General features: G+C 65.7%; 40 protein-coding genes (1 of these 40 running past the window's edge). 11 read left to right on the top strand and 29 right to left on the bottom strand.

Features of this window, described 5'->3' with window-relative positions; translation table 11 throughout:
• Positions 1-133 precede the first annotated feature (133 nt).
• The gene (gene guaB / locus CO669_RS18055; protein ID WP_097661197.1) at positions 134-1627 is read right to left on the bottom strand and encodes an IMP dehydrogenase; all 1494 of its coding nucleotides are present in this window, start codon (positions 1625-1627) and stop codon (positions 134-136) included.
• 425 nt (positions 1628-2052) lie between these two features.
• On the opposite strand from guaB, the gene CO669_RS18050 reads away from it, so the two are divergent.
• A complete protein-coding gene (locus CO669_RS18050; RefSeq protein WP_097661196.1) occupies positions 2053-3543 on the top strand; it encodes a DHA2 family efflux MFS transporter permease subunit in 1491 nt (496 codons plus the stop codon).
• Between the two features lie 21 nt (positions 3544-3564).
• Here the strand turns inward: CO669_RS18050 and CO669_RS18045 are convergent, their stop codons facing one another.
• The 4 genes from CO669_RS18045 to CO669_RS18030 all read right to left on the bottom strand — a co-directional run bounded on the left by CO669_RS18045 (position 3565) and on the right by CO669_RS18030 (position 9040).
• Positions 3565-4254, bottom strand: coding sequence for a response regulator transcription factor (locus tag CO669_RS18045; protein ID WP_097661194.1), 690 nt, complete (start codon positions 4252-4254; stop codon positions 3565-3567).
• A gap of 45 nt (positions 4255-4299) precedes the next feature.
• Positions 4300-6792 (bottom strand): sensor histidine kinase, encoded by a 2493-nt coding sequence (locus CO669_RS18040; protein ID WP_158228774.1) that lies wholly within the window; start codon positions 6790-6792, stop codon positions 4300-4302.
• A gap of 480 nt (positions 6793-7272) precedes the next feature.
• Positions 7273-7965, bottom strand: coding sequence for an RlmE family RNA methyltransferase (locus CO669_RS18035; protein ID WP_097661190.1), 693 nt, complete (start codon positions 7963-7965; stop codon positions 7273-7275).
• A 1-nt stretch (position 7966) separates the two neighbouring features.
• Positions 7967-9040 carry a Ppx/GppA phosphatase family protein gene (locus CO669_RS18030; protein ID WP_097661220.1) on the bottom strand — a complete coding sequence of 358 codons (1074 nt, stop codon included), beginning with the start codon at positions 9038-9040 and terminating at the stop codon, positions 7967-7969.
• 209 nt (positions 9041-9249) lie between these two features.
• Between CO669_RS18030 and CO669_RS18025 the strand changes: the two genes are divergently transcribed.
• Positions 9250-11622: a xanthine dehydrogenase family protein molybdopterin-binding subunit gene (locus CO669_RS18025; protein ID WP_097661219.1), complete on the top strand. Its 2373-nt coding sequence runs from the start codon at positions 9250-9252 to the stop codon at positions 11620-11622.
• Between the two features lie 180 nt (positions 11623-11802).
• Here CO669_RS18025 and CO669_RS18020 read toward each other — a convergent pair whose 3' ends face one another.
• Positions 11803-12603 (bottom strand): hypothetical protein, encoded by an 801-nt coding sequence (locus tag CO669_RS18020; protein ID WP_097661188.1) that lies wholly within the window; start codon positions 12601-12603, stop codon positions 11803-11805.
• 107 nt (positions 12604-12710) lie between these two features.
• Here CO669_RS18020 and CO669_RS18015 point away from each other — a divergent pair, with 107 nt between their 5' ends.
• Genes CO669_RS18015 through CO669_RS18005 form a run of 3 tightly spaced genes read left to right on the top strand, consistent with a single transcriptional unit; the run spans position 12711 to position 16099 of the window.
• Positions 12711-13202 carry a YaiI/YqxD family protein gene (locus tag CO669_RS18015; protein WP_097661186.1) on the top strand — a complete coding sequence of 164 codons (492 nt, stop codon included), beginning with the start codon at positions 12711-12713 and terminating at the stop codon, positions 13200-13202.
• 2 nt (positions 13203-13204) lie between these two features.
• Complete coding sequence (locus CO669_RS18010; protein WP_097661184.1) at positions 13205-15016, top strand: ABC-F family ATP-binding cassette domain-containing protein; 1812 nt, start codon at positions 13205-13207, stop codon at positions 15014-15016.
• A gap of 3 nt (positions 15017-15019) precedes the next feature.
• Positions 15020-16099, top strand: coding sequence for a D-TA family PLP-dependent enzyme (locus tag CO669_RS18005; protein ID WP_097661182.1), 1080 nt, complete (start codon positions 15020-15022; stop codon positions 16097-16099).
• 108 nt (positions 16100-16207) lie between these two features.
• Here CO669_RS18005 and CO669_RS18000 read toward each other — a convergent pair whose 3' ends face one another.
• From CO669_RS18000 to CO669_RS17965, 8 genes are all read right to left on the bottom strand, one after another.
• Complete coding sequence (locus CO669_RS18000; protein WP_097661217.1) at positions 16208-17428, bottom strand: BaiN/RdsA family NAD(P)/FAD-dependent oxidoreductase; 1221 nt, start codon at positions 17426-17428, stop codon at positions 16208-16210.
• Positions 17425-18342 carry an SDR family NAD(P)-dependent oxidoreductase gene (locus CO669_RS17995; RefSeq protein WP_097661180.1) on the bottom strand — a complete coding sequence of 306 codons (918 nt, stop codon included), beginning with the start codon at positions 18340-18342 and terminating at the stop codon, positions 17425-17427. The genes CO669_RS18000 and CO669_RS17995 overlap by 4 nt, the downstream gene beginning before the upstream one ends.
• Positions 18343-18568: 226 nt before the next feature.
• Entirely contained in the window at positions 18569-19048 is a 480-nt protein-coding gene (locus tag CO669_RS17990; RefSeq protein WP_097661178.1) for a MaoC family dehydratase, read from the bottom strand.
• Complete coding sequence (locus CO669_RS17985; protein ID WP_097661176.1) at positions 19049-20782, bottom strand: AMP-binding protein; 1734 nt, start codon at positions 20780-20782, stop codon at positions 19049-19051. It lies immediately after the preceding gene.
• A 128-nt stretch (positions 20783-20910) separates the two neighbouring features.
• Entirely contained in the window at positions 20911-21828 is a 918-nt protein-coding gene (mmsB, locus tag CO669_RS17980) for a 3-hydroxyisobutyrate dehydrogenase (RefSeq protein ID WP_283806796.1), read from the bottom strand.
• Positions 21824-22891, bottom strand: a complete 1068-nt coding sequence (locus tag CO669_RS17975; protein WP_097661173.1) for an enoyl-CoA hydratase/isomerase family protein — start codon at positions 22889-22891, stop codon at positions 21824-21826. The genes mmsB and CO669_RS17975 overlap by 5 nt, the downstream gene beginning before the upstream one ends.
• Entirely contained in the window at positions 22888-24033 is a 1146-nt protein-coding gene (locus CO669_RS17970; RefSeq protein ID WP_097661171.1) for an isobutyryl-CoA dehydrogenase, read from the bottom strand. The genes CO669_RS17975 and CO669_RS17970 overlap by 4 nt, the downstream gene beginning before the upstream one ends.
• Before the next feature lie 23 nt (positions 24034-24056).
• Positions 24057-25553: a CoA-acylating methylmalonate-semialdehyde dehydrogenase gene (locus tag CO669_RS17965; protein ID WP_097661169.1), complete on the bottom strand. Its 1497-nt coding sequence runs from the start codon at positions 25551-25553 to the stop codon at positions 24057-24059.
• A gap of 102 nt (positions 25554-25655) precedes the next feature.
• On the opposite strand from CO669_RS17965, the gene CO669_RS17960 reads away from it, so the two are divergent.
• Positions 25656-26564, top strand: a complete 909-nt coding sequence (locus CO669_RS17960) for a LysR family transcriptional regulator (RefSeq protein ID WP_097661167.1) — start codon at positions 25656-25658, stop codon at positions 26562-26564.
• Between the two features lie 3 nt (positions 26565-26567).
• Here CO669_RS17960 and CO669_RS17955 read toward each other — a convergent pair whose 3' ends face one another.
• Positions 26568-27185 carry a TetR/AcrR family transcriptional regulator gene (locus tag CO669_RS17955; protein WP_097661166.1) on the bottom strand — a complete coding sequence of 206 codons (618 nt, stop codon included), beginning with the start codon at positions 27183-27185 and terminating at the stop codon, positions 26568-26570.
• Between the two features lie 64 nt (positions 27186-27249).
• A complete protein-coding gene (locus CO669_RS17950) occupies positions 27250-27783 on the bottom strand; it encodes a PaaI family thioesterase (RefSeq protein ID WP_097661164.1) in 534 nt (177 codons plus the stop codon).
• A gap of 155 nt (positions 27784-27938) precedes the next feature.
• Here CO669_RS17950 and CO669_RS17945 point away from each other — a divergent pair, with 155 nt between their 5' ends.
• The 3 genes from CO669_RS17945 (at position 27939) to CO669_RS17935 (ending at position 31568) form a co-directional block, all read left to right on the top strand.
• A complete protein-coding gene (locus CO669_RS17945; protein ID WP_097661162.1) occupies positions 27939-28709 on the top strand; it encodes an enoyl-CoA hydratase in 771 nt (256 codons plus the stop codon).
• A 267-nt stretch (positions 28710-28976) separates the two neighbouring features.
• The gene (locus CO669_RS17940; protein ID WP_097661161.1) at positions 28977-30173 is read left to right on the top strand and encodes an acetyl-CoA C-acyltransferase; all 1197 of its coding nucleotides are present in this window, start codon (positions 28977-28979) and stop codon (positions 30171-30173) included.
• A 111-nt stretch (positions 30174-30284) separates the two neighbouring features.
• A complete protein-coding gene (locus CO669_RS17935; RefSeq protein ID WP_097661160.1) occupies positions 30285-31568 on the top strand; it encodes an MFS transporter in 1284 nt (427 codons plus the stop codon).
• Here CO669_RS17935 and CO669_RS17930 read toward each other — a convergent pair.
• The 3 genes from CO669_RS17930 to CO669_RS17920 form a co-directional block, all read right to left on the bottom strand.
• Complete coding sequence (locus CO669_RS17930; protein WP_245444344.1) at positions 31565-32905, bottom strand: carbohydrate porin; 1341 nt, start codon at positions 32903-32905, stop codon at positions 31565-31567. The genes CO669_RS17935 and CO669_RS17930 overlap by 4 nt on opposite strands.
• Positions 32906-32968: 63 nt before the next feature.
• A complete protein-coding gene (locus CO669_RS17925) occupies positions 32969-33985 on the bottom strand; it encodes a transporter (protein ID WP_097661156.1) in 1017 nt (338 codons plus the stop codon).
• A gap of 109 nt (positions 33986-34094) precedes the next feature.
• Positions 34095-34874, bottom strand: coding sequence for an acetoacetate decarboxylase (locus CO669_RS17920; protein WP_097661155.1), 780 nt, complete (start codon positions 34872-34874; stop codon positions 34095-34097).
• A 202-nt stretch (positions 34875-35076) separates the two neighbouring features.
• Here CO669_RS17920 and CO669_RS17915 point away from each other — a divergent pair, with 202 nt between their 5' ends.
• Entirely contained in the window at positions 35077-36252 is a 1176-nt protein-coding gene (locus CO669_RS17915; protein ID WP_097661215.1) for a patatin-like phospholipase family protein, read from the top strand.
• 952 nt (positions 36253-37204) lie between these two features.
• On the opposite strand, the gene CO669_RS17910 is transcribed toward CO669_RS17915, so the two are convergent.
• The 9 genes from CO669_RS17910 to CO669_RS17870 all read right to left on the bottom strand — a co-directional run bounded on the left by CO669_RS17910 (position 37205) and on the right by CO669_RS17870 (position 44029).
• Complete coding sequence (locus CO669_RS17910; RefSeq protein ID WP_097661154.1) at positions 37205-37711, bottom strand: hypothetical protein; 507 nt, start codon at positions 37709-37711, stop codon at positions 37205-37207.
• Between the two features lie 278 nt (positions 37712-37989).
• Positions 37990-38736, bottom strand: coding sequence for a CoA-transferase (locus CO669_RS17905; RefSeq protein WP_097661153.1), 747 nt, complete (start codon positions 38734-38736; stop codon positions 37990-37992).
• Complete coding sequence (locus CO669_RS17900; RefSeq protein WP_097661152.1) at positions 38733-39539, bottom strand: CoA transferase subunit A; 807 nt, start codon at positions 39537-39539, stop codon at positions 38733-38735. The genes CO669_RS17905 and CO669_RS17900 overlap by 4 nt, the downstream gene beginning before the upstream one ends.
• A 36-nt stretch (positions 39540-39575) precedes the next feature.
• The gene (locus tag CO669_RS36005) at positions 39576-39824 is read right to left on the bottom strand and encodes a hypothetical protein (protein ID WP_198964082.1); all 249 of its coding nucleotides are present in this window, start codon (positions 39822-39824) and stop codon (positions 39576-39578) included.
• Between the two features lie 48 nt (positions 39825-39872).
• Positions 39873-40448 carry a peroxidase-related enzyme gene (locus CO669_RS17890; RefSeq protein ID WP_097661151.1) on the bottom strand — a complete coding sequence of 192 codons (576 nt, stop codon included), beginning with the start codon at positions 40446-40448 and terminating at the stop codon, positions 39873-39875.
• A 13-nt stretch (positions 40449-40461) separates the two neighbouring features.
• The gene (gene acuR, locus CO669_RS17885) at positions 40462-41118 is read right to left on the bottom strand and encodes an acrylate utilization transcriptional regulator AcuR (protein WP_097661150.1); all 657 of its coding nucleotides are present in this window, start codon (positions 41116-41118) and stop codon (positions 40462-40464) included.
• A gap of 268 nt (positions 41119-41386) precedes the next feature.
• Positions 41387-42040 carry a TadE/TadG family type IV pilus assembly protein gene (locus tag CO669_RS17880; protein ID WP_097661149.1) on the bottom strand — a complete coding sequence of 218 codons (654 nt, stop codon included), beginning with the start codon at positions 42038-42040 and terminating at the stop codon, positions 41387-41389.
• Entirely contained in the window at positions 42040-42597 is a 558-nt protein-coding gene (locus CO669_RS17875) for a TadE/TadG family type IV pilus assembly protein (RefSeq protein ID WP_097661148.1), read from the bottom strand. The genes CO669_RS17880 and CO669_RS17875 overlap by 1 nt, the downstream gene beginning before the upstream one ends.
• Positions 42598-42607: 10 nt before the next feature.
• Positions 42608-44029: a TadE/TadG family type IV pilus assembly protein gene (locus tag CO669_RS17870; RefSeq protein WP_097661213.1), complete on the bottom strand. Its 1422-nt coding sequence runs from the start codon at positions 44027-44029 to the stop codon at positions 42608-42610.
• A gap of 507 nt (positions 44030-44536) precedes the next feature.
• Here CO669_RS17870 and CO669_RS17865 point away from each other — a divergent pair.
• Positions 44537-46012: an FAD-binding oxidoreductase gene (locus CO669_RS17865; protein WP_097661147.1), complete on the top strand. Its 1476-nt coding sequence runs from the start codon at positions 44537-44539 to the stop codon at positions 46010-46012.
• A gap of 27 nt (positions 46013-46039) precedes the next feature.
• Here CO669_RS17865 and CO669_RS36000 read toward each other — a convergent pair whose 3' ends face one another.
• Positions 46040-46165: the 3' portion of a hypothetical protein gene (locus CO669_RS36000; RefSeq protein WP_198964081.1), read on the bottom strand. The gene runs 456 nt beyond the window's last position; 126 of the gene's 582 nt are visible here — the last part of the coding sequence; its start codon lies off the right edge, out of view — the gene reads right to left on this strand; the stop codon is at positions 46040-46042.

The following is a 46165-nucleotide window of genomic DNA, read 5'->3' as shown; positions in this document are numbered from 1 at the left end:
CCCGCGAAAGAGGCTCTCCCGACCAGATCAGCTTCTGTTATGCATAGACTTCCCCGGACAGCCCTGCGCCTTCGCGGGGAATGACACGTCCGTGAGGCGAGCGCGACCCAACCGACGCGCAGCGAAAGCGAGACTAACCCCCGCCCGGATAGTTCGGGCTCTCGCGCGTGATGGTGACGTCGTGAACGTGGCTTTCACGCAAGCCCGCGCCGGTGATGCGGACGAACTGGGCCTTGTCGTGCAGCTCCGTCATGTCCTTGGCGCCGACATAGCCCATGGCAGCGCGCAAGCCGCCGGCGAGCTGGTGCATGACATTGCCGACCGGACCCTTGTAGGGCACCTGGCCCTCGATGCCTTCAGGCACCAGCTTGAGCGTATCCTTGATGTCCTGCTGGAAGTAGCGGTCCGCCGAGCCGCGCGCCATCGCGCCGACCGAGCCCATGCCGCGATAGGCCTTGTAGGAACGGCCCTGCCACAGGAACACGTCGCCCGGCGTCTCGTCGGTGCCGGCGAGCAGCGAGCCGACCATGGCGATGTCGGCACCGGCGGCGAGCGCCTTGGCGAGATCGCCGGAGAACTTGATGCCGCCGTCGGCGATGACCGGAATGTCGGCCTTCTTCGCCGCCTCCACCGCGTCCATGATCGCAGTGAGCTGGGGCACGCCGACGCCGGCGACGATGCGCGTGGTGCAGATCGAGCCCGGACCGATACCGACCTTGATGCAATCCGCGCCCGCATCGATCAGGGCCTGCGTGCCCTCGGTGGTGGCGACGTTGCCGGCGACGACCTGCACCGAGTTCGAGAGGCGCTTGATGCGGTTCACCGCATGCAGCACGTGGCGCGAATGGCCATGGGCGGTGTCGACGACGACGAGATCCACGCCGGCGTCGATCAGCCGCTCGGTGCGCTCGAAACCGTTGTCGCCGACGGTGGTGGCGGCGGCGACGCGCAGGCGGCCCTGCGCGTCCTTGCAGGCGAGCGGATGGGCGACCGCCTTCTCCATGTCCTTGACGGTGATGAGGCCGACGCAGCGGTATTGCTCGTCGACGACCAGCAGCTTCTCGATGCGATGCTGGTGCAGCATCCGCCGCGCTTCGTCCTGGCTGACATTCTCGCGCACCGTGACGAGGCCTTCATGCGTCATCAGCTCGGAGACTTTTTGCCGGCGGTCGGTGGCAAAGCGCACGTCGCGGTTGGTGAGGATGCCGACCAGCTTGCCGGGCGTGTTCTTGCCGGCGCCGGTGACGACGGGAATGCCGGAGATGCCGTGGTCGCTCATCAGCTTGAGCGCGTCGTCGAGCGAGGCCTCGGGGCTGATGGTGAGCGGGTTCACCACCATCCCCGACTCGAAGCGCTTGACCTGGCGCACCTGCGCGGCCTGCCCTTCGGGATCGAAATTGCGGTGGATGACGCCGAGCCCGCCGGCCTGCGCCATGGCAATCGCCATGCGGGCTTCGGTGACGGTGTCCATGGCCGAGGCCATGATCGGGATGTTGAGCGGGATGGCGCGGGTGACGCGGGAGCGGATGTCGACTTCGCCCGGCATGACGTCCGACAGGCCCGGCTTCAGCAGCACGTCGTCGAACGTAAAGGCTTCGCGGATGCCCTGAAGTTGCACCGTGGCCATTTGCCAACTCCTTCCTGCGGCCTTGCCGCAAATGCTAATGGATGAGCGCCGCCCTCGGCGTACCTTGCGGCATCGCCTGGAGAATCGGAGCCCATCGGTGGGGTTGACGCGGGTCGATAGCACGGCCGCGTGACGAATCAAAGCAATTCGGACCGCTGGCCAGCCATGCACAGGCTTTTTTACCCCCAATTCAGCGGAGATGGGCTCGGTCCGCCCTCTCCTCCACCGTCATTCCGGGGCGCGAGGAAGTCGCGAACCCGGAACGACGAGGGAGCGAGAAGCCGCCAGCCCGGAATGACGGAGGGAGGGTCACACCGTTGTTACGCGGGACTTAGGTGCTATGCGTCGATCCGCGATGGTCCGGGACCAGCGGCGGTGATAAGCCGCAACTCCACCCCTCTTCCGATTTTCATTACCAATCCGTCATGGTCGACAAGCAACGCGTCATCCCGCTGATCGTCGCCACTGCTCTCTTCATGGAGAACATGGACTCGACTGTTATCGCCACCTCGTTGCCGGCGATCGCGGCCGACATCGGCACCAGTCCGCTGACGCTGAAGCTCGCGATCACCTCCTATCTGCTGTCGCTCGCGGTATTCATCCCGGCGAGCGGCTGGACCGCCGACCGGTTCGGCGCGCGGATGGTGTTCGCGATCGCGGTCGGCGTGTTCATGGTGGGATCGGTTGGCTGCGCTCTCTCGAGTTCGGTCACCGATTTCGTGTTCGCGCGCATCCTGCAAGGCATGGGCGGAGCGATGATGACGCCGGTCGGGCGTCTCGTGCTGCTGCGGTCGGTGGACAAGAGCGCGCTGGTCAACGCCATGGCATGGGTGACGGTCCCTGCCCTGATCGGTCCGGTGATCGGGCCGCCGCTCGGCGGCTTCATCACGACCTACGCGTCGTGGCACTGGATCTTCCTGATCAACCTCCCGATCGGGCTGCTCGGCATCTTCATGGCGCTGAAGTTCATCGACCCGATCAAGAGCGAGGAACGCGAGCCGTTCGATCTCTACGGCATGGTGCTCGCCGGCATCGGGCTCGCAGGCATTGCCTTCGGCCTCTCGGTGGCCGGTCTCAACCTGCTGCCGTGGAGCACGGTCGCGGCGCTGATCGCCGGCGGCGTGATCTCGATGACGCTCTACGTCATTCACGCCCGGCGCACCGGCTCGCCGGTGCTCGATTTTTCGCTTCTGAAGCTGCCGACGCTACGCGCGGCCGTGTACGGCGGCTTCCTGTTCCGGCTCGGCATCGGTGCACTGCCGTTCCTGCTGCCGCTCCTGATGCAGATCGGCTTCGGGCTGTCGCCGTTCCATTCCGGCCTCGTCACCTTTGCCTCCTCGCTCGGGGCCATGGGCATGAAGACGCTGGCGGCACGCCTGATCCGCACCTTCGGCTTCCGCAACCTGATGACGGTGAACGCGATCGTCAGCGCGTTCTTCCTCGCGGTGTGCGCACTGTTCACGGTGACGACGCCCCTGCTCATCATCATGGTCATCCTGGTGGTCGGCGGCTTCTTCCGCTCGCTGGAGTTCACCGCGATCAACACGGTCGCCTATGCCGACGTCGAGACCGCGCAGATGAGCCGCGCCACTACCCTCGTCAGCGTCAACCAGCAGCTTGCGGTCTCCGCAGGCGTCGCCGTCGGCGCGGCCTGCGTGGAGACGACGATGTGGTTCCACCATGTCAGCGAGATCGACGCGACCGTGTTCGCACCGGCCTTCCTCGTGGTCGCGTTGACCTCGGCGATGTCGAGCTGGTTCTTCTGGCAGATGCCTGCGGATGCCGGCCACGAGATCTCCGGCCGCCAGGCGGTGGAGATTGCGAGCCGCAAGGGCGCCGGCAAGGGCGCGGCCAAGGCCGGCGTCAAGGCAGCATCCGAGGATACGCAGGACGTGCGGGATCAACGGCTGGGGTGAACCTGCGGCGGCCCAGGCGTCTCAGGACCGGGTCGCCGGCTGCAGGGGGACCAGGGCGTAGCCGACGCCGCGCACCGTCGCGATCGGCGCTGCGACACTGCCAAGCTGCATCTTCCGGCGCAGCCGCACGATCAGATTGTCGACCGTATGCTCGCTGATCTCCCTGGGATCGCGGTTCGAGATGACGTCGAGCAGGAAGTCGCGACTGAGCGGCTGCGTCATGTGCGAGGCCAGCGCCACGAGGATGTTGAACTCCCCCGCGGTCAACTGGACCATGCTTCCATCAGGGCGGAATAGCTCGCGCCGGACCGGATCGAGGATCCAGCCGTCAAAGGTGATGACCGACTCCGTCGTTCGCCGCAGCACGCTGCGGATTCGGGCCAGCAGCGTGCGCAGATTGATCGGCTTGGAGACGTAATCGTCTCCGCCGGCATCGAGGCCGGACAGCATGTCGTCTTCGGAGTCGCGGCTGGTGACGAAGATCAGGCCGCATTGCTCGCCGAGCCGCAGCTCGCGCGCCAGCGCGATGCCGTCGGCGTCAGGAAGGTTGATGTCGAGCAGGACGATGTCCGGCCGGAGCGTGGGCAAGGCCGTGCGCAGCTCGGCGCCGGTCGCAACGCCATGCACGGCCATGCCCTGCTCCTTCAGGAACGAGGTCAGCATCAGCCGGATCTCCGGCGCATCCTCAACAACGAGCACACTGGTCGACATCGGCTTTCCGAACTCACTTCTGACGGCTACGTCCGCCGCGGCGCCTCATCCGACGGCGCCCTGCTCCTTCAACACGAGACCGATCTGCCGGCGGAGCGCGTTGACGGCTTCATCCCGGTCGCGGAGCCCCGCCAGCACAGTCCTCGCGGCGATCATCGCGTCATCGGCGCTCGCGGCAAGTTCGGACATCCGCAGATTGGCCGCGCTGCCCTTGATGCGGTGGGCGATGCCCGCCAGCTCCTTCGGCGTCAAATCGCTGCGCGCCAGGGCGCGGTCCAATTCCAGCAGGCTGTCGGCAAACAGCCCCTGGAATTCGTCGATGCGATCGCGCCCGAACACCTCTTCGAGCGAGAACGCGCTGTCGGGTGTCTCCGCGGCGAGGAACGCCTCGATTTTCCAGATGACCTCCTCCGCAGACAACGTCGCCGCCAGCACGAGATCGGCGCCTTCCTCCAGCATCCGGGCGCCTTGCTCCGGCGCAGACGCGGCGATGATGAAGACGCGCTTGCCCTGATCCGGAGCGCGCGAACGCAAGCCCAGCACGAATCCGGGCGGCGGGGCGACCGCGACGATCGCCGCGAATTCGCGCGCCGCCAGCATCGCGCCGGCGGCGTCGAACGAGCCGGCTGGAAAGACGCGAAAGCCGAGGCGCCGGAGCGGATCGTGGGTTGCCTTGCGCTCATCGCCCACCACGAGGACATCACCGCCCGCATTGAGCGGCGCGCCGGGCCCGGCAACGGACCAGCGCCGGCTCGCCAGTGCCGTCTCGATCGCACGATGCAGGGCCGCAACGTCGATCGGCTTGGCCAGATGCCCGTCCATCCCCGCCGCACGGCAAGCCTCGACGTCCTCCGCCATGACGTTGGCGGTCAAGGCCACGATCGGGACCTCGCTTTGCGGCGAGGCGAGCGCGCGAATGCGCCGCGTGGCCTCCAGCCCGTCGACGTCGGGCATCTGCACGTCCATCAGCACGGCGTCGAAGCGCGCACTGCGGACGAGCTCGATCGCCTGCTCGCCCGACTTGACCAGGGCGGTCCTGTGACCCGCCCGCTCGAGCATGCCGCGCGCGACGGCCGCGTTGATCTGAAGGTCCTCGACCAGCAGCAGGTTCAAGGGCCTCGCGGGCTCAGGCGCCTCGTCCGCCGCATCACGCATGGCCGGCCCCTCGGCCGCCGGCAGCGGCAAGGAGAAGCGGAAGCGGCTGCCGAGCCCTGGCGTGCTCTCGGCTTCGATCTGCCCCTTCATGCCCTCGACGAGCCGCTTGCAGATCGCAAGGCCGAGGCCCGTGCCGCCGAAGCGCCGGCGGATCGAGGCGTCCCCCTGCGCGAAGGATTGAAAGAGCCGAGCCTGTTGCTCGGGCGGAATGCCGATACCGGTGTCCTCGACGCAAAAGACGACGACCGCCTCGTCCTGCGGGCACGATGCGGTAACCTCGACCGAGACGCCGCCCCGGCTCGTGAATTTCAGGGCGTTGCCGATCAGGTTGAAGAGAATCTGCCGCAGCCGCGACTGATCACCGAGTACCCAGCGCGGCACCGTCGGCGCAATCGCGAGCTGCAGCGTCAGCCCCTTCTCGTGCGCGCGCGGCGTCATCAGATTGACGATCTCGCGCAGCCCCTGCCTGACATCGAACGGCGCACGTTCGTAAATATCGGCCTGTCGTTCGAGCTTCGAAATATCGAGGATGTCGTCGAGGATCTTGAGCAGTCCCTGCGCCGAGGAACGAATGGTCGAGACCCGCCGGCGCTGGGACGGCGGCAATGGATCATCCAGCGCCAGTTTCGCCATGCCGAGGATTCCGTTCATGGGCGTGCGGATCTCGTGGCTCATCACGGCCAGAAAGTCGGCCTTGACGCTTGCTGCCGCCTCGGCCGCGTCCTTGGCTTCGCGCAAATCGAGGTTGATCTGCTGCTCGCGCGCAATGCGCAGATATTCCTCGCGCCTGAGACGGTTGAACTGGGTGCGCGCCATCGCACCGACGACGTAGCCGACCAGCGTGACCAGCGCGATGATGGTCAGGTCGAGCGGGCTCTCCGGATCCGGTCTGAGCACCGCCCAGAACAACAGGCTGACGGTTGGGGCATAGGCGCTGAGCAGCGTGACCCAGCGGAAGCGCCCGGGGACACAGAGGTTGAGCGCAATGGCGATCAGCGGCAGCAGCAATCCACCGTGACGGGTCAGGCTCGGCTGGTCGAACACGAGCGCATTGAGCGAGAAGAACGCAATTTGGTGCGCATAGGTGATCGCGACGATGCGGGCGTATCGCGTCGTCCGCAGCAACGCCAAGACGGCGGCAAGCGCCGCGAGCGCGATCAGGATCCGGATCTCGGTGAAGAACGCCAGCCGCGGGCCGGTCAGCATCAGGACATCCAGCGGCGCGAACGACAGGCTCGCGGCGGTCTCGGCGAGGATGCAGAGCAGCGCCATCGCGCGCGCCGACTGCCAGACGCTCGCGGAGAATGCCTCCTCCATCTTGCCGTCGCGAAATTCGCCGCTCGGCCCTATGACCCCGCGAAGGTCGAATTCTACCGCCGGCATTCCGGCCCCATCTCCTCGCCCGCCAACCACGCGCATCCTTTGCAGGAGCGCCTCGCTCTCGTCCAGCGTCAATTCCGGCGCGCCCCTCACACCGCGCCCGCGATCAACCGCCGTTGATGATAAGGTCGGATTCGCTGGCCCAGCAGGCCCGCGCGATGCCCTGCTCGGTCCCGTCAACGCGCGTTGATGGCATTTCGTCCTGCTACGCCTCACACACCCTCAGACGACACAGGACACCCGATGACGGGTCGCGCCGTTTGCGAGCCGTCGGATGCCAGCAATGATTGTCGCAAACAGGTCAGCTCGCGCAAAACCCACCGCGCGTCCCGCCCCCCGAAACGAAACGGGTTGGCTGCTGGCCGTCGCCGCCGCATTTCTGGTCGTTCACGCCGCCGCCTTGATCGTTCAGGCGCGCGCGTCCGCGGAACGGACCGTTCCGGCAGAGTGGCCGATCTCGCACTTGTGCGATTAGCCCCGCGGCTACGTCTCGCTACTTGCTCCGCCGCGAAATCCCGTCGCCAGCACGTAGCGCTCCGAAGAATCCTGCCGGCTCGCGGCGGGCTTGACGTGACGCACGGTGGCGAAATCGCGTTTGAGCTGGGCGAGCAGATCGGCGTCGGCGCCGCTCTGGAACGTCTTGGCCAGGAACGTGCCGCCGGGCTTGAGCACGTCGCAGGCGAACGCGGCGGCCGTTTCGACCAGGCCGACGATGCGAAGCTGGTCGGTCTTGCGGTGGCCGGTGGTGTTGGCGGCCATGTCGGACATCACGACGTCGGCGCCGCCGCCCAGCATCGCCGTGAGCTTCTCGGGCGCGTCATTGTCCATGAAGTCGAGCTGGGCGAAGTCGACGCCGGGAATCTCGGGCATCTCCAGCAAGTCGATCGCAACGACCTTGCCCTTGCCTTCGGTCGAGCCGACGCGCTTGGCGGCGATCTGGCTCCAGCCGCCGGGCGCAGCGCCAAGATCGACCACGGCCATGCCCGGCCTCAGCAGCCGGAACTTGTCGTCGATCTCCAGAAGCTTGAACGCGGCACGCGAGCGATAGCCCGAGGCCTTGGCCTTGGCGACATAGGGATCGTTGAGCTGGCGTTCGAGCCACAGCTTCGACGACAATTTGCGCTTGCCGCCGGTCTTGACCTGGACGTGCAAGCGGCCGGTGGTGTCTTTCGCCATCTCACCAGCTCCTGAGCGCGCCGTCCTCGCGCATCATCTCGACCAGCATGCCTTCGCGCAGGCCCCGGTCGGCGACGCGCAGGCGCGGCAGCGGGAAAGCGCGGCGGATCGCATCGAGGATGGCGCAGCCGGCCAGCACGAGATCGGCGCGCTCGACGCTGATGCAGCTGTTGTTCGCGCGCTCCTCGTAGCTCATGCCGAGCAGCTTTTTGATGGTCGCGGTGATGTCTGCATCGTTCATCCAGATGCTGTCGATGCGGCGACGGTCGTAGCGCGCGAGATTGAGGTGGATGCCGGCGAGCGTCGTCACAGTGCCGGAGGTGCCGAGCAGATGCATGTCGGCGAGATCGCCGCCATGCGCTTCGGCGAACGGCGCGACGTGGCTTGCGACCTCCTGCTCCATCGCGGCGTAGATCTCCGGCGTGACGTCGCGGCCGCCAAACTGCTCGGCGAGCGTGACAACGCCATACGGGATCGACATCCACGCCTTGATGCGCGGCTCCGGGTTTTGAGCGTCGCGCTCGATCCGCACCAGCTCGGTCGAGCCGCCGCCGATGTCGAACAGGATCGCCCCGCGCCCCCTGGGGTCGACCAGCGGCGAGCAGCCGAGCACGGCGAGCGCGGCTTCGGTCTCGCGGTCGATCACCTCCAGCTCGATGCCGGTCTCGGCCGCGACGCGGCTGCGGAAGCCCTCCGCATTCGAGGCCGCGCGGCAGGCTTCGGTTGCGATCAGCCGCAAGCGGCGGGCCTTGCGCAAATTGATCTTGTCGCGGCAGATGCTGAGCGCGGCGATGGCGCGCTCGATCGCGGCATCGCTGATCGAGCCGGTCGCGGAAACGCCCTCCCCGAGCCGGATGATGCGCGAGAAGGAATCGACGACACGAAAGCCGTCCTGGGTCGGACAGGCGATCAGCAGCCGGCAATTGTTGGTGCCGAGGTCCAGCGCCGCATAGACGCCGGTTCCGGCGACTTGCGCGCCGACGGCCGATTCGGTGGCCAACGCCACCGCCGCCATCGACCCCTCCAGCTCACCGTGCGGCCCATGGCCGTCGCGGAGCCGCGTGTGGTCATTCATACAAACTGTCTTTCCGCGGCCGGTCGGGCCGGTCTGGAATTGCTTTTTCGCCTGAAACATTAGCAGCGCGGCGGGTATGCGCAACAACGCATCACATGGGACCATGCCCATTCGTGCGTTGTCGTGAACGGGGTGGTGGGTTATTTCAGTGGGGTCCGGTGCCCCGCTGCCGCGAAAATGCGCAAATGCCGGCTTTTCAGGTCGATTCCATGCAAGAACACACCAAATCGTCCACGCTCGAAAACGCTATTGCACTGCAAAAATATGGCGTCGGGCAGCCCGTCCGCCGCAAGGAGGACGACACGCTGGTGCGCGGCAAGGGCCGCTATACCGACGATTTCAATCTGCCCGGCCAGGCCTATGCCGTGGTCGTCCGTTCCACCCATGCCCATGGCACCATCCGCGGCATCGGCATCGACGCCGCCAAGGCGATGCCGGGGGTGCTGGGCGTGTGGACCGGCAAGGATCTCGATGCCGCCGGCTACGGTCCCTTCACCTGTGGCCTGCCGCTGAAGAGCCGCGACGGCTCGCCCCTGCTCCAGACCAACCGCCAGCCGCTGGCGACCGACAAGGTCCGCTTCGTCGGCGATCCCGTCGCCTTCGTGGTGGCCGAGACGCTGGCGCAGGCCCGCGACGCCGCCGAGGCGGTCGAGCTCGACGTCGAGCCGCTGCCGGCGGTGACGGATCCCGAGGAAGCGTCCCGGCCGGGCGCGCCGCAGCTTTACGACCACATCCCTGACAACGTCGTGCTCGACTACCATTATGGCGACATGGACAAGGTCAACGCGGCCTTTGCCAGCGCAGCGCATGTCACCAAGATCGACATCGAGAACACCCGTGTCGCCGTGGTCTCGATGGAGCCGCGCGTCGGCCTTGCCTCCTTCGACAAGAAGACCGAGCGCTACACGCTTCAGGTTCCGACCCAGGGCGTCGCCGGCAACCGCGCCAACCTCGCCAAGAACCTGAAGGTTCCGAACGAGAAGGTGCGCATCCTCACCGCCAATGTCGGCGGCTCCTTCGGCATGAAGAACATCAACTATCCCGAGTACATGTGCATCCTGTACGCGGCGAAGGAATTGGGCAGGCCGGTGAAGTGGCTCGACGAGCGCTCGACCAGCTTCCTCTCCGACAGCCACGGCCGTGCGCAGAAGATCCATGCCGAGCTGGCACTCGACGCCGAGGGGCACTTCCTCGCCGCCAAGCTGTCCGGCTACGGCAATGTCGGCGCCTACATCACCGGCGTCGCGCCCGGGCCGCTCTCGCTCAACACCGGCAAGAACTTTTCCAGCGTCTACCGCACACCGCTGATGGGCGTCGACATCAAGGTGGTGCTGACCAACACCACGCTGATGGGCGCCTATCGCGGCGCCGGCCGGCCGGAGGCGAACTATTACATGGAGCGGCTGATCGACCGCGCCGCCGACGAGATGGGGATCAACAGGCTGACCTTGCGCAAGCGCAATTTCATCAAGCCGAACCAGATCCCGTTCGCGGCCTCCTCCGGCGTCACCTATGACAGCGGCGACTTCCAGGCCGTGTTCAACAAGGCGCTCGAAATCTCCGACCACGAGAATTTCGCCAAGCGCAAGAAGGAGAGCAAGAAGGCCGGCAAGCTGCGCGGCATCGCGGTCGGCTCTTATCTGGAGGTCACCGCGCCGCCGAGCCCCGAGCTCGGCAAGATCGTGTTCGATGCCGATGGCACCGTACAGCTCATCACCGGCACGCTCGATTACGGCCAGGGCCACGCCACGCCGTTCGCGCAGGTGCTGAGCGCGCAGCTCGGCGTCCCCTTCGAGAGCATCAAGCTCGTACAAGGCGACAGCGACATCGTCCACACCGGCAACGGCACCGGCGGCTCGCGCTCGATCACCGCGACCGGCCAGGCGATCGTGGGGGCCGCCAAGCTCGTCATCGAGAACGGCAAGCGCGCCGCGGCGCACATGCTCGAAGCGTCCGAAGCCGACATCGAATTCGAGGGCGGCAGCTTCACCATCGCCGGTACCGACCGCAGCATCGACATCATGGAGCTCGCCAAGCGCTTGCATGACGGCAAAGTGCCGGACGGCGTGCCTGATACGCTCGATGTCGATCACACCAGCGATCCGGTCGCCTCGGCGTTCCCGAACGGCTGCCACGTCGCGGAGGTCGAGATCGATCCTGAGACCGGCGTGGTGCAGATCGTGCGCTACAGCGCGGTCAACGATTTCGGCACGGTCATCAACCCGCTGCTGGTCGCCGGCCAGCTCCATGGCGGCGTCGTGCAGGGCATCGGACAGGCGCTGATGGAGCACATCCGCTACGACGAGAGCGGCCAACCGATCACGGGCTCGCTGATGGACTACGCCCTGCCGCGCGCCGAGGACGTGCCCAACATGACGATCGGCGATCATCCCGTGCCCGCCACGACCAATCCGCTCGGCAGCAAAGGCTGCGGCGAAGCCGGCTGCGCCGGCAGCCTGTCGACGGTGGTGAACGCCGTGCTCGATGCGCTCTCGGACTACGGCATCAAGCACATCGACATGCCGCTGACGCCGGAGCGCGTGTGGCGCGCGATCCAGGACGCGAAGGCAAAGGCGGCGTGAGGCCATCTTATTCTGAGATGGTCGCTCGACCCTTCCACACCCACAACTGTCGTCGCCCGGCTTGACCGGGCGATCCAGTACTCCGAGGCGGCCGTGATTGACCGACAGGCCGCGGCGTACTGGATTCCCAGCCTTCGCGGGGAATGACACCGTCTTTGAGGTGGCAGGCTCGGTCCTGCCCTATGCCGCCGCCTGCTCGCGTGGCTGATAGATCGCGGTGTGGTGGCAGTGCGCGATCGGCGTCGTGCCGTTGGCGACGACAAGCGCGTCGAGCTCGACGAAGCGGTGGCCCTTCTTCTCGTAGTTCGCGGTGACCTTTGCCCGCGCGGTGATTTCGTCGCCAGCGCGTAGCGCGGACAGCAGCTGCATGCGGCTGCCGACATGGATCCACGGGCCCAGGATCGTGTTGTCGACCAGCACGCGGTTCATCACGCGCTGGACCAGGCCGGGATGGCCGAGCCCCTCGCGCGCGAAGACCAGATCGGTCTCCCTGACGTCAGTGAGATAATCCGCCGCATCCTGCCCGGCCCAGCGGCGCGGCGTCGTACCGAGCCATTTGCCCATCTCGAAGGTCGCAGGACTGACCGGCTTTCGCTCGGCCACCACGGGCACCGCGACATAGTCGCCGAGCGATACCGCCGGTGCTGCCGGCGGCAGCGAGGCCGTCCCCGTGGCGCACAGTGTGGTGCGGCTGAACACCTCGAGCGTCAGCAGCCCGTTGTGCTCGGTCGCGTCGACGTCGGCAGTCTCGCCATCATAGACCGGCTTGATGAAACGCGCCTCGACCAGCCCGCGCTCCAGGAAATCGCGTCCCCAGCGCGCGATCGGCACGTGCATCATGTAGGCGAAGACGTCCACGCCCGGCACCAGACCGCCGGAGAAGCCGAAGCGGCGCGCCACCGTGTCGTCATGCATCTTGTTTTCGGATTGCTTGGCGGTGTTGTAGGCCTCGACGCGCCAGGTTTCGAGCCGGTTCGGCATGGGGTCATCGTCCCTATGTTCTTGTTGTTTCCGGGCCGATCGTAGGGCCCCGGGAACAGCGGTCAATCCCCTCGCCTTTGCGGCCCGAATGGGGTACCACGCGGCGAATGACTGACACCCCCACCCGCATCTATGTCGATGCCGACGCCTGCCCGGTGAAGGACGAGATCTACCGCGTCGCGCTCCGGCACGGCGTGCCCGTCAGCGTCGTCGCCGGCAATTTTATCCGCGTGCCCCACGATCCCCTGATCGAGCGCATCGCCGCGGGCCCGGGCATGGACGCGGCCGATGATTGGATCGCCGAACGCGTCAGGCCCGGCGACGTCGTGGTGACCTCGGACATCCCGCTGGCGAGCCGCTGCGTCAAGGCCGGCGCCGACGTGATCGCCCCGAACGGCAAGCCATTCACGGAAGAGTCGATCGGCATGACGCTGGCGGTGCGCAACCTGATGACGGATCTGCGCTCGGCCGGCGAGGTCACCGGCGGCCCGCGTTCGTTCGCGCCCCGCGACCGCTCCGCTTTCCTCTCGGCGCTCGACCAGACGCTGCGCCGGATCCAGCGCCGCCGCGCCGATCAGGCCGCAACGAGCCAAGGCTGATCATGGCGCCCCCGCTGATCCAACTCAAGGACATCAGGCTGACGTTTGGCGGCACGCCGCTGCTGTCGGGTGTCGAACTCAACGTCGCGCCGGGCGAGCGCGTCTGCCTGATCGGCCGCAACGGCTCCGGCAAGTCGACGCTGCTCAGAATCGCGGCCGGCCTTGTCGAGCCCGACGGCGGCACCCGCTTCGTGCAGCCCGGCGCCACCGTGCGCTATCTGCCGCAGGAACCCGACTTCGGCGACCACAAGACCACGCTCGCCTATGTCGAGTCCGGGCTGGCGCCCGGCGACGACCAGCACCAGGCGCGCTATCTGCTGGAGCAGCTCGGCCTCACCGGAGACGAGAACCCGCACAACCTCTCGGGCGGCGAGGCGCGCCGCGCGGCGCTGGCCTTTGTGCTGGCACCCTCGCCCGACATTCTGCTGCTCGACGAGCCGACCAACCATCTCGATCTCGCCACCATCGAATGGTTGGAACAGGAGCTCGACAGCCGCCGCAGCGCCCTGGTGATCATCAGCCATGATCGCCGCTTCCTGACCAATCTGTCGCGCTCCACCGCATGGCTCGACCGCGGCAAGATCAAGCAGATCGACCGCGGCTTTGCCTCGTTCGAAAGCTGGCGCGACGAGGTGCTGGCCGAGGAAGAGCGCGACCAGCACAAGCTCGACCGCAAGATCGTGGACGAGGAGCACTGGCTGCGCCACGGCGTCTCCGGCCGCCGCAAGCGCAACGTCAAGCGGCTCGCCAATCTGCATACGCTGCGCGACCAGCGCCGCAACTATCGCGGCACGGCCGGCACCGCCAGCCTCGCGGCGGCCGAGGCGGAGCAGTCGGGCAAGCTGGTGATCGAGGCCAAGGGCATCACCAAGGCCTATGGCGAGCGCAAGATCGTCGAGAATTTTTCGACCCGCATCCAGCGCGGCGACCGGCTCGGCATCATCGGCCCGAACGGCGCCGGCAAGACCACGCTGGTCAATCTGCTCACCGGTGGCGCAGAGCCGGACTCCGGCACGATCCGTCTCGGCGCCAATCTGGAGACGGCCACGCTCGACCAGCATCGCGAAAGCCTCGATCCCAAATCGACGCTGGCCGAGGCCCTCACCGGCGGCCGTGGCGATCAGATCATGGTCGGCGGCAAGCCGAAGCACGTCGTCGGCTACATGAAGGACTTCCTGTTCGCGCAGGAGCAGCGCGGCACCCCGGTCGAGGTGCTCTCCGGCGGCGAACGCGGCCGGCTGATGCTGGCGCGCGCGCTGGCAAAGCCGTCCAACCTGCTGGTGCTGGACGAGCCGACCAACGACCTCGATCTCGAAACGCTCGACGTGCTCGAGGAGATGCTGGGCGACTACGAAGGCACCGTCATCCTGATCAGCCACGACCGCGATTTCCTCGACCGCGTCGTCACCTCCGTGATCGCGCCCGAAGGTAACGGCAAGTGGATCGAGTATGCCGGCGGCTACAGCGACATGCTCGCGCAGCGTGGTGCCGACCTGAAGCGCGAGTCGGCGAAGGCGCAGGCTCCTGCGGAGAAGAAGGAGGAGCGCGCCGCGGCTCCCTCGTCCGTACCCAAGCGGAAGCTCAGCTTCAACGAGAAGCACGCGCTGGAGACGCTGCCGAAGAAGATGGAGACGCTGCAGGCCGATATCGCCAAGCTGCAGCGCGTGCTGGACGATCCCAATCTTTATGCGAAGGATCGCAAGAAATTCGACGATACCTCGGCCGCCATCGCCAAGGCGCATGACGAACTGTCCGCCGCCGAGGAGCGCTGGCTCGAACTTGAAATGCTCCGCGAAGAGATTGAACAGGCATAACCAATGACCACTCCCCTCGCCGCAAAAATCGCCCGCGAATACGGCACGCCCTGCGCCGTCATCGACATGGACCGGGTCGAGCGCAACATCGCGCGGATCCAGAAGGCCTGCGACGACGCCGGAATCGCCAACCGGCCGCACATCAAGACGCACAAGAATCCGACCATCGCCAAGATGCAGGTCGCCGCCGGCGCCAAGGGCATCACCTGCCAGAAGATCGGCGAGGCCGAGATCATGGCCAATGCCGGCATCGACGACATCCTGATCAGCTACAATCTCCTCGGCGAAGAGAAGATGGCGCGTCTCGGCGCGCTGAATGCCAAGACCAGCATGACAGTCGCCGCTGACAATTCGACCGTCGTCGCGGGGCTGCCCAAGGCCGCCGCGGCGTCCGGCCGCCCGCTCTCGGTCGTGGTCGAGTGCGATACGGGGCGCAAGCGCGCCGGTGTCGAGACCCCGGCCGAGGCGATCGCGCTCGCGCGCGAGATTGCCGCGTCCAAGGGACTCACCTTTGCCGGCTTCATGATGTATCCGACCGAGACCGGCTGGGGCGATGCGCAGAAGTTCTACGACGAAGCTCTGGCCGGCGTACGCGCGCACGGCCTGGACGCCAAGATCGTCTCGACCGGCGGCACGCCGAACCTCGTCAACATCGGCAAGCTCAAGGGCGGCACCGAGCACCGCTTCGGCACCTACATCTACAATGACCGCATGCAGGTCGCGGCGGGCTCAGCGACCTGGGACGACTGCGCGCTGCACATCTATTCGACTGTGGTGAGCCGCGCCGCGCCCGAGCGCGGCATCCTCGATGCCGGGTCCAAGACGCTGACCACGGACACGGGCGGCCTCGACGGCCACGGCCTGATCCTGGAGCACCCCGAAGCCAAGATCGCGAAATTCGCCGAGGAACACGGTTTCCTCGACCTCTCCCGCAGCAACACCCGCCCCAACGTCGGCGACGTCGTCCGCATCGTGCCGAACCACGTCTGCGTCGTCGTCAACATGATGGACGAGGTGGTGATGGTGCGCGGCGAGGAGATCATCGGCACGCTGCCCGTGGCGGCGCGGGGGAAGCTGCGGTAGGGGCAAACTGCCGTAGGGTGGGCAAAGCGAAGCGTGCCCACGACTTGCCATCCCGGTTGCAAAAGATCGTGGGCACGGCGCTTCGCGCCTTTGCCCACCCTACGATTTCTACGATGGGCCGAGCCAGCTCAACACGCCCCTGCCTGCGGCAGCCCCCGTAGCAAACGACGCCTGCAGCAGATAACCGCCGGTTGGCCCTTCCCAGTCCAGCATCTCGCCGGCGGCGAACACGCCCGGCAGCTTGCGGATCATGAAGTCCGCGTCGAGCTCGTCAAACGAAAGGCCCCCTGCCGTCGAGATCGCGCGGTCGATCGAGGCAACGCCGGAGAGCCGAACCGGAATGGTGTTGATCAGGTGTGCGAGCTCGGCCGGCGAGAACGAGGCCAGCGGCCGGCCGGATGCAATCGCAGCCTCCTGCATCAGACCAATCCCGACCGGCGACACTTGCGCGGCCTTGCGCAGGAAGTTCGCGAGCGATTGCTTGCCACGCGTCCCAGACAGCCGCACGGTCAGCGCGGCCGTGTCGAGATCAGGCCGCAACGCGATCGTCAACGTCGCCTGCCCGAGACCCAGCACCGCCTCGCGCAGCTCCGCCGACAGCGCGTAGATCGCGCCACCTTCGATGCCGCTGCGCGTGATCATCGCCTCGCCGCGCACCGTGTGAGCTCCGATCGTCAGCGCCACGCCCTTGAGCGGCTGGCCTTCGAAGCGATCGCGGAACACATTTGACCAGGCGACCGTGAATCCGGAATTGGCCGGCCGCAGTCTTGAGATGGCGATGCCCTTGGCAGCGAGGAGTTCGACCCAGCCACCATCCGAGCCGAGCCGCGGCCAGCTTGCTCCGCCAAGCGCCAGCACGGTCGCATCGGCAGCGGCGGCGGCAACGCCGTCCGGCGTTCGAAACAGCAAGCGCCCCTCGCCGTCCCAACCGGTCCAGCGATGGCGGAAGGCAAAGCGTACGCCCGTGGCATCGAGCCGCCGCAGCCAGGCGCGCAGCAAGGGTGAGGCCTTGAACGCCTTCGGAAACACGCGCCCGCTGCTGCCGACGAAGGACGGCTCGCCCAGCGCCTCGCTCCAGGACCGGAGCGCATCCGGCGAAAAGGCGTCGATTGCGGCTTGCAGCTTCGGTGCGGCCTCGCGATAGCGCGCCATGAACTGCGGCAGCGGCTCGCTGTGGGTGAGGTTGAGCCCGCCCCGGCCCGCCATCAGGAATTTGCGCCCCGCGGACGGCATCGCGTCATACACGGTGACGCGCGCGCCGCCCTGCGCCAGCAGCTCCGCCGCCATCAGCCCGGCGGGACCGGCACCGATGACGGCGACGTCGGTCAGAGCTTGATCCCCGCCCGCGCCGCGGCCTGCGCCACGTATTTCTGGGTCTGCTCGAACGCGCCGGTCAGCGCCTTCGCCTTCGACATGTCGCTGATCTCCGCGAAATGCGCAGCAACCGCGTCCGGTGTCCATTCGGACTCCGGCAAGTTGATGCCTTCGCTCTCCAGGATCTTGATGACCGCGAAGGAGCCGGCGCCGGCGCCCATGATGGTGCGGGTCGGCGCGTCCTCGCTGAGCATGTACTCGACCGCGGGCGTGATCGCGTTCGGCTTCATCAGCTGCAGCGCCTGCGGCGGCAGCAGCTCCTCGGTCATGCGGGTCGCCGCCGTCGGCGAGATGATGTTGACGCGGATGTTGGTCTTGCGGCCCTCTTCCGCGAGCACGTTCATCAGGCCGACCATGCCCGACTTGGCCGCGCCGTAATTGGCCTGGCCGAAATTGCCGTAGAGGCCGGAGGACGACGTCGTCAGCACGATGCGGCCGTAGTTGCGGTCGCGCATGCCGGCCCAGGCGGCCTTGCAGCAATAGAACGTGCCGACCAGATGCACGTCGAGCACCTTCTGGAAATCGGCCGCTTCCATCTTGCCGAACGACTTGTCGCGCAGGATGCCGGCATTGGCGCACATGAGATCGACGCTGCCCCACTCCTTGGTGGCGCGCTCGACCATGGCGGTGACCTGCTCGAAATTCGAGACGTCGGCGCCGTCGGCCATCGCGGTGCCGCCGGCTTTGCGGATCTCCTCGACCACGGCTTCGGCGGGCGACAGCGAGCCGCCGGTGCCGTCACGCGCGCCGCCGAAATCGTTGACGACGACCTTGGCGCCGCGGCTGGCGAGCCCCAGCGCATGCGCCTTGCCGAGACCATTGCCTGCGCCGGTGACGATGGCGACACGTCCGTCGAACCTGATTGCCATTGTGCAATTCCTGCTTCTTCTTCCTTCTCCCGTTGTGGGAGAAGGTGGCGCGAAGCGCCGGATGAGGGGTCTCTCGCAACAGATGCGCTCGCGGAGAGAGACCCTCACCCGGCTTCGCGTTTCGCGAAGCCAACCTCTCCCACGAGGGGACAGGGTGAGAGCGCTCCGCACGAGATTTCGACAGCTTTTGAGCAGCGATGGAGGGCTTGGTCAAGCCCGCTCAAGCCTACGCGAAATAGATCAGACCCAGCCATTCGGCGACCAGGGCCGGCTTGTCCTCGCCTTCGATCTCCACCGTCACGTTGGTACGGGACTGCAGCTCGTTCGGCTTACGCAGCTTGGCTTCCGCCAGCACGAAACGGCCGCGGATGCGCTTGCCCGAGCGCACCGGGGAGATGAAGCGCAGCTTGTCGAAGCCGTAATTGACGCCCATCGTGGTGCCGGCAATCGCCGGCATCACCTCGTACGACATCACCGACAACATCGACACGGTCAGGAAGCCGTGCGCGATGGTGGTGCCGAACGCCGTCTCCTTCCTGGCTCTTTCCGGATCGACGTGGATGAACTGATGGTCCTCGGTCACGTCGGCATAGGTATTGATGCGGGGCTGGTCGATCAGATGCCAGGACGACACGCCGATCTCCTTGCCGACCAGGGCCTGATAGGCCTCGAGCGTGATCGGCGGCGACTTCCAGATTTGGTTCACTTAGGTCTCACTCCGTGTTTTCGACAGCTCCGGAAAATCCTCCTCGCGGAATTCCCGGCCGCGCAGCGGATCGTCACGATCATCGTCGCGTTCGAGCCGTCGTAGCTGCACGCGGCGGATTTTGCCAGAGATCGTCTTCGGCAGCTCGGTGACGATTTCGAGGCGGCGGATGCGCTTGAACGGGGCGAGGCGCGCATGCAGGTGCCTGAAGATGGACAGCGCCGTTTCCGGCGTCCGCTCCGTGCCGGAAGTCAGCAGCACGAACGCCTTGGGGATCGCAAGGCGGATCGGGTCCGGGCTCGGCACGACCGCGGCTTCCGCGACCAACTCGTGCTCGAGCAGCACGCTCTCCAGCTCGAACGGGCTGATGCGGTAATCGGATGACTTGAAGACGTCGTCGGAACGGCCGACGAAGGTGAGATAGCCCTCATCATCCTCGAACACGACGTCGCCGCTGCGATAGAGCTCGCCCTCGGCACCGGACAGCTTGCCGTCGTCGCCCTGATAGCCCTGCATCAGGCCGGCGGGCCGCTCGGAGCCGAGCACCAGCGTCACCTCGCCCTCCTTTGCCTTGTTGCCGTCTGCATCGCTGATCTGCACGCGATAGCCGGGCAGCGGCCGGCCCATCGAGCCGATCTTGATCTTCTGGCCCGGCGAGTTGCCGGCCAGCGCGGTCGTCTCGGTCTGACCGTAGCCGTCGCGGATGGTGAGGCCCCAGGCCGCCCGCACCTGGTCGATCACTTCAGGGTTCAGCGGCTCGCCGGCGCCGCAGACTTCGCGCAAGGCCACCTTGAACGAAGCAAGGTCCTCCTGGATGAACAGCCGCCACACCGTCGGCGGCGCGCACAGCGTGGTGACCCCGCAGCGGCCGATGGTGGCGAGCAGGCCTTTTGCATCGAAGCGCGGCTGGTTGACCACGAAGACGGTGGCGCCCGCATTCCACGGCGCGAAGAAGCAGCTCCAGGCGTGCTTGGCCCAGCCGGGCGAAGAGATATTGAGATGGACGTCGCCGGGCTTCAGCCCGATCCAGTACATGGTCGAGAGATGGCCGACCGGATAGCTGCGCTGGCTGTGCCGGACGAGTTTTGGTTTCGCCGTGGTGCCCGAGGTGAAATAAAGCAGCATCGGGTCATCGGCGTTGGTCGGGCCGTCCGCGCTGAAACTCTCGGACGTCTTTGCCGCATCATCGTATGACAGCCATCCGTCGGAGGCGTTGCCGACCACGATGCGAATGACGTTCTCCGCGCCAAGGTTTGTAAATTCAAGACTTGCGAATTTCGCGACCTGGTCCTGTGCGGCAACGACCGCCTTCGCCTTGCCGCGGTCGAGGCGGTCGCGGAGTTCATCCGCGGTGAGCAGCGTGGTCGCCGGGATCACGACGACGCCGAGCTTCATCGCCGCCAGCATGGTCTCCCACAGCGGAACCACATTGCCGAGCAGCAGCAGGAGATGATCGCCGCGCTTCAGGCCCTGCGCGCGGAGGAAGTTTGCGACCTGGTTCGAGCGCTTCGAGAGCGCCGAGAAAGAGAGCTTTGTCTGCCGGTCCTGCGCGGCGTCGACGATCCAGAGCGCGGGGCGATCCCTGCTCTCTGCGTTCGCCGCCAGCTCGGCGTCGAACCAGTCGAGCGCCCAGTTGAAAGGAACCGGATCGGGCCAGCGGAAGTCTCTGACCGCTGTCTCGTAGTCGGCGCGGTGTTGCAGAAGGAACGCGCGTGCTTCCTGAAATGTCGTCATGATCCGGGCCCGTCGAATTGACTTTCGAGCGTAGCCCGGATGGAGCGAAGCGCAATCCGGGGGCCGCTACCACAATGGAAGCAGCTGTCCCGGATTTCGCTTCGCTCCATCCGGGCCACGAAGCCCCGCTATTTTCCAGCGAGGCTGCGAACGTGCTTGATAATTCCGGAAAAATCCACCCCGCCCTGGCCGGCTGCGTCGAAAGACTGATAGATCTCCTGCGCATGCTTGCCGAGCGGCGTGGCCGCGCCGGCGGCCTTGGCCGCGTCCTGCGCCAGCGTCAGATCCTTCACCATCAGCGCCGAGGCGAAGCCCGGCTTGTAGTCGTTGTTGGCGGGCGAGGTCGGCACCGGGCCCGGCACCGGGCAATACGTCGTCAGTGACCAGCACTGGCCCGAGGAGGTCGAGGCGACGTCGAACAGCGCCTGGTGCGAGAGGCCGAGCTTCTCGCCGAGCGCGAAGGCTTCGCTGACCGCGATCATGGAGATGCCGAGGATCATGTTGTTGCAGATCTTGGCCGCCTGCCCCGCGCCGGCGCCGCCGCAATGGACGATCTTCTTGCCCATGTTTTCCAGCACGGGCTTGGCCGCAGCAAATGCCTTGTCCTCGCCGCCGCACATGAAGGTGAGCGTGGCGCCCTTGGCGCCGCCGGTGCCGCCGGAGACCGGCGCATCGACCGAGAGCACGCCGTTCTTGGCGGCCAGCGCATGCGCTGCCCGCGCGCTCTCGACGTCGATGGTGGAGCTGTCGATGATCAGCGCGCCCTTGGTCATGGCGGGAACGACCTCGTTCCAGACGCCCAGCACATGCTTGCCTGCGGGGAGCATGGTGACGACGACGTCGGCGCCCTTCACCGCGCCCACGGCACTGTCGGCAATGCCGGCGCCATCGGCCTTGGCCTGATTGCGCGAGGCTTCGACGAGATCGAACGCCACCACCTTGTGGCCGGCCTTGACGAGGTTGGCCGCCATCGGGCCGCCCATATTGCCCAGACCAATGAATGCGATCGTGGCCATTGTCGTTTCCTCCGCTGTCCCTTGGTTAATTGAACTTCAGCTCGTCCGCGCCGATCTCGGCGAGATAGGGCGCCAGCATCTCCGGCGTCACCTCCTCTATGCGCGGCGGCGACCAGGTCGGGTTACGGTCCTTGTCGATCACGGCGGCACGCACGCCCTCGCGAAAATCGTCGCTGCGGAAGACTTCCAGCGCGGCGCGATATTCTCGCACCAGGCATTCCTCGAGGCTCGACGAGGCGCGCGCGAGCCGCAGCAGCTTCAGCGTCACCACCATGCCGCGCGGCGATTTTTCGTTGAGCGTCTTCAGCGTCGCCAGCGCAAACTCCGAGCCGTCGCGCCCCAGCGCCGCGACGATGTCCTCCATGCGGTCGAAGCCGAACAGCGCATCGATGACAGGCTCCTTCGCAGCCACCGGTCCCGCAGACTCGCCGGTCGCAAAGCCGCCGACGAGCTTGCTGACATCGGCGGCGGTCGCACCCGGACGGACCTTCGTCAGCGCCTCGCGCAGCTCCGGGAGTTTCGCCGCCGGCACAACCCAATCGGCGAACTTCGCGTGGATCGCGTCCGGCCCGTTCATGGTCTGGCCAGTCAGCCCGAAATAGGTGCCGATCTCGCCCGGCGCATGCGACAGCAGATAGGTGCCGCCGACATCTGGGAAGAAGCCGAGCCCGACCTCGGGCATCGCCAGCCTGGTGCGATCGGTGACGACGCGATGGCTGGCATGGGCGGACAGACCGACGCCGCCGCCCATCACGATGCCGTCCATGAAGGCGACGTAGGGTTTTGGGAACTTCTTGATCCGTGCGTTGAGGATGTACTCCTCGCGCCACAGGATCTTGCCGAGATCGCCATTGACCTTCGAGCTTTCCCAGAGCGTGCGGATGTCGCCGCCGGCACAGAGGCCGCGCTCGCCTGAGCCTTCCAGCAGGATTACGGCAACAGCGGGATCGCCCGCGAAGCGGTCGAGCGCCTTCTCGATGTCGCGAAACATCTCCAGCGTGACGGCATTGATCGCCTTGGGACGGTTGAGCCTGATGATGCCCGCCGCGCCCTCGACGCGGGCGACGAGATCGCCCTCTTCCGCTCCGCTCATCGCGCGCCCTCGATCAGTTTGCGCGCCACGATGAGCCGCATGATTTCATTGGTGCCTTCGAGGATCTGGTGCACGCGCAGATCGCGCACGATCTTCTCGATGCCGTATTCGCTGAGGTAGCCGTAGCCGCCGTGCAGCTGCAGCGCATGGTTGGCGACCTCGAAGCCGACATCGGTGCCGAAGCGCTTGGCCATCGCGCATAGCATGGTGGCGTCGGGGTCCTTGCGATCCAGCGCTGCGGCGGCACGCCACAGGAAGGTGCGCGCGGCCTCGAGCTCGATCGCCATGTCGGCAAGACGGAACTGCAGCGCCTGGAATTCGTCGAGCCGCTTTCCGAACGCCTTGCGCTCCTTCATGTAGGCGCGGGCCTTGTCGAGCGCCGTCTGCGCGCCGCCGAGCGAGCACGCCGTGATGTTGAGGCGGCCGCCGTCGAGGCCGGCCATCGCGATCTTGAAGCCGACGCCCTCCTCGCTGAGCCGGTTCGCAACCGGCACGCGGGCGTTCTCGAATATCACGGCGCGGGTCGGCTGCGCATTCCAGCCCATCTTGCGCTCGTTGGCGCCGAAGGAGACACCCGGCGTCTTGCCGTCGATGACGAGGGTCGAGATGCCGCCGGGACCGTCGCCGCCGGTGCGCACCATCGCGACCAACAGATCCGTGCCGCCGGCGCCGGAGATGAACTGCTTCTGGCCGTTGAGGATGTAATGGTCGCCGTCGCGCACCGCCCGCGTGCGCAGCGCTGCCGCATCCGAGCCGGCCCCCGGCTCGGTCAGGCAGTAACTCGCGATCAGCTCCATCGAACAGAGCTTTGGCAGCCATTTGTGGCGCTGGGTGTCGCTGCCGAAGGCATCGATCATCCAGCTTGCCATGTTGTGAATGGAGATGAAGGCCGACGTGGTCGGGCAGCCCGTCGCCAGCGCCTCGAAGATCAGCGCCGCGTCGAAGCGTGTCATGGCGGAGCCGCCGACATCCTCGCGGATGTAGATGCCGCCCATGCCGAGGGTCGCCGCCTCGCGCATCACGTCGACGGGAAAATGCTTCTCCTCGTCCCAGCGCAGCGCGTGCGGCGCGATCTTCTCCGCCGCAAACGCCAACGCCATGTCGCGCACCGCGACCTGATCCTCGTTCAGAGCGAACTGCATCCCGGCCTCGCTCCTCAAGAGGATCACTTCATCAGCGGGATCGAGAACTCAGCGCCTTCCTTGACGCCGGACGGCCAGCGCGAGGTCACCGTCTTGGTCTTGGTGTAGAAGCGGACCGAATCCGGGCCATGCTGGTTGAGATCGCCGAAGCCCGACTTCTTCCAGCCGCCGAAGGTGTAATAGGCGATCGGCACCGGGATCGGCACGTTGATGCCGACCATGCCGACGTTGACCTTGGCCGCGAAGTCGCGCGCGGCGTCGCCGTCGCGGGTGAAGATGGCAACGCCGTTGCCGTAGTCATGCTCCGACGGCAGCGCCAGCGCTTCCTTGTAGTCGTGCGCGCGCACGACCGAGAGCACGGGCCCGAAGATCTCTTCCTTGTAGATCCGCATGTCCTTGGTGACGTTGTCGAACAGCGAACCGCCGAGATAGAAGCCCTTTTCATAGCCCTGCATCTTGAAGCCGCGGCCGTCGACGGCGAGCGTCGCGCCTTCCTTGATGCCGATGTCGATATAGCTCTTGACCTTCTCGACCGCCTCGCGCGTCACCAGCGGACCGTAATCGGCCGACGGATCGATCGAGGTGCCGATCTTGAGGCTCTCGACGCGCGGGATCAGCTTTTCCATCAGACGGTCGGCGGTGGACTTGCCGACGGGCACGGCAACCGAGACGGCCATGCAGCGTTCGCCGGCCGAGCCGTAGCCGGCGCCGATCAGCGCGTCGACCGCCTGGTCCATGTCGGCGTCCGGCATGATGATGGCGTGGTTCTTGGCGCCACCGAAGCACTGGCAGCGCTTGCCGGTCTGGGCGGCGCGCTCATAGATGTACTGCGCGATCGGGGTGGAGCCGACGAAGCCGACGGCCTTGATGTCGGGATCGTCGAGGATGGCGTCGACCGCTTCCTTGTCGCCGTTGACGACGTTGAGGATGCCGGCCGGCAGGCCCGCTTCCATCATGAGCTCGGCGAGCAGCATCGGCACGCCGGGATCGCGCTCCGACGGCTTGAGGATGAAGGCGTTGCCGCAGGCGATGGCGGGGGCAAACTTCCACATCGGGATCATCGCCGGGAAGTTGAACGGCGTGATGCCGGCGACGACGCCAAGCGGCTGACGCATGGAATAGATGTCGATGCCGGGGCCGGCACCCTCGGTGTACTCGCCCTTCATCAGATGCGGGATGCCGCAGGCGAACTCGGCGACCTCGAGGCCGCGCTGGATGTCGCCCTTGGCGTCCGGTACCGTCTTGCCGTGTTCGCGGGCGAGCAGTTCGGCGAGCTTGTCGTAGTCGCGCTGCACCAGCTCGAGGAATTTCATCATGACGCGGGCGCGGCGCTGCGGGTTGGTCGCGGCCCACTCGGGCTGCGCGGCGCGCGCGTTCTCGACGGCGGCGCGGACTTCGGCCTTGGACGCCAGCGCCACCTTGGCCTGCACGTCACCGGTCATCGGCTCGAAAACGTCGGCGGTGCGGCCAGAGGTGCCCTTTACTTCCTTGCCACCGATGAAATGTCCGACTGAACGCATGGAATGATCTCCTTGAGGCCGAGCTTGAACGCTTTGACAAATCCTATCGACCTGCATTTTATAGGATTCAAGTCTGAGATAATGCACCATAGATGTGCGAAAATGCTGGATCAAGGCGCTATCGACTGGGACGACTTTCGCTTCGTGCTGGCCATCGTGCGGGGCGGCTCGGTTTCGGCTGCGGCAAAACAGCTCGGCGTCGACCATGCCACCGTGATCCGCCGCGTCGATCGGCTGGAGAAGCACCTCTCGGCCAAGCTGTTTGACCGGCGCAAGACCGGTTATCTCCTCACCGAGGCCGGGCAGCGCGTCGCCGACAGCGCCGAAGCCATGGAATCGACCATCGTCGCCAACCAGGAACAGGTCGGCGGCTCGGTAGCGCGGCTGACCGGGACGGTGCGGATCGGCGCCCCCGACGGCTTCGGCACCGCCTTCCTGGCGCCGCGGCTCGCGCCGTTCGCGGACCGCTATCCCGACCTCGACCTGCAACTTGTGGCCACTGCCCGCCTGTTCAGTCTCTCCAAGCGCGAAGCCGATATCGCCATCAGCCTGACCATGCCCAAGGAAGGCCGCATCGTCGGCCGCAAGCTGCTCGACTACCGTCTCGGGCTCTATGCGTCGCCGGCCTATCTCGACCGCTTCCCTGCGATCACGTCACGGCAGGACCTGCCGCAGCACCGCTTCGTCGGCTACATCGAGGAGCTCCTGTTCACGCCGGAGCTCGACTACCTGCCGCAGGTGTCGCCGCGAATCTCCGCGCGCTTCCGCAGCGCCAATCTGATCGCCCAGCTCAACGCCACACTGTCAGGCTTCGGCATCGCGGTGCTGCCGCATTTCATGGCGAGCGATTATCCGCAGCTCAAAGCCGTGCTGCCGGACGAGATTTCGATCACGCGGACGTTCTGGATGCTGATGCACGCCGACAGCAAGGATCTCGCGCGCATACGTGCGGTGGCGGATTACATCGGCGAGATCGTGGAGCGCGAGCGGGCGTTGTTTGCGGGGCGGTAGCGCCTAGCTCTTCGCCTTCTTCGCTGCGGCAGCCTTCGGCTCGCGCTTCGTGCCTTCGAGCGCCGTGTCCCGGCCCGCCTTCAGCACCTCGTCGGACAGTTCGCTGGCGCCGGCGATGCGAGAGAGCAGCATGGTACCAGCCATCGTCGCCAGCGTCGCGATCGCCTGCTTGCGCGCGGCCTTGCGCGGCAGGTTCGGGATGTAGTCCGTCATCAGCTCGATCATCTCATCAAGCTTTCCGGCAAACGCCTTGCGGGCTTTCGGGCTCTCGCGAGCGATCTCGGCGCCCAGCGCGGGAATCGAGCAACCGTGGCCGGGATTGTCCCGGTGCAGCGCCGAGAGGTAGGCCTCTGCGATCAGGGCCAGCCGCTTTTCCGGAGACACCTCATTGGTGATCTTGCGCCAATGCTCCATCGAGCGGTCCATGGCGTAGCCGAAGGCCTCGATCACCAGCGCCTCGCGGGAATCGAAATGCGCGTAGAAGCCGCCATGGGTCAGGCCGGCCTCCTTCATCAGGTCGGCGACGCCAATGCCGTGGGCGCCCTTTTCACGCAGCCGCACGGAGGCCTTCCTCACGATGCGGTCGTGGGTTTCCTGCTTGTGTTCCCGGGAGTAGCGCATGCGGTTCTCATTGGATGTCGATGGTCATCTCATAACACGCCAATCACGAAATGGGTGCATTAATTCATGTTAAGTTGCTTCCGATCATGGAAAACGTTGCGGTTGCATGCACCGCAAGGGCCCCCTTGCCGTCGCGGACGAAGCCTTCGGTGTAGCTGGTCTGCCGCCCCAGCTTGATCACCTTACCTTCGGCCGAAATCAGCCCGGAACGGACCGAGAGCGGACGCAGGAACGTCATTTTCAGGTCGAGGGTCACCGAGCTCTGACCGGCCTCGAGCCGGGTCGAAATGGCACAGCCCATGGCGGTATCGAGCAGCGCCGCGGCGGTCGCGCCGTGAATCAGGCCGATGGTGTTTTCGAGGTCCTCGCGCGGCTCCAGTTCCATGACGATCCGCCCCGGCTCGACAGCGGCCATGGTGAAGCCGATCAGTTTCGCGAAAGGCGGCGGCGGCAGCCGGCCGTCGCGAATCCCGAGCATGGCATCCATGCCGGACAGGGCCATCGCCGCTTTTGCGACCGGCGCAGGCACCTGCCACTCCACCACGCGCTCACGCCGCTGCGCCGGCGAAAACAGGTCGGATTGATCGATGTTCGTCATGCGCACCTCTTTGTATGATGTACATCATGCTATGCTACGGACTTCGCCCTGGCAACTCCGCCCCTCCTGCCCGCTTGACAAGCCGGGGGTTTCAGCCCGGAAGTGATCCCGATCGGCGCGCTTTGCCGCGTCCACGAACCCTTCGAGATCTGACGATGGAAATGCTCAACCACCATTGCGGCGTGACGCGCGATACGCGTGGCGTCGTCCATGTCGCGATCTGCAACGCCGGCCCGCTCAACATTCTCGGCTCGCCGGTGACCGAGGCCGTGCGCGATGGCCTGCAGCAGCTTTCCTCCGACCGCACCATCCGCGTCGTGGTGCTGCGCGGCCAGAGCGAGAAGAGCATGATCGGCGGCGCCGACATCAAGGAGATGGCGAAGCTCGACCAGGCATCGGCCGAAGCCTTCATCAGCCGCCTGCGCGATCTCTGCGAGGCGGTGCGCCAATTCCCCGCGCCCGTGATCGCGCGCATGCCGGGCTGGTGCCTCGGTGGCGGGCTGGAAGTGGCGGCTGCCTGCGATTTCCGCATTGCCGCGCATGATGCCCATTTCGGCATGCCGGAGGTGCGCGTCGGCATTCCCTCGGTGATCCACGCCGCACTGCTGCCGCGGCTGATCGGCTGGGCCCGCGCGCGCTGGCTGGTGATGACGGCGGAGAACATCGACGCGCCCACGGCGCTCGCCTGGGGCCTTATCGACAAGGTCGCGGCCGAAGGCGGGCTCGATGCCGAGGTCGAGCACGTCGTGACGGCGCTGCTCGCATGCGGTCCCGAAGCGCTGCGCTCGCAGAAGGCGCTGCTGCGGCAATGGGAGGAGCTGCCGCTGACGGAATCGGTGAATCTGAGCGTGAAGGTATTTGGCGAGTCGTTCCTGACCGACGAGCCGACGCGGCTGATGGGCGCGTTCGTGAACCGGAAGCGGTAGGTTCTGCGGCGCTGAAAGGGCTCTCTCCCGACTGACGGTGTCATGCCCCGCGAAGGCGGGGCATCCAGTACGCCGCGGCCTCCCGGATCCAGCCGCGCCGCCTCTGGAATACTGGGTTGCCCGCTTTCGCGGGCAATGACAGCGAGGATCGAACGACCAAATCTCATCCTCACCACGACATTTTCTCATCCCACCCGCGGGTTGCATTTTTTGCGCCGCATCATATGATGATCATCATCTTACATGTCATCGCCACGGAGTTCCGTCATGGCTGAAGCCGCCGATCCCGTCGTCATCGTCTCCGCCGCCCGCACCCCGCTCGGCCGCTTCATGGGCGAATTGTCGCCGCTTGCCGCGCACAAGCTCGGATCGCACGTGATCGGCGCTGCGCTGGAACGCGCCAAGCTCGCGCCGGAGAAGGTGGACGAGGTCTTCATGGGCTGCGTGCTGCCGGCAGGACAAGGCCAGGCGCCGGCGCGACAGGCGGTACGAAGCGCCGGCCTTCCGGATGCCACCGGCGCGACCACCGTCAACAAGGTCTGCGGCTCCGGGATGAAGGCGACCATGCTGGCGCACGACATCATTCGCGCGGGCTCCGCCGAGATCGTCGTCTCCGGCGGCATGGAGAGCATGAGCAATGCGCCCTATCTGCTCGCGAAGGCGCGCGGCGGCTATCGCGTCGGCCACGACCGCATCATCGACCACATGATGATGGACGGCCTGGAAGACGCCTACGAGACCGGCCGCTCGATGGGCGATTTCGGCGAGGCGACCGCCGAGGCTTACCAGTTCACCCGCAAGGACCAGGACGCTTATGCCATGGAGACGCTGAGCCGTGCCCGCAAGGCAGTCGAGGGCGGCGCGTTCAGGGCCGAGATCGCGCCGATCACGCTGACCGAGAAGGCCGGCCCCCGCGTGATCGCCAACGACGAGCATCCGCTGAAGGTCGACCCCGCCAAGATCCCCGGCCTCAAGCCGGCGTTCCGCGCCAACGGCACGATCACGCCGGCGGCCTCCTCCGCCAATGCCGACGGCGCCGCGGCGCTGGTGCTGACGAAGCGCTCGCTCGCCGATCGGAACGGCCTGCCCGTTCTCGCCGAGATCAAGGGCCACGCCACCCATAGCCAGGAGCCGCAATGGTTCACCACGGCGCCGATCCCGGCGATCCGCAAGCTGCTCGACAAGGTCGGCTGGGCTGCCTCCGATGTCGACCTGTTCGAGATCAACGAGGCCTTCGCCGTCGTCGCGATGGCGGCGCAGCGCGATCTCGGCATTCCCCGCGAGAAGCTGAACGTCAATGGCGGCGCCTGCGCGCTCGGCCATCCCATCGGCGCCACCGGCGCGCGGCTGATCGTGACGCTGCTGCATGCGCTGGAGGCGAACAACCTCAAGCGCGGCATTGCCGCGCTCTGCATCGGCGGCGGCGAAGCCACCGCGATCGCGGTGGAGCGGCTGACGCACTAGCACCAATGTCCGAAATTGAGGGAAGTCTGTCATTTCAGACTTCCCATCCCCATGCCAGACTGAAACGATGACGCGAGTCCCAGCGGACTTGCCAACCCACATTGAGGCCCAATGATCTCGAACTGGCTCGCAGCAGCTCTGTCCCGCCGCAACATTCATTACGGCTGGGTGATGGTCGGCGTGACCTTCCTTGCCGCGCTGATCAGCGCCGGCACGGTCGGCGCGCCCGGCGTGTTCATCGTCCCGCTGCAGAAGGAGTTCGGCTGGAGCACGGCGGAAATTTCCTCCGCGCTGTCGATCCGCTTCATCCTGTTCGGCCTGATGGCGCCGTTCGCGGCCGCCCTGCTCAACCGCTACGGCCTGCGCAACGTCACGCTGACCGCGCAGCTGATCGTGGTCTCGGCACTGGTCCTCTCGCTCGGCATGACCGAGGTCTGGCAGCTCGTCGCCCTCTGGGGCGTCGTGATCGGCATCGGCACCGGCATGACCGCGCTGGTGCTGGGCGCCACGATTGCAACGCGCTGGTTTGCGGCCCGCCGCGGCCTCGTGGTCGGCATCATGACCGCGAGCGTCGCCACCGGCCAGCTCGTATTCCTGCCGCTGCTGGCCAGCCTCACCGAACGCTTTGGCTGGCGGCTCGCGCTCAGCTTCGTCTGCATCATGCTCGGCGTCTCCGCACTGGCCGTCCTGCTCGCGATGCGCGACCGGCCGAGCGATGTCGGCCTGCGCCCGTTCGGCGACGAAGGTACCGAGCCGGTGCCCGCCCCGCCCGTGAGCCACGGTTCGATCACGGCCGTGGCGCTAGGCACGCTGCGCGACGCCTCGAAGTCGACCGCGTTCTGGATCCTGTTTGCTACCTTCTTCGTCTGCGGCGCGTCCACCAACGGCCTCGTCCAGGTGCACCTGATCCCGATGTGCCTCGATTTCGGCATCCCGCAAGTGCAGGCTGCGGGCCTGCTCGCGGCCATGGGCATCTTCGACTTCTTCGGCACCATCATGTCGGGCTGGCTGTCGGACCGCTATGACAACCGCTATTTGCTGTTCTGGTATTACGGCCTGCGCGGGCTCTCGCTGATCTTCCTGCCCTTCAGCGATTTCTCGTTCTATGGCCTCTCCATCTTCGCGATGTTCTACGGGCTCGACTGGATCGCGACGGTGCCGCCGACGGTGCGGCTCACCGCGCAGAAATTCGGCCCCGAGCGCGCCAATCTGGTGTTCGGCTGGATCTTCGCCGGCCATCAGCTCGGCGCCGGCACCGCCGCGTTCGGCGCAGGCTTCTCGCGCACGGTCTATCAGAGCTACCTGCCCGCGTTCTTCATCGCAGGCGCGCTCTGCGTGTTCGCCGCGCTGATCGTGCTCGCGCTGTCGCGGCAACCGAAGCCCGCCATGGCCTAGTACCTGATCGTGGTGGTGACGCCGAACACGGCGGCGTCGCCAATTCGCGCGACACCGGTCGGATCGTTCGGACTGGGGATTCCGCCCGAGGGCCGAAACACATATTGGAAATAAGGCGCCACCAGCCAGCCCGGCTTGACGTGCGCCTCGTAGATCATCTCGATCAGCGTCTCATTGCTGCGTACCGGGCTCCGGATCCCGGTGAAGGCCTGGATGTCGAGATCGAGATTGCGCGCGGTGTTCGAAATTCGCATGTAGGCCATCGCCACGCCGAAGCGGTCGAGCGGACGGCCCGGCGTGAAGCCGACAAAGCCGATGCCCCCGTCCAGGTACAGATCGATCAGATTGCGGTCCGGCGGGCTGTAGGCGATACGGCCGAACGCGGTGATGCCGGGGAGCGAGGCCGAGGTGCTGTTCTCGGTCACCGATGGCGGGCGATACAGCACCTGCTCGATGACCGCAAAGATCCCGTAGTTGCCGCGTAGTTTCGCGGCGATGCCGCTTCCGTCGGGATCGGCGATCGACTGCCCCTGCGGGGTGAAACGCTGGCTGTCGAACGAGCCGTAATGCTTCCAGGCGCCCGGTGTGAAATTGCCGGCGAGCGGACGGCTGCCGATGTCGATGTCGTAGTTGAAGCGGACCTGCCCGATCACCCAGGGCGGATCGTTGACGCGGAACGCAAGGCCGTGATGGTCGCGGAGTTGCGGATCGGCCTCCCCTGGCCCCGACGGATCGCCGTTGAACACCGCGCCGTAGGCGGTGATCCTGTCGGTCAGCGCGGCCTTGATGCGAATGCCGGGTACCGCGATCGGTGGCGCCGGGCCTCCCGCCGGAAGGTTGGAAGCCTTGATCGCGGGCCAGCCGAAGGTGCCGTTGATGAAGAGGTCGTCGGTCTGGCTGTCGAAGAACTCGACATCGGCCGCCTGCTGGCCGGCCCTGATGTTCAGGCGGTCGTTGAAGAAGCTCTGTTCGAAATAGGCATTGTAGAGCCGCTGGTCCGGCAGCGCTTCGATCTCGCTGATGGTCGCGAGGTTCATCACGTAGTTGCGCGAGAGGCCCTGGCCGTAGATCACGAATGCGTTGGCGTAGAGGCGACCGCCTGTCCAGCCAATCAGCTTGTCGAGATCGGCGTCGACCGACAGATCGAGACGGCCGAAATGAATCGCGCCGCGCTTAACGCCGCCCGAGGAGTTGGCGATATTGTCTGCGATATAGGTGGCGCCGAGATTCAGGCCCTTGCCGGCAAGGCCGTCATGCCACGCGTTGAACCATTTTGGAAACAGCCATTCCGCCGCGCTTTCGTCCTTGGCGCCGGCGAATGCGCTGGGGCTTGCCACTATGTGGGCCAGCGCGATTGCAGCCAGGGTTGTCCGGGTCCTCCAGCTCACGACCGGCGCGCGCTATCTGAAAATGCCTGTGCGCCGCATGAACAGATAGGCCGCGCAGACGGATGACGCCATCAGCATCGCGGCCCAGAGAAATCCGCTCTCGACGTCGGTCAGCGGCAGTCCTTTTGTGTTCATGCCGAAAATGCCGGTGATCAGCGTCGGCGGCAGCAGCAGCGAGGTCACGATGGAGAGCGTGTGCAGATGACGATTGCTCTCCTCCTCGTTCTTGAAGCGCAGCTCCTCCTCGAGCAGCCGGCTGCGTTCGCGGAGCTCGACGATGTCGTGGTCGAGCCCGTCGAGCCGCTGCGCCAGCTTCCCGGCCCGGATCCGCAACGCGGGTGAGAGACGGTCCGTGTTCTTCTGGTCGAGGCGATGAAACAGCACGCGCAAGCCGGTGAGCTGGCGATGCAGCCTGACGCAGGTCCGGCGCAGACGGCCGAGGTTGCGGCGCATCTCCGGCCTGGCGTCGTCGGCGAGAATCCGTTCCTCGATGCCGTCGATCTCCTGGCCGAGCTTGTCGGCCATCCGATCCAGCGTGTCGGCGACCTCGTCGACGATCTTCTCCAGGAGATGGGCGACATTGTCGACGCGGTAGCCGCCTTCGAGCACGCGCCGCGTCGCGTCCGCCGAGCACAGCGCCTGATGGCGGCCGCTGATCAGAAGACGCTCGGTCATGGCAAAGCGCAGGAACGCGGTCTCTTCCGTCGCGCTGTCGATGTCGCGGATGAGATCGGAGAACACGCCGTAGACGCAGTGATCGATGACGTGAAGCTGCTGGAACGTGTCGCTCGACAGCAGCAGCTCGCGCGCAAGCGGCGGCAGCGTCGATGACGCGATCCACGGACGCACCCGACCGTCGGTCAAGTTGAAATGCAGCCAGAGCCGGCCGTCATGGCTGAACTCGATCGGCCGGTCGGTCGGCAGCGCCTCGGCGCTGCCGTCGCCGTGCAGACGGAAGGCCCAGACCAGGCCGGGAATGGCCGGGTCGGCGTCCTCTATCGCGCTGACAAGCTTTGCCGGCTCAGCCATGGATAGCCCCAACCGTCAACGACTGCCTCATTCCGAGAGATGGCTGACGGCATCTTCCGGACCACGCGGGTACTCAATTACGCCAGTGTTACAGTTTGATGATGGCACCCTATTCCGCCGCCAGCCCGGTCGCGACCGCCTCGGCTTCCCTGATGTAGTCGTGCACGACGCGGCCGAACGGCAGCGTCAGGTCGGCGATATAGTGGTGCGCCCCGAGGCAACGGCGCACCGGGAAATCCGCGACCGGCGCGTTGACATGTGGCACCAGATGCAAACGGCCTGGTCCCATCCAGGATCCCTTCGGCACGATGTCGACGAGGTTGATCGCGACCAGCTGGCAGACTTCGAGACGACCGTCCACGCCCGGAATCATCTTCAGATTCACTTGCGTCTTCGACAGCGTGGCGCGGGTGAGATCGCCGTTGCCGGCCATGCTCTCGTGCTTGTAGCCCATCGTGCCCATGGCCACGAGCTGGCCGGCATATTCCAGCGTGCCGGTCAGCGTGTCCTTGACGATCTCGAGCTTTGGATGGGCGTATTTCTTGGGAAAGCCCCAGATCTCGCGGCCGGCGGCGATCGGCGGATCGTCGTCGAGATACATCTGCGAGACGAAGTTGACCTCCTCGCCGTTGAGCCGCGCGGGGATGACCAGGCCGGATTCGGTGTAGCTGCCGAAGCCGGAGGAGTCCGGCATCCTGATCCATTCGTAGTGCACGATCGGCCGTTCGACCGGCTCCAGCGGCTCAGGCAGGCCGGCACGGATCAGTTCCGGGTCGGTCTCGTAGGTGATGACGAGGAATTCACGGTTGACGAAGCGGTAGGGCCCGGCCGGATAGCTCGGTCCCGCCGCCGGCATGGACGGAAGTCTCAGCACGTCTTCGCTGCGCATCGCAGGTCTCCTGTGATCCTGTTCGGCTGGAATTGCTAGCGATCCTGATTGACTGCGATGTGAAGGATTTCCGTCAGGCCCACGACCCCTGCCATTGCGGCGTGGTCGGCCTGCATTGCCCGCGATCCGTTGGCGACGCATTTGTCATCACGCCGTCACCACACGCCGCAATCGTTCGGGTTGTCATTGGAGCATGACCGCCATGGACGCCCGGACGTCGCAACCAACCTATCAGACACATCCGGCACCCTCACGGGGCTGGCGGCCCGAGCGCTGCGATCGCGTCGCGCTGGTCCTGCAAGGCGGCGGCGCGCTCGGCGCCTACCAGGCAGGTGTCTACCAGGCGCTGCACGAGGCCGGCATTGAGCCCGACTGGGTCTGCGGCGTCTCCATCGGCGCGATCAACTCCGCCATCATCGCCGGCAACAAGCCGGAGAAGCGGCTCGAGGCGCTGCGCATCTTCTGGGAACGCATCACCAACCGCAAGATCTGGCACTACACGCCAGACGGAGACATCTTCCGCCAGTGGCGCAATCTCACCAGCGCGTGGATGACCTCGGCGATGGGCCAACCCGGCTTCTTCACCCCGCATCAGGTCAATCCCTGGCTCAGTCCCGTCGGCGCTCGCACCGCGACCAGCTATTACGACACGATGCCGCTGAAGGAGAGCCTGCTGGAGCTCGTCGACTTCGATCTCATCAACGAGAAGAAGGTCCGTTTCGCCGTCGGCGCGGTCAACGTGCTCTCGGGCAATTTCATCTATTTCGACAATTCCCATGACGAGATCGAGCCGGAGCACATCATGGCCTCCGGCGCCCTGCCCCCGGCGCTGCCGATGGTGCGGATCGGCACCGACCATTTCTGGGACGGCGGCATCGTTTCCAACACGCCGCTGCAACACCTGCTCGACCAGGAGGACGCGCTCAATTCGCTGGTGTTCCAGGTCGACCTGTTCAGCGCACGCGGCGTCCTGCCGCGCTCGATCCAGGACGTGATGGCCCGCCACAAGGACATCATGTATTCCTCGCGCACGCGCCACAACACCGACGTCTACCGCCGCACCCACAATCTCAAGGTCCTGCTCTACAAGGCCCTCGCCAAGCTGCCGGACGAGCAGTTGTCCGACGAGGAGCGCAAGCTGAAGGCGAGCCTGTGCCACATGCCGGAGATCGCAATTCTGCATCTGATCTACCAGCAGAAGGCCTATGAGGGCGACGCCAAGGACCACGAGTTCTCGGGCACCTCGATGCGCGAGCACTGGACCTCTGGCTATGAGGACACCAAGCGCACGCTGAAGCGCCGCGACTGGATCAAGATGCCGGACGAAGGCATGGGCCTCGTGGTGCACGACGTGCATCGGGAGACGGAGAGCGCGTGAGCCGGCTCTCGCTCTCGTTGCGGGCGCGATGACGGAGCAAGGCGCATGACCTCGATCGTCAATTCTCATTTTGGCTTTGCAGACATACTTTCGCATTCTCGCGGCTGATTTCGCCCGAGCTTTGCTCTCTTCGTTGCGCCCTCTCGTTCAGAAAGGGCGCAGGGAAGGCCGGGCGCCGGCAGGCACCCGCAGTCCCGTGTGCGAACAAAGACGCGCACGGGGCGGACCACAGGTGACGCCGGAACGCCCGGCCTTCCCTGCGCAGTGGCTCTACGGCTTATTGCGTGCTCTCCCCGGGGAGCGATGCACTATTGCCCCCGTCGCCTTGCGGATGACTGATGCGCGGACCCGGTTGGGCCGCGACATCACCGCAACACTTGACGCACAGACCCCGGGCGTCAGGACCACACGATTTTGCCGTCCGCGCACATCCTCAGCCCCTGTCCACGACGGCTGGCGTGCGCTCGCCATCGCGGCCGAACGAGGACGCTGTCAGCGCCGTGTCGTATCGCGCGGGCAGCTGCTCACGGGGGATTCCCGCCCTGCAGTCTGCCCGGCGCGCCGACGCCGTCGCGGCCACCGCCTCCCGGCCCGCGTCTCGTGACGATCGCGAAACGCCCCTTGCGGCGGGCGGGATGGACGGAATATGCGCTATTTCCGAATTCTTGTAAAGCGAATTCTCGTCTTCTTGGTCCGCGCCACTCCTCTGTTCCGGCAATCGACTGTTACAAATGGGGAGGACGCTGAGACGGGAGAGAGGACCGCCGCCGGCTGCTCGGGGAGTGTCAACGTCCGGGTGCGAGGCGGCCGTCCTCTGGCGCGAGAATTTGAGGAATTCTAGCGTCTCATGGGAACGATAGCGGGTTGTGGTGCTGCTCCGCCAAGCGGAGAAGGATTGCTGCGTATGGAGAATTGTTGCGCGTGAGCAGGGATCGAGCTCAAGCGATCGAAGTCACTTCGCGTCCTTGTTCAATTCGATCGCGACTTCCGACATCCAGGAGCCCGGCGCCTCCATCAGGAAGGACTGACGATTGCTCCTGGTCTGGATCGTCACCAGCGCAGCCACCGTGTTTCCCTCAATTCGCGCCTCGATCAGGCCGTCCTTGTTGGTGCCGTAGACCTTGCCGCCCTGCCGGTATTCGCTCTCGAACCAGTTGCCGGAAAGCTCCGTCCCGCTCTGCTCGATGTTGGCGGACAGGACCATCTTGTACGCGTCGCTTGCGCAACGCAGATCAAGCGTCAGCGACCGTCCTGGCTTGGTGACGTTGTACGCCACCTTGCAGCGGACCTTCTCGCGCGGACCGTCGGACGGCTTCATCGTGCCGATACCCGACCACGCGCCGGCCAGACCGTCGAACACGGGCTCTGCGCGCACCGCGCCGGTGCCGACGAGCACGAGGCAGGCCGCGCCCATGCCCATGCCCATGCCCATGCGCGCCGCCGAGAATTTCAATGGCATCCTGTCAATCCTGATCCGTAAAGTCTGAGCGCGTCCTATGCCCCGATGGCCGCGGGATGATGACGAAGATGTTTAGAAATGTTGCAGAGATTGCCTGAACGTTGCCGGCATCGGCCATCAATCGATGATGGACCGATATCGCCGCAGCGAGCTCCCGCCGTTCCCGTTTGGCCGCAACGCGATTGATGTCGCCCCGATCAGCTTGGCTTGCGGGCCATGGCCCCCCCGAGCCAGGGCGAGCCAAGGCGCCGGGAGCGACCGGAGCGGCTACCCTTACCTCAACCCGGTCCCGGCATATTGCCCGCGAACTGGGGATAGCATTCGCGCAGCTCCTCGCGAATTCGGCTCCGCATCAGGGCCAAGGTCGCCTCGTCCGGGGACGGGGTCGTGATCTCGCATTGCTCGTTGTCATATGCGAAGCCGGTGGTGCCGCGAATGTCGCGCCAATCATATCCGGGATGCGTGCTCTCCAGGCGGAAGCGTCCCGCCTCTTTCTCGAACGAGAACAACGCCGCATTGGTCAGGAGGGCATGCGGACCGCCGCGCCGATAGACCGTCTCGTCGCTGACGCCTGGCGCAGACACGAAGTCCACGTGTTCCACCAGGGATCGCAGGCTGTGCTCCTCGCGGAACAGGATAACCCTGGGAACGAGGAAGTACAGATAGGCGGAGCCGAACGAGCCGGGCCATCGGACCTGATTGTTCGGATAGTCGCCGGTGCCGACGAGATTGACATTACCCTGCCCGTCGATCTGGCCGCCGCCGAGGAAGAAGGCATCGAGGCGCCCCTGCGCGGCGCAATCGAACAACTCCTCGGCACCGCCGGTGAAGGAATTGTGCTTGACCGAGCCGAGGATCGAGACCTGCACGCGCTCCAGTCCGTCACGCTCGTTGAGCGCACGCAACAACATCGCGCCAGCAGCCGGCATCGGCGACGACTGGCCGACCGCAACATGCCGCACGCCCTTGAGCAACCGCGAAATCGTGTAGATCATCAGCTCGCGGCTGGTGCACGCCTCGCTCATGCCGCGCTCCCGGAATCCCGGATGTAGGCCTGGAAGCCTTCCGGCGAGCGCGCCGCGCGCGCGTATTTTTCGACCTCCTGCCCGTCTCTGGGATACTCGGCGTAGAGCCCCGTGGGCCAACCGCCCTTCTCGAGCTGAGCCACCGCACCCACATAGATCGCGGGCAGCACCCCGGCGGCCATCTTCTCGTCCTCGAGCAGCGACGTCTCGGAGATGCGCTCGACGGTCACGAAAGCCTTCTTGGACGCGTGGGCCAGCAGCATGGTTTCGCGCCGGCGGCCGAGCCGGACGTTGCCGAACCGGTCCGCTTCGGGTGCATGAAACAAGGCGATGTCAGGCCGGATCGCCGAGACCACGACGATCTTCTCAGCGTCATCGAACGGGTTCGACGTCACCTTCCAGTCGTCCCGCTTCCTGAGGACGTCGCTGCCGATGATGCCGCGGATCGGCATGAACGGAACGCCCTTCTCCGCCGCCGTCAGGCCCGCAAACACCGCGGGACAGGTCGCGTCGCGCAGGCGAATGGATCCGTCTCGGACCGCCCGGCTGAAACAGGGCGCGCCGCCGGCTTCACCGAGGCTGACCGCGCTGGTCTCCAGCGTCGCCACGGCGCCGGCGCCGATGAGCATATCGACCTGCATGCCGCCGATCGGCGCGCAGACCACGTGAAGATCGCGAATGCCGCGATCGATCAGCATCCGGACCAATCCCGGGGCCGCGGCATAATCGTCCGGCGCCAAACCGAGCTTGCAGCCCGAGGGGATCATCTCCGCCATCTCTCGCGGCGTTACGAAGTCTGTCATCTCTCCACCTCTCCCTCGCTTCCCAATCCGGACGCGTCACGCGTCCCGCCGTCCTGGTCCTTTTTCGTGACGACCTTTGACGAGACGTAGCCGTCCCGCGTCTGCGGCAGCTTCCACGGAGCGGTTCCCGCGCTTGTCGGCCCGGGTCGTCATGCCGCTGGCATCGTTGCCGGCGTCAGGCTCGGTGATGCAGATCGCCGGCTTGTCGCCTCCGAGGACGAGATCGGCCGCGCGCATCTTCTGCGCGTCGGTCCCGCAGGCCAGCTGCCGAGATGAGATCTCCATGGCCGTTCTCCATTCCGCGCGAACGAGCGCACTTGCCGAAGCGATCCGTCAGCCACGTCCCATGGTGTAGAATTCCGCATTCGGCCGCATGCTGGTGACGTTGGCAAGCCGGTTGGAGAGACCGAAGAAGGCCGTGATCGCGGCAATGTCCCAGACGTCCTCTTCCGTGAAGCCGTGCGATTTCAGCGTGGCGAAATCGGATTCGGAAACCTTGTAGGCCTCCGTCGAGACCCGCACGGCAAAGTCGAGCATCGCCTTCTGCCGGTCGGTGATGTCGGCCTTGCGATAATTGACCGCGACCTGATCGGCGATCAGCGGATTCTTGGCGCGGATGCGCAGGATGGCGCCATGCGCGATGACGCAATATTGGCATTGATTGAGGTTGCTGGTCGCAACCACGATCATTTCCCGCTCGGCCTTGGTGAGGTTGCCGGGCTTGTCCATGAGCGCATCGTGGTAGGCGAAGAACGCGCGAAACTCGTCGGGCCGGTGCGCGAGCACGAGAAACACGTTCGGAATGAAGCCGGACTTCTCCTGGACGGCGAGGATGCGGGCCCGGATGTCGTCCGGCATCTCGGCGAGTTCAGGAACGAGAAAGCGGCTGACGGCAGGTGTCTGGGTCATGGCCTGGAGATCCTCAAGGGCTGGTCAATGGAAATCGGATCAGCGCGAGGAAGCCTCGCGCGAAGACGTCGAGCGCCTCGGGGCGTCGTTCCAGCTTCGCCCGCAGCACCGCCCCCTCCCAGCCGATCCAGAAGAAATGCGCGAGACTATCGCAATCGATGCCCCCGGGTATGTCGCCCGCCGCCTGCGCCGCGCGGAGGCAGCGGGAGGTTCGCGCTTCCCAATCGCTGAAAACGGCGGCGAGGCTCTGCCGGAACGGCTCCGGCAGCGCGCCCATCTCCTGTCCGAGATTGCCGACCAGACAGCCGCGTCGATAGCCGTGGCGTGCCATGCCCGACCTCGCGTCCGCGATGAAATCGCGGAGACGATCCAGCGGAGCCCGCGTCTCATCGTCGAACCACCGGTCCAGCTTGCGCGCGAAATAGGCGGCATAGGTATCGATCAGCTCGAGGCCAAAGGCCTCCTTGCTGGCGAAGTAGTGATAGAATGACCCCTTCGGCACGTCCGCTGCGGCCAGGATCTCCTCGACGCCGACGGCGCTGAATCCCTTCTCGGTCAGGATCGCCAGGCCCGTGCGCAGCAAGCGCGCGCGCGGCGCATTCGGCTGCGACTGGTCCTTCGGAGGACGACCGCGTCGACGCCGCTCTGAAACCGAGGCTTCCCTGTTCATGTCGAATTATTAGACCGATCGCTTCATAAACTCAACCCCGCGGATGGAATACCGTCCCCGCCCCTGCAGCGACAATGCACGGGCGCTGTTGTGAGCGACGGGCCCGCTCCGATGACGTGAAGAGATGCGAGGTGTTGCGGCGAGCCGCGCGCGGAAAGCGCACGGAGACAATTGCAGGCGGGCTGCGCCAGCGAGATGAACAATCCTCGGAACGTCGGATGCGGCAACGCCGCGGCATGCCGTTCGAGCAGGCTCGCCTTTCGCGAGATCAGCAGGTCTTCTGCTGCAAATGCTGCACGCAGGTGCAGGTGGTCGCCGGATATTTGATGTCGTAATAGGGAGAGCTCGAGGAGCCGCCCGGACCGTTGGTCGAGCAGCGCGGGAACAGATAATAGCTGTCGGACAGCTTCACGGTGCCCGCGATGGTGAAGCCGAGGTTCGGCGTATAGTCGTAGGAGACCTCGCTCAGGATGAGGGAGATGTTGGCGTTGGTGGTCCCGCCCGGTGCGGTAAAGGACGACAACGTCATCTGCTGGCCGACAGTCCTCGCCGCTGACGCGTTGGTCGACGTGCTCCACTGCACCGTCGCCTTGCCGCTGCTGTCGGTGGAGACTTCCGAGACCGTGATCGTCATCAAGGAGGCGCTGCCATTCTTGATGGGATATGGCGCCATGATGGCCCCCGCAGCCGCGAGGATGCCGGACATCTGAGTCGCGCTGACCTGCGTGTTCTGCGTGATCATGTCGGCGACGCTGTGCGCGGTGGCGCTGACCTTGACGTTCATGGCGAGCCCGTTGCCGAGCTCGACGCCGCCGATATAGAGCACCACCATGAACGGCGTCACGATGGCGAACTCCGTCGCGGCAACGGCGCGGACATCGGTCAAGAGGTGCCGAGCGCGGGATGTCAGGGCGGAGATCATCAGTTGGCTCCTGGCTCGTTCTGGAACGCGGCGGACGACATAACCAGCCGGTTGCCGTTGCCGAGGTTCGAGAGGTTGAAACCGAGCGGCCCAAGCACGACGGGCCACACGTACATGACACGGAGAACGACGATGTCGCCGGCATCGCCGGGGTCGTACTGCCAGGTGTTGTTGACGTTGCCCGAGGCATCGAAGGTCAATGTGGGCATCCCCGTGTTCGCGGAGGTCCACGAGGTCGCCACTTGCAGGTCGACCATCAGGCCGCTGCACTTGAACAGGATCACGATCTGGTCGCAGACCTTCTGCTTGAACACGTCCTTCGTCATCTGCGCGGACTGAACCTGCCCGGTCATGACGAGGCGCGCCGACTGGCGCACGACGGATTCGAGCATCTGCTGGGCAAAAAAGACGAGGAAGGTCTGGATCAGCGCGATGACCAGCGCGAGGAACGGCGCTGCGACGAGCGCGAATTCGACGGCCGTGGCACCTCTGCTGTCCCGCGCGAACGCGGCGCAGCGATGGCGGCGTCTCCTCATTGTCGCGGCGGATCCGAACATGGCCCTTTTCCTACTGCACGAGGCTGGCCGTGCTGGACGCGACCTTGATGAACAGGTCGGTCAGCGCCTTGGAAATGTCGCCGCCATTCTGGACGTTTGCGTACAGGCCCGGCGAGGCACAGGATTGCAGCCGTTGCGCGATCGTGCCCGTCGACGAGGTCGGATTGTTGAACTGCGCGATACGGCTGGTGTACCAGCCATCACTCGGCAGCTGCAGATATTCGGTGTAGAGGATCGCGATACGGATGTTCCGACTCTTGATGGTGTCGCATATCGCCGTGTTGAGCGGTTGCTGGCATCGCGCGGTCGTGCTGTTGGCTGACGGAAGCGGATAGGTGGCGTTTGAGTCGCAGCTGCCCCCCGACTTCGGGATGAGCTTGTCCTCGACGCCGTCGGTGACGAGGAAGACCACTTCCTGCGGCGTGCCGGTCGCGCTGCCGTCGCCGGGATTGGGCATGGCGGCGTTGAGGTCCGTCAGCCCCTTCGAGATATCTGTACCGTAGTCGGTCGTATAGATGCAGCCGCCCGAGCCGTTGAGAACGGGACAGTTCTGGTGATCGACCGTCAGGAGCTGAATGTTGCCGATCTTCGTGCCGGCGGTGCTCGGGGTGGTCAGCGTCTGGATCGTGTTCAGGGCGTAGTCGAAGGTGTAGATGGCAGCCTGGTAGGTCGTGTTGTTGAGCGCCGACATGCACTGCATGACGCCGCCCGAAGTGCCCGACTGCGGGCAGGTCCAGGGTCCGACCATCAATTGCTTGACGGCATTCGTCACGAGATCGATCCGCAGCGTGATGTTGTTCGCACGCGCGACCGTGAGATTGTCCTTGTTCGACGAGCTGGGGGCTGCGTTGTTGGGATGCGCCTCATGGCAGGCGAAGGCGCAATTCTTCGCATAGGTGGGCTGGTTCTTCGTGGCGAGAACCATGTTGTCGATGTCGGTCTGGGTCGCCGCCAGCGCCATCGACGGGGAATCGTCCAGCAGCAGGTAGAAGTTCATATTGGGTGCGCTCGACGCTTTCGCCGTCGACGAACCGGACACCTGCCAGGTCTGCTTGCCGAGGACGCCGGGGAAATTGTTCACCGACTGCGCCACGTAGGACACCGTGATCGTCCGCGCGAGGCCGACATCCGTGACCGTGACCGTCGGCGTCGGCACGGCGACGAGCCCGGGCAGATTGGCCTTGGCGGCAAAGACGGCCGTGGCCGTCGCCTCGATGACGGATTTGGTCGTTTGCGTCAGCATCGCCGGCCTTACGGCTGCGATCGCAGCGGCGTCGGCGGCGGCGTTCAATTGCTCGCGCTTGCGCAAGGCCAGCGTGTAGTCGAGCGTCATGCCCAGGAGAAAGATGATAGGGACCATCGTCAGCGCGAAGATGATGGCGACGTTGGCCTTCCGGTCTGTCGCAAAACAGAGCATTGCGCGGCGGAGCATGAGGTTCATCCTGGCTGCCGTCGTTGCGGCAGCGGTCCTTTCCCTGCGAAATCGAGGGAAGAGATTGTCGGGTTTCGATCCCGGCACTCCCCCCATCACGGGCGGACTATGTCGATGGCTCTCTTAATCAACGCTTACGGCCAATTCGCAAACCACAGCCGAAACGGATCGAGATGTCTCATATCGAGATGGCATCATTAATGTCGCTTAAATGCAATCGCAGCGATTGACGCTAAACCCTAGGAAACACCCGTATATTTCCGGAGGAGCCGCCATTTGCGCGTGCCCGCGGACCGCGGATCCAGCGCCTCGTGGTCGCGGCTCGAACAGGCATCCGAAGGCGATGCCGCGCGCGCTGCTCGACGCAAACCGCCCTGCCCACCTTGCTCTGCAGATGAGAGACAGATTGCCGTTAGACTCCGCCGCGCAAACGTGGACAATGCCCTGACGCACGGGTCGTGCGCAGTGCACATCAAGATGCGCCAGGGGAAACAAGAAGGGAAACAAATGCCGGCTGCCGGTCCGTCGTCCGAACCCATCATCCCTACCGCTCCGCTCACCGCCCGCATGCGCGATTCATTGCGCGCGATCGTCGGCGAAAAGGGCCTCATCGAGGACGAACACGGCAAGCAGCCGTTCGTGACGGACTGGCGCGGATTGCTGGTTGGAGGCGCTGGCGCCGTCGTTCGCCCCGGCAGCACCGAGGAAGTCGCGGAGGTGGTCAGGCTCTGCCATGAGCATGGGGTCGCGATCGTGCCGCAGGGCGGCAACACCGGCCTGATGGGCGGCGCCACGCCCTGGCCCGCGCACACGGGCATCGTGTTGTCGCTCGGCCGCATGAACCGCGTGCTGGACATCGATGCCACCGGCTACACCATGACGGTCGAGGCCGGCTGCGTGCTGCAGTCTCTGCAGGAGACGGCAAGCAGGCACGACAGGTTCCTGCCCCTCAGCCTCGGCGCCCAGGGCTCGTGCATGATCGGCGGCAATCTGTCGACCAATGCCGGCGGCGTGCAGGTGCTCCGCTACGGCAATGCCCGCAATCTCGTCCTGGGACTCGAAGTCGTTCTGCCGAACGGCGATGTCTGGGACGGTCTGCGCGCGCTCAAGAAGGACAATACAGGCTACGACCTCAAGCACCTCTTCATGGGTGCCGAAGGAACGCTCGGCATCATCACCAAGGCCGTGCTCAAGCTCTGGCCGGCGCCGAAGGACGTCGCGACCGCATGGCTGGCGATCCGGGATCCGCGCGCGGCGCTGGACATCCTGTCGGAAGCCCACAGTGCATCCGAGGACAATGTCGGCTCCTGCGAGCTGATGAGCCGCAGCGCCGTCGACATGGTGCTGCGCCACATTCCCGGCACGCAGGATCCGCTCAAGGCGGACACGCCATGGTACCTGCTGCTGGAATGGTCGTCGTCGCGGGCGCGCCAGGACGGCGCCACGGGCATCGCGGAGAAGATGGAGCAATTTCTTGCCGATCAACTCGAGGCCGGACGCGTGCTCGACGCGGTGATCGCCCAGACCGGACATCAATCGCGCAACATGTGGCACATCCGGGAGAGCGTCGCCGAAGCCTCGCGCGCCGAGGGGCCGGGGCTCAGCTACGATGTCTCGGTAGCCATCTCCAGGATTCCGGAATTCATCGAACTCGGGCTCAAGGCCGTGCGCGACATTCTCCCGTCCATCCGGCCCTATCCTCTCGGGCATATCGGCGACGGCAATCTGCATTTTTCGTTCATGGCGCCGGTGGGCATGGATCAGCAGACGCTGACCCAATACAAGAACGCCATCACGCGGGCGGTGAACGATCTCATCACCTCCATGGACGGCTCGATCTCGGCCGAGCACGGCATCGGCATCGACAAGCTCGACGAGCTCAGCCGCTACCGCTCGAAGACCGAGCTCGACATCATGCGCACCATCAAGCGCGCACTCGATCCCGAGAACATCATGAATCCGGGCAAGGTGCTGCGGCTGTGAGGAACGCCGCGCACCCAAGCCATGGTCTCAGCCGCGCGGATTGACGACCGTGTAGCCCCGCAGCGAGCGCGCGTGGAGTCGCGTGGCGTGACCGCCGGAATTGGCGTCATAGGCCATCCACGTATCGCCGCCGAGATGCTGCTCCAGAACGAA

It is taken from the genome of Bradyrhizobium sp. Y36 (assembly GCF_002531575.1).
Classification (GTDB): Bacteria; Pseudomonadota; Alphaproteobacteria; order Rhizobiales; family Xanthobacteraceae; genus Bradyrhizobium.
This window is presented reverse-complemented; position numbering and strand designations above follow the sequence as displayed.

Excerpts from the sequence above, each read along its gene's own strand:
- guaB (WP_097661197.1), bottom strand. The coding sequence starts at position 1,627 with ATGGCCACGGTGCAACTTCAGGGCATCCGCGAAGCCTTTACGTTCGAC.
- CO669_RS18050 (WP_097661196.1), top strand. The coding sequence starts at position 2,053 with ATGGTCGACAAGCAACGCGTCATCCCGCTGATCGTCGCCACTGCTCTC.
- CO669_RS18045 (WP_097661194.1), bottom strand. The coding sequence starts at position 4,254 with ATGTCGACCAGTGTGCTCGTTGTTGAGGATGCGCCGGAGATCCGGCTG.
- CO669_RS18040 (WP_158228774.1), bottom strand. The coding sequence starts at position 6,792 with ATGCCGGCGGTAGAATTCGACCTTCGCGGGGTCATAGGGCCGAGCGGC.
- CO669_RS18035 (WP_097661190.1), bottom strand. The coding sequence starts at position 7,965 with ATGGCGAAAGACACCACCGGCCGCTTGCACGTCCAGGTCAAGACCGGC.
- CO669_RS18030 (WP_097661220.1), bottom strand. The coding sequence starts at position 9,040 with ATGAATGACCACACGCGGCTCCGCGACGGCCATGGGCCGCACGGTGAG.
- CO669_RS18025 (WP_097661219.1), top strand. The coding sequence starts at position 9,250 with ATGCAAGAACACACCAAATCGTCCACGCTCGAAAACGCTATTGCACTG.
- CO669_RS18020 (WP_097661188.1), bottom strand. The coding sequence starts at position 12,603 with ATGCCGAACCGGCTCGAAACCTGGCGCGTCGAGGCCTACAACACCGCC.
- CO669_RS18015 (WP_097661186.1), top strand. The coding sequence starts at position 12,711 with ATGACTGACACCCCCACCCGCATCTATGTCGATGCCGACGCCTGCCCG.
- CO669_RS18010 (WP_097661184.1), top strand. The coding sequence starts at position 13,205 with ATGGCGCCCCCGCTGATCCAACTCAAGGACATCAGGCTGACGTTTGGC.
- CO669_RS18005 (WP_097661182.1), top strand. The coding sequence starts at position 15,020 with ATGACCACTCCCCTCGCCGCAAAAATCGCCCGCGAATACGGCACGCCC.
- CO669_RS17995 (WP_097661180.1), bottom strand. The coding sequence starts at position 18,342 with ATGGCAATCAGGTTCGACGGACGTGTCGCCATCGTCACCGGCGCAGGC.
- CO669_RS17985 (WP_097661176.1), bottom strand. The coding sequence starts at position 20,782 with ATGACGACATTTCAGGAAGCACGCGCGTTCCTTCTGCAACACCGCGCC.
- CO669_RS17975 (WP_097661173.1), bottom strand. The coding sequence starts at position 22,891 with ATGAGCGGAGCGGAAGAGGGCGATCTCGTCGCCCGCGTCGAGGGCGCG.
- CO669_RS17970 (WP_097661171.1), bottom strand. The coding sequence starts at position 24,033 with ATGCAGTTCGCTCTGAACGAGGATCAGGTCGCGGTGCGCGACATGGCG.
- CO669_RS17965 (WP_097661169.1), bottom strand. The coding sequence starts at position 25,553 with ATGCGTTCAGTCGGACATTTCATCGGTGGCAAGGAAGTAAAGGGCACC.
- CO669_RS17960 (WP_097661167.1), top strand. The coding sequence starts at position 25,656 with ATGCTGGATCAAGGCGCTATCGACTGGGACGACTTTCGCTTCGTGCTG.
- CO669_RS17955 (WP_097661166.1), bottom strand. The coding sequence starts at position 27,185 with ATGCGCTACTCCCGGGAACACAAGCAGGAAACCCACGACCGCATCGTG.
- CO669_RS17950 (WP_097661164.1), bottom strand. The coding sequence starts at position 27,783 with ATGACGAACATCGATCAATCCGACCTGTTTTCGCCGGCGCAGCGGCGT.
- CO669_RS17945 (WP_097661162.1), top strand. The coding sequence starts at position 27,939 with ATGGAAATGCTCAACCACCATTGCGGCGTGACGCGCGATACGCGTGGC.
- CO669_RS17940 (WP_097661161.1), top strand. The coding sequence starts at position 28,977 with ATGGCTGAAGCCGCCGATCCCGTCGTCATCGTCTCCGCCGCCCGCACC.
- CO669_RS17935 (WP_097661160.1), top strand. The coding sequence starts at position 30,285 with ATGATCTCGAACTGGCTCGCAGCAGCTCTGTCCCGCCGCAACATTCAT.
- CO669_RS17925 (WP_097661156.1), bottom strand. The coding sequence starts at position 33,985 with ATGGCTGAGCCGGCAAAGCTTGTCAGCGCGATAGAGGACGCCGACCCG.
- CO669_RS17920 (WP_097661155.1), bottom strand. The coding sequence starts at position 34,874 with ATGCGCAGCGAAGACGTGCTGAGACTTCCGTCCATGCCGGCGGCGGGA.
- CO669_RS17915 (WP_097661215.1), top strand. The coding sequence starts at position 35,077 with ATGGACGCCCGGACGTCGCAACCAACCTATCAGACACATCCGGCACCC.
- CO669_RS17910 (WP_097661154.1), bottom strand. The coding sequence starts at position 37,711 with ATGCCATTGAAATTCTCGGCGGCGCGCATGGGCATGGGCATGGGCATG.
- CO669_RS17905 (WP_097661153.1), bottom strand. The coding sequence starts at position 38,736 with ATGAGCGAGGCGTGCACCAGCCGCGAGCTGATGATCTACACGATTTCG.
- CO669_RS17900 (WP_097661152.1), bottom strand. The coding sequence starts at position 39,539 with ATGACAGACTTCGTAACGCCGCGAGAGATGGCGGAGATGATCCCCTCG.
- CO669_RS36005 (WP_198964082.1), bottom strand. The coding sequence starts at position 39,824 with ATGGAGATCTCATCTCGGCAGCTGGCCTGCGGGACCGACGCGCAGAAG.
- CO669_RS17890 (WP_097661151.1), bottom strand. The coding sequence starts at position 40,448 with ATGACCCAGACACCTGCCGTCAGCCGCTTTCTCGTTCCTGAACTCGCC.
- acuR (WP_097661150.1), bottom strand. The coding sequence starts at position 41,118 with ATGAACAGGGAAGCCTCGGTTTCAGAGCGGCGTCGACGCGGTCGTCCT.
- CO669_RS17880 (WP_097661149.1), bottom strand. The coding sequence starts at position 42,040 with ATGATCTCCGCCCTGACATCCCGCGCTCGGCACCTCTTGACCGATGTC.
- CO669_RS17875 (WP_097661148.1), bottom strand. The coding sequence starts at position 42,597 with ATGTTCGGATCCGCCGCGACAATGAGGAGACGCCGCCATCGCTGCGCC.
- CO669_RS17870 (WP_097661213.1), bottom strand. The coding sequence starts at position 44,029 with ATGCTCCGCCGCGCAATGCTCTGTTTTGCGACAGACCGGAAGGCCAAC.
- CO669_RS17865 (WP_097661147.1), top strand. The coding sequence starts at position 44,537 with ATGCCGGCTGCCGGTCCGTCGTCCGAACCCATCATCCCTACCGCTCCG.